The sequence below is a fragment of the Xanthobacter sp. genome (genome assembly GCF_041911315.1).
In the GTDB taxonomy this organism is placed as follows: Bacteria; Pseudomonadota; Alphaproteobacteria; order Rhizobiales; family Xanthobacteraceae; genus Xanthobacter; species Xanthobacter aminoxidans.
In genome coordinates, this window is the sequence record NZ_JAYRPE010000021.1 from 229,839 (window position 1) to 284,201 (window position 54,363).

General features: G+C 68.1%; 56 protein-coding genes (2 of these 56 running past the window's edge). 37 read left to right on the forward strand and 19 right to left on the reverse strand.

Going from position 1 to position 54,363, the window contains the following annotated elements; genetic code table 11:
- Positions 1 to 466: the 3' portion of a glycosyltransferase family 4 protein gene (locus ACE3QW_RS08130; RefSeq protein ID WP_374251125.1), read on the forward strand. 845 nt of this gene lie to the left of the window's left edge; 466 of the gene's 1,311 nt are visible here — the last part of the coding sequence; its start codon lies beyond the left edge, outside the window; its stop codon occupies positions 464 to 466.
- Positions 467 to 664: 198 nt separating this feature from the next.
- Here ACE3QW_RS08130 and ACE3QW_RS08135 read toward each other — a convergent pair whose 3' ends face one another.
- Both ACE3QW_RS08135 and ACE3QW_RS08140 read right to left on the reverse strand, forming a co-directional pair.
- Positions 665 to 1,459 (reverse strand): hypothetical protein, encoded by a 795-nt coding sequence (locus ACE3QW_RS08135; RefSeq protein ID WP_374251127.1) that lies wholly within the window; start codon positions 1,457 to 1,459, stop codon positions 665 to 667.
- Positions 1,460 to 2,068: 609 nt separating this feature from the next.
- Entirely contained in the window at positions 2,069 to 2,677 is a 609-nt protein-coding gene (locus ACE3QW_RS08140) for a TIGR00730 family Rossman fold protein (protein ID WP_374251129.1), read from the reverse strand.
- Positions 2,678 to 2,826: 149 nt separating this feature from the next.
- On the opposite strand from ACE3QW_RS08140, the gene ACE3QW_RS08145 reads away from it, so the two are divergent.
- Complete coding sequence (locus ACE3QW_RS08145) at positions 2,827 to 3,204, forward strand: ArsR/SmtB family transcription factor (RefSeq protein ID WP_374251130.1); 378 nt, start codon at positions 2,827 to 2,829, stop codon at positions 3,202 to 3,204.
- Between the two features lie 6 nt (positions 3,205 to 3,210).
- Positions 3,211 to 5,166, forward strand: coding sequence for an ABC transporter ATP-binding protein/permease (locus tag ACE3QW_RS08150; protein WP_374251132.1), 1,956 nt, complete (start codon positions 3,211 to 3,213; stop codon positions 5,164 to 5,166).
- Positions 5,167 to 5,184: 18 nt separating this feature from the next.
- Here the strand turns inward: ACE3QW_RS08150 and ACE3QW_RS08155 are convergent, their stop codons facing one another.
- From ACE3QW_RS08155 to ACE3QW_RS08165, 3 genes are all read right to left on the reverse strand, one after another.
- On the reverse strand, positions 5,185 to 5,622 hold the full coding sequence (locus tag ACE3QW_RS08155; protein WP_374251133.1) for a VOC family protein: 438 nt from the start codon (positions 5,620 to 5,622) through the stop codon (positions 5,185 to 5,187).
- Between the two features lie 83 nt (positions 5,623 to 5,705).
- Positions 5,706 to 6,959 carry an RNA polymerase sigma factor gene (locus ACE3QW_RS08160; RefSeq protein WP_374251134.1) on the reverse strand — a complete coding sequence of 418 codons (1,254 nt, stop codon included), beginning with the start codon at positions 6,957 to 6,959 and terminating at the stop codon, positions 5,706 to 5,708.
- Positions 6,956 to 7,342, reverse strand: coding sequence for a YciI family protein (locus ACE3QW_RS08165; protein ID WP_029558306.1), 387 nt, complete (start codon positions 7,340 to 7,342; stop codon positions 6,956 to 6,958). Before ACE3QW_RS08165 ends, ACE3QW_RS08160 begins: the two co-directional genes overlap by 4 nt.
- A gap of 142 nt (positions 7,343 to 7,484) precedes the next feature.
- Here ACE3QW_RS08165 and nagZ point away from each other — a divergent pair, with 142 nt between their 5' ends.
- The 14 genes from nagZ to ACE3QW_RS08235 all read left to right on the forward strand — a co-directional run bounded on the left by nagZ (position 7,485) and on the right by ACE3QW_RS08235 (position 20,155).
- Positions 7,485 to 8,498: a beta-N-acetylhexosaminidase gene (gene nagZ / locus ACE3QW_RS08170; RefSeq protein WP_374251135.1), complete on the forward strand. Its 1,014-nt coding sequence runs from the start codon at positions 7,485 to 7,487 to the stop codon at positions 8,496 to 8,498.
- Between the two features lie 3 nt (positions 8,499 to 8,501).
- Positions 8,502 to 9,371 (forward strand): ScpA family protein, encoded by an 870-nt coding sequence (locus ACE3QW_RS08175; RefSeq protein ID WP_374251136.1) that lies wholly within the window; start codon positions 8,502 to 8,504, stop codon positions 9,369 to 9,371.
- Positions 9,368 to 10,111 carry an SMC-Scp complex subunit ScpB gene (gene scpB / locus ACE3QW_RS08180; protein ID WP_374251138.1) on the forward strand — a complete coding sequence of 248 codons (744 nt, stop codon included), beginning with the start codon at positions 9,368 to 9,370 and terminating at the stop codon, positions 10,109 to 10,111. The genes ACE3QW_RS08175 and scpB overlap by 4 nt, the downstream gene beginning before the upstream one ends.
- On the forward strand, positions 10,098 to 11,219 hold the full coding sequence (locus tag ACE3QW_RS08185; protein ID WP_374251256.1) for an ABC transporter ATP-binding protein: 1,122 nt from the start codon (positions 10,098 to 10,100) through the stop codon (positions 11,217 to 11,219). The genes scpB and ACE3QW_RS08185 overlap by 14 nt, the downstream gene beginning before the upstream one ends.
- 67 nt (positions 11,220 to 11,286) lie before the next feature.
- On the forward strand, positions 11,287 to 11,523 hold the full coding sequence (locus ACE3QW_RS08190) for a twin-arginine translocase TatA/TatE family subunit (protein WP_024279268.1): 237 nt from the start codon (positions 11,287 to 11,289) through the stop codon (positions 11,521 to 11,523).
- A gap of 60 nt (positions 11,524 to 11,583) precedes the next feature.
- Positions 11,584 to 12,114 carry a Sec-independent protein translocase protein TatB gene (gene tatB, locus ACE3QW_RS08195; protein ID WP_374251140.1) on the forward strand — a complete coding sequence of 177 codons (531 nt, stop codon included), beginning with the start codon at positions 11,584 to 11,586 and terminating at the stop codon, positions 12,112 to 12,114.
- Positions 12,114 to 12,923 (forward strand): twin-arginine translocase subunit TatC, encoded by an 810-nt coding sequence (gene tatC / locus ACE3QW_RS08200; RefSeq protein ID WP_250166015.1) that lies wholly within the window; start codon positions 12,114 to 12,116, stop codon positions 12,921 to 12,923. The genes tatB and tatC overlap by 1 nt, the downstream gene beginning before the upstream one ends.
- Before the next feature lie 210 nt (positions 12,924 to 13,133).
- Positions 13,134 to 14,612: a serine--tRNA ligase gene (gene serS / locus ACE3QW_RS08205; protein ID WP_374251141.1), complete on the forward strand. Its 1,479-nt coding sequence runs from the start codon at positions 13,134 to 13,136 to the stop codon at positions 14,610 to 14,612.
- Positions 14,613 to 14,844: 232 nt separating this feature from the next.
- Entirely contained in the window at positions 14,845 to 15,612 is a 768-nt protein-coding gene (gene surE / locus ACE3QW_RS08210; protein WP_029558315.1) for a 5'/3'-nucleotidase SurE, read from the forward strand.
- Positions 15,613 to 15,766: 154 nt separating this feature from the next.
- Entirely contained in the window at positions 15,767 to 16,117 is a 351-nt protein-coding gene (yajC, locus tag ACE3QW_RS08215) for a preprotein translocase subunit YajC (protein ID WP_024279263.1), read from the forward strand.
- A gap of 38 nt (positions 16,118 to 16,155) precedes the next feature.
- The gene (gene secD, locus ACE3QW_RS08220; RefSeq protein WP_029558316.1) at positions 16,156 to 17,763 is read left to right on the forward strand and encodes a protein translocase subunit SecD; all 1,608 of its coding nucleotides are present in this window, start codon (positions 16,156 to 16,158) and stop codon (positions 17,761 to 17,763) included.
- A gap of 13 nt (positions 17,764 to 17,776) precedes the next feature.
- Positions 17,777 to 18,871 carry a protein translocase subunit SecF gene (gene secF / locus ACE3QW_RS08225; RefSeq protein ID WP_374251143.1) on the forward strand — a complete coding sequence of 365 codons (1,095 nt, stop codon included), beginning with the start codon at positions 17,777 to 17,779 and terminating at the stop codon, positions 18,869 to 18,871.
- A 9-nt stretch (positions 18,872 to 18,880) separates the two neighbouring features.
- Entirely contained in the window at positions 18,881 to 19,261 is a 381-nt protein-coding gene (locus tag ACE3QW_RS08230) for an Mth938-like domain-containing protein (protein ID WP_374251145.1), read from the forward strand.
- A 3-nt stretch (positions 19,262 to 19,264) separates the two neighbouring features.
- A complete protein-coding gene (locus tag ACE3QW_RS08235; RefSeq protein WP_374251146.1) occupies positions 19,265 to 20,155 on the forward strand; it encodes a phytoene/squalene synthase family protein in 891 nt (296 codons plus the stop codon).
- A gap of 51 nt (positions 20,156 to 20,206) precedes the next feature.
- Here the strand turns inward: ACE3QW_RS08235 and tgt are convergent, their stop codons facing one another.
- From tgt to ACE3QW_RS08255, 4 genes are all read right to left on the reverse strand, one after another.
- Positions 20,207 to 21,361: a tRNA guanosine(34) transglycosylase Tgt gene (gene tgt, locus ACE3QW_RS08240; protein WP_374251147.1), complete on the reverse strand. Its 1,155-nt coding sequence runs from the start codon at positions 21,359 to 21,361 to the stop codon at positions 20,207 to 20,209.
- Positions 21,358 to 22,446, reverse strand: coding sequence for a tRNA preQ1(34) S-adenosylmethionine ribosyltransferase-isomerase QueA (queA, locus tag ACE3QW_RS08245; protein WP_374251149.1), 1,089 nt, complete (start codon positions 22,444 to 22,446; stop codon positions 21,358 to 21,360). Before queA ends, tgt begins: the two co-directional genes overlap by 4 nt.
- Before the next feature lie 14 nt (positions 22,447 to 22,460).
- Positions 22,461 to 23,063, reverse strand: a complete 603-nt coding sequence (locus ACE3QW_RS08250; protein WP_250166009.1) for an exopolysaccharide biosynthesis protein — start codon at positions 23,061 to 23,063, stop codon at positions 22,461 to 22,463.
- Between the two features lie 236 nt (positions 23,064 to 23,299).
- On the reverse strand, positions 23,300 to 23,578 hold the full coding sequence (locus tag ACE3QW_RS08255) for an usg protein (RefSeq protein WP_029558323.1): 279 nt from the start codon (positions 23,576 to 23,578) through the stop codon (positions 23,300 to 23,302).
- A 396-nt stretch (positions 23,579 to 23,974) separates the two neighbouring features.
- On the opposite strand from ACE3QW_RS08255, the gene groES reads away from it, so the two are divergent.
- From groES to thiL, 12 genes are all read left to right on the forward strand, one after another.
- Entirely contained in the window at positions 23,975 to 24,289 is a 315-nt protein-coding gene (gene groES / locus ACE3QW_RS08260) for a co-chaperone GroES (RefSeq protein WP_024279254.1), read from the forward strand.
- 107 nt (positions 24,290 to 24,396) lie between these two features.
- Positions 24,397 to 26,028, forward strand: coding sequence for a chaperonin GroEL (gene groL / locus ACE3QW_RS08265; protein ID WP_029558325.1), 1,632 nt, complete (start codon positions 24,397 to 24,399; stop codon positions 26,026 to 26,028).
- A 630-nt stretch (positions 26,029 to 26,658) separates the two neighbouring features.
- The gene (gene exbB, locus ACE3QW_RS08270) at positions 26,659 to 27,393 is read left to right on the forward strand and encodes a tonB-system energizer ExbB (RefSeq protein ID WP_374251150.1); all 735 of its coding nucleotides are present in this window, start codon (positions 26,659 to 26,661) and stop codon (positions 27,391 to 27,393) included.
- Between the two features lie 6 nt (positions 27,394 to 27,399).
- Entirely contained in the window at positions 27,400 to 27,906 is a 507-nt protein-coding gene (gene exbD / locus ACE3QW_RS08275; protein ID WP_374251152.1) for a TonB system transport protein ExbD, read from the forward strand.
- Positions 27,903 to 28,742 carry a TonB family protein gene (locus ACE3QW_RS08280; protein ID WP_051679220.1) on the forward strand — a complete coding sequence of 280 codons (840 nt, stop codon included), beginning with the start codon at positions 27,903 to 27,905 and terminating at the stop codon, positions 28,740 to 28,742. Before exbD ends, ACE3QW_RS08280 begins: the two co-directional genes overlap by 4 nt.
- 330 nt (positions 28,743 to 29,072) lie before the next feature.
- Positions 29,073 to 30,344, forward strand: a complete 1,272-nt coding sequence (glyA, locus tag ACE3QW_RS08285; protein WP_250166152.1) for a serine hydroxymethyltransferase — start codon at positions 29,073 to 29,075, stop codon at positions 30,342 to 30,344.
- Positions 30,345 to 30,371: 27 nt separating this feature from the next.
- A complete protein-coding gene (nrdR, locus tag ACE3QW_RS08290; protein WP_374251154.1) occupies positions 30,372 to 30,902 on the forward strand; it encodes a transcriptional regulator NrdR in 531 nt (176 codons plus the stop codon).
- Positions 30,899 to 32,047 carry a bifunctional diaminohydroxyphosphoribosylaminopyrimidine deaminase/5-amino-6-(5-phosphoribosylamino)uracil reductase RibD gene (gene ribD, locus ACE3QW_RS08295; RefSeq protein ID WP_374251155.1) on the forward strand — a complete coding sequence of 383 codons (1,149 nt, stop codon included), beginning with the start codon at positions 30,899 to 30,901 and terminating at the stop codon, positions 32,045 to 32,047. The genes nrdR and ribD overlap by 4 nt, the downstream gene beginning before the upstream one ends.
- Before the next feature lies 1 nt (position 32,048).
- On the forward strand, positions 32,049 to 32,663 hold the full coding sequence (locus tag ACE3QW_RS08300) for a riboflavin synthase (protein WP_374251157.1): 615 nt from the start codon (positions 32,049 to 32,051) through the stop codon (positions 32,661 to 32,663).
- Positions 32,664 to 32,715: 52 nt separating this feature from the next.
- Positions 32,716 to 33,207, forward strand: coding sequence for a 6,7-dimethyl-8-ribityllumazine synthase (gene ribH / locus ACE3QW_RS08305; RefSeq protein WP_029558334.1), 492 nt, complete (start codon positions 32,716 to 32,718; stop codon positions 33,205 to 33,207).
- 5 nt (positions 33,208 to 33,212) lie between these two features.
- Positions 33,213 to 33,722, forward strand: coding sequence for a transcription antitermination factor NusB (gene nusB, locus ACE3QW_RS08310; RefSeq protein WP_374251159.1), 510 nt, complete (start codon positions 33,213 to 33,215; stop codon positions 33,720 to 33,722).
- Positions 33,723 to 33,724: 2 nt separating this feature from the next.
- Positions 33,725 to 34,720, forward strand: a complete 996-nt coding sequence (gene thiL / locus ACE3QW_RS08315; RefSeq protein WP_374251160.1) for a thiamine-phosphate kinase — start codon at positions 33,725 to 33,727, stop codon at positions 34,718 to 34,720.
- A 9-nt stretch (positions 34,721 to 34,729) separates the two neighbouring features.
- On the opposite strand, the gene ACE3QW_RS08320 is transcribed toward thiL, so the two are convergent.
- Entirely contained in the window at positions 34,730 to 35,167 is a 438-nt protein-coding gene (locus ACE3QW_RS08320) for an EamA family transporter (RefSeq protein WP_374251162.1), read from the reverse strand.
- Between the two features lie 149 nt (positions 35,168 to 35,316).
- On the opposite strand from ACE3QW_RS08320, the gene dnaE reads away from it, so the two are divergent.
- The 3 genes from dnaE (at position 35,317) to ACE3QW_RS08335 (ending at position 40,765) form a co-directional block, all read left to right on the forward strand.
- Positions 35,317 to 38,781 (forward strand): DNA polymerase III subunit alpha, encoded by a 3,465-nt coding sequence (gene dnaE, locus ACE3QW_RS08325; protein ID WP_029558338.1) that lies wholly within the window; start codon positions 35,317 to 35,319, stop codon positions 38,779 to 38,781.
- 66 nt (positions 38,782 to 38,847) lie between these two features.
- The gene (locus tag ACE3QW_RS08330) at positions 38,848 to 39,672 is read left to right on the forward strand and encodes a sulfotransferase family protein (RefSeq protein ID WP_374251164.1); all 825 of its coding nucleotides are present in this window, start codon (positions 38,848 to 38,850) and stop codon (positions 39,670 to 39,672) included.
- A gap of 97 nt (positions 39,673 to 39,769) precedes the next feature.
- Positions 39,770 to 40,765 (forward strand): AI-2E family transporter, encoded by a 996-nt coding sequence (locus ACE3QW_RS08335; protein WP_374251165.1) that lies wholly within the window; start codon positions 39,770 to 39,772, stop codon positions 40,763 to 40,765.
- A gap of 18 nt (positions 40,766 to 40,783) precedes the next feature.
- On the opposite strand, the gene ACE3QW_RS08340 is transcribed toward ACE3QW_RS08335, so the two are convergent.
- A complete protein-coding gene (locus ACE3QW_RS08340) occupies positions 40,784 to 41,794 on the reverse strand; it encodes a DUF1835 domain-containing protein (RefSeq protein ID WP_374251166.1) in 1,011 nt (336 codons plus the stop codon).
- 93 nt (positions 41,795 to 41,887) lie between these two features.
- Positions 41,888 to 42,340 (reverse strand): preQ(1) synthase, encoded by a 453-nt coding sequence (gene queF / locus ACE3QW_RS08345; protein ID WP_029558343.1) that lies wholly within the window; start codon positions 42,338 to 42,340, stop codon positions 41,888 to 41,890.
- Between the two features lie 284 nt (positions 42,341 to 42,624).
- On the opposite strand from queF, the gene eno reads away from it, so the two are divergent.
- Entirely contained in the window at positions 42,625 to 43,908 is a 1,284-nt protein-coding gene (gene eno / locus ACE3QW_RS08350; RefSeq protein WP_029558344.1) for a phosphopyruvate hydratase, read from the forward strand.
- Between the two features lie 91 nt (positions 43,909 to 43,999).
- Here the strand turns inward: eno and ACE3QW_RS08355 are convergent, their stop codons facing one another.
- The 5 genes from ACE3QW_RS08355 to ACE3QW_RS08375 all read right to left on the reverse strand — a co-directional run bounded on the left by ACE3QW_RS08355 (position 44,000) and on the right by ACE3QW_RS08375 (position 47,920).
- Positions 44,000 to 45,037, reverse strand: a complete 1,038-nt coding sequence (locus ACE3QW_RS08355) for a 3-hydroxyacyl-CoA dehydrogenase NAD-binding domain-containing protein (RefSeq protein WP_029558345.1) — start codon at positions 45,035 to 45,037, stop codon at positions 44,000 to 44,002.
- Positions 45,038 to 45,139: 102 nt separating this feature from the next.
- Positions 45,140 to 45,811, reverse strand: coding sequence for a MarC family protein (locus ACE3QW_RS08360; RefSeq protein WP_374251168.1), 672 nt, complete (start codon positions 45,809 to 45,811; stop codon positions 45,140 to 45,142).
- Between the two features lie 32 nt (positions 45,812 to 45,843).
- Entirely contained in the window at positions 45,844 to 46,593 is a 750-nt protein-coding gene (locus ACE3QW_RS08365; protein WP_029558347.1) for an arginyltransferase, read from the reverse strand.
- Positions 46,594 to 46,672: 79 nt separating this feature from the next.
- Positions 46,673 to 47,212, reverse strand: coding sequence for an RDD family protein (locus ACE3QW_RS08370; protein WP_155982309.1), 540 nt, complete (start codon positions 47,210 to 47,212; stop codon positions 46,673 to 46,675).
- 339 nt (positions 47,213 to 47,551) lie between these two features.
- Positions 47,552 to 47,920 (reverse strand): response regulator, encoded by a 369-nt coding sequence (locus tag ACE3QW_RS08375; RefSeq protein WP_024279231.1) that lies wholly within the window; start codon positions 47,918 to 47,920, stop codon positions 47,552 to 47,554.
- A 113-nt stretch (positions 47,921 to 48,033) separates the two neighbouring features.
- Between ACE3QW_RS08375 and ACE3QW_RS08380 the strand changes: the two genes are divergently transcribed.
- The gene (locus tag ACE3QW_RS08380; RefSeq protein ID WP_029558349.1) at positions 48,034 to 48,360 is read left to right on the forward strand and encodes a DUF3572 domain-containing protein; all 327 of its coding nucleotides are present in this window, start codon (positions 48,034 to 48,036) and stop codon (positions 48,358 to 48,360) included.
- 27 nt (positions 48,361 to 48,387) lie between these two features.
- The gene (locus tag ACE3QW_RS08385; RefSeq protein WP_374251169.1) at positions 48,388 to 49,689 is read left to right on the forward strand and encodes a DNA polymerase IV; all 1,302 of its coding nucleotides are present in this window, start codon (positions 48,388 to 48,390) and stop codon (positions 49,687 to 49,689) included.
- 187 nt (positions 49,690 to 49,876) lie between these two features.
- On the opposite strand, the gene ACE3QW_RS08390 is transcribed toward ACE3QW_RS08385, so the two are convergent.
- Positions 49,877 to 50,656, reverse strand: a complete 780-nt coding sequence (locus ACE3QW_RS08390; RefSeq protein ID WP_374251170.1) for an SH3 domain-containing protein — start codon at positions 50,654 to 50,656, stop codon at positions 49,877 to 49,879.
- Between the two features lie 504 nt (positions 50,657 to 51,160).
- Between ACE3QW_RS08390 and ACE3QW_RS08395 the strand changes: the two genes are divergently transcribed.
- On the forward strand, positions 51,161 to 51,649 hold the full coding sequence (locus ACE3QW_RS08395; protein WP_374251172.1) for a hypothetical protein: 489 nt from the start codon (positions 51,161 to 51,163) through the stop codon (positions 51,647 to 51,649).
- A 4-nt stretch (positions 51,650 to 51,653) separates the two neighbouring features.
- On the opposite strand, the gene ACE3QW_RS08400 is transcribed toward ACE3QW_RS08395, so the two are convergent.
- Positions 51,654 to 53,489: an extracellular solute-binding protein gene (locus ACE3QW_RS08400; protein WP_374251173.1), complete on the reverse strand. Its 1,836-nt coding sequence runs from the start codon at positions 53,487 to 53,489 to the stop codon at positions 51,654 to 51,656.
- Positions 53,490 to 53,809: 320 nt separating this feature from the next.
- On the opposite strand from ACE3QW_RS08400, the gene ACE3QW_RS08405 reads away from it, so the two are divergent.
- Positions 53,810 to 54,363, forward strand: the 5' portion of a protein-coding gene (locus ACE3QW_RS08405; RefSeq protein ID WP_051679223.1) for an invasion associated locus B family protein. 241 nt of this gene lie beyond the right edge of the window; only the first 554 of its 795 coding nucleotides appear in the window; the start codon lies at positions 53,810 to 53,812; its stop codon lies beyond the right edge, outside the window.

Consider the following 54,363-nt stretch of genomic DNA (forward strand, 5'->3'; position numbering starts at 1 on the left):
CAGAGGCGTGCTGGATGTGAAGCGATGGGTTATTGAGAACGGGGTCGATGAGAGCCAGTTTCTAGAATTGCCACCGACACCCAACCCATTGATCCCATCAATTTTACGCGAAATGGACTGCGCAGTACAGGTATCGCGATGCGAGGCCGCCACAAATCTCCCCGCGAAGGAAGCGATGGCTTGTGGGATTCCGGTGATACTCGCCAATAACACGGGCGCCCGTGACTTGGTTGGCAACAAAAATTGTGTCGCTCTGAGCGCTCAGGCTCCCGTCGCGTCGAACTCAGTCGGCACAGAAGGTTGGGGAGAAAGCAGTGTAGAGGAAATTGTCGCTGCCCTAGAGATGTTGTTTACCGATAGTGAATCCCGAAAGCGAATTGGAGCCCGTGGAGCTCAGTGGATCATGGATGAAGAGCGCACTTGGGGCCACCATGCGGCCGCCCTGAAGTCATATCTTCTCTCTTAAATTATTGTGTCTGATGATGAATTCAAGGTGAAGTTTTTTAAATTATCCACCGCCACTGTTACTGTTGACGTTGCTCCCAATTTTTATCCGGCGTCACGTTCGTTCTGGCGGGTGGATTTGGCCTGCTCGGCCGGGTGAGCGGCGGAATACCGCTGGCGGATTCCGGCCGGCCGCCTTCGCTGGGTGGCGAACAGGCTACTATTTGGCGCTGGCGCCAGCGTTGTACTGGTAGTTGCCCTCAAGCTGGTCGAGAACGACGGTATTGGGTGGGTTGGAGTCGGCGGTGGCCGTCAGAACCATCTCGTTGTCCAGCTTGCGTGATCTGAACTGCCATCCGGTCGGCAAGGTCAGTCGCTCGCCCAGGGTGGGCAGGTTTTCGATGGTGTTCTTGGGGTCGATCTTCAGGGACAGACTGAACATGGTGTAGACGGCGCCCTCGGGCGTGATCAGCTCGTACACCGTTTGGCCCGCATTGAAGATCATGGAGCTGGTCCGTTTCGAGACCATCGGCCTGTAGGGCGGCAGGGATCCGGAAACGAACTTTTCCAAGCTCGGGACTTCGAACACGCCGTCCAGGTTCAAGGGAATCCCGGCGATCACTCTCTGCTTGCAGCCTTCCCAGGACATCCCGGTTACAGTGTTCGCCACCAGACGCCGCGGGCCATTGAAGAAGACCCCGTCGCCCCCGTAATCCTTCCTGAGGGTCTCCGCATCCAGAGCGCGGAAGCGCACGTCCATCGCGTCGTTGGGCTCGGGAAGCGCGTTGCCGAGCGAGTTGAAATAGTTGCCGATCCCGCCACCGTCGGGCTGCCGGAACATGAACAGAATTTCGTAGAAGGCCCGGCCGCGCCAGTTCTCAGCCTTGATCGGGCAGGGATCGGTCAAATTGACCATCGGTTTGGATTGCGCCTGTGCCGTGGGGGGACAGGCGATCGCAGCGGCCAGCGCTGCGGCGGCGAAGACGCCAGGCAACACGCCGTGAATTCGCTTCATGATCGGTCCTTTCGGCTGGCCGTTAGGGAGCCCGCGACTTCCACGGTGGATTCGTAGCAGACCTGAACACTCTTGGCAGGTTTATAGACCCCTCGTTCCCGATGGTCGGTCCATTTTTACAACAGTACCGTCGTCGATCCCTTGCTGCGGATCAAGACGCTCAGCGTTCCGTTTCGCGCCAACACTGGTCCAGGCGCCGATTTTCAAGCTGAACATCGATGGTGTTGAGCCGCACAATTCCGGCTTGCTGCTCGAGTCTCACAGCGGCGCCACGATACCTCTGGGCGACAGCCTCTTGCCTGACCTCTTCAAGGACGGCGTGGCGCGGTCGCGCGCGGCGGTCGAAAGCCGTGAACGAGGCCCGGCCGCCGAGGTGGCCCGGTTCGCCGCCCATGCTACCGCTGCCTTGCGTGTGGCACATCCGTGCCCTGCACGTTGTGCGGTGCAACAATTATTCTTCTGAGGCTACGCTCTTTCTGCCGCAGTGCAGCAAGGGCTCAAGAGATGCAGACCGTCGTCGCAATCATGCTGATCGGCTCCGTGGTCATGGTCGCCATCGCCGCGCTGGATCAGCCCAACGGCTGACCGCGCAGCGGGACCGACTGGAGCTTACATGCGGCCGGCGATGGTGCCGTCTGTCGCGTGAAGCGCGCGCTCGGGCACCTTCCCGGCAGCGGCGCGCAGGCGGGGGAGGATGTCCTCGGCGCGGTCGGCCGTGAGCATCTCCACCGGCGTGTCCGAGCGGATGAAGCCGGCGCCGCGCATGTGATCCACCAGCGTCACGAACGGATCCCAGAAGCCCGCCGTGTTGAGGATCAGGATCGGCTTCTTGTGCCGGCCGAGCTGGGCCCAGGTGAGCTGCTCCACCAGTTCCTCCAGTGTGCCGACGCCGCCGGGCAGGGCCACGAAGGCATCCGCCCGCTCGAACATCAGCCGCTTACGCTCGTGCATGTCCTCCACGACGATCATCTCCGCCTCGTGGGCGAAAGCGCGCTCGCGGGTCATGAGGAAGCGGGGGATGATGCCGGTGACGGCGCCGCCGGCCAGCGCCACCGCGCTCGCCACTTCGCCCATCAGCCCGATGCCGCCGCCGCCATAGACGAGGCGCACGCCCTCGGCGGCAAGGATGCGCCCGAAACGCCGGGCTTCTTCGGCAAACACCGGATCGCCGCCGGTGGCGGAGCCGCAATACACACATACGCTGTCGATTCTGGCCATGCGCGCACTTTACCAAACTTGGCGGCCGGTAGGGCAGGCCGCCCGAGGGCGAATAGAGCGCGAATAGTGCGCACCCGCGACGGCGGCGTGACGCGGGCGGGGGCAAAGAGCTTGTTCGATGGTCATTCATCGTCTATCGTCGATAAACGATGAATGTGCCCGCCTTCCCAACCCCGGACCCCGCCGCTGCCGATGAAACCGGCACCGCAAGGGCCGATCTCGCGGCAAGACTCCGCGCGCTCGCCCATCCGGCACGGCTCGCCATGCTGGAGACTTTGGCGGGGCAGGAGCGGTGCGTGTGCGGCGAGATCGTGAAGGCGCTGCCCCTTGCGCAGTCCACCGTCTCGCAACATCTGAAGGTTCTCCTCGATGCCGGGCTGATCCGCGGCCGCACCGAGGGACAGCGATCCAGCTACTGCCTCGACACGGCGGCGCTCGATGCGCTGGCTGAAGAGATCGATGCGCTGTTCAAGGCGCTCCGCCGTCCGTCGGGCTGCTGTGCACCCGGCGCACCGGACCAAAGTTAGGCCATCATGTCCCAATCCAAGAAGCCCGCAGCCCGGCGGGCCGCCGTTTCCTCCGACGCCATGTTCTCCACCCTGCGGGGCCTGTGGCCCTATCTGTGGCCGGCCGACCGGGCGGACCTGCGCGCGCGCGTGGTCGTCACCTTCGTCCTGCTCTTCGCCTCCAAGGGTGCCACCATGGCGGTGCCCTTCCTGTTCAAATGGGCGACTGACGCCCTGACCGCCGAGGTGGCCGCCGGCAAGACCGCGACGCCGGATGTCGGCTTCTGGGCCCTCGTCATCGGTGCCCCGGTGGCGCTGACGCTGGCCTACGGGCTCGGGCGCATCCTCATGGCGGGCGTCACCCAGCTGCGCGACGGCCTGTTCGCCAAGGTGGCGCTCAATGCCGTGCGCCGGCTCGCCATGGAGACCTTCGAGCACATGCACGCCTTGTCCCTGCGCTTCCATCTGGAGCGCAAGACGGGCGGGCTGACGCGCGTTCTGGAGCGGGCGCGCTCGGGCATCGAGACCATCGTGCGCATGCTGGCGCTGCAACTGGCGCCGACCATCGTCGAATTGGTGATGGTGCTCGGCGTGCTGCTGTTCGCATTCGACTGGCGGTATGTGGCGGTCGTCTCGGCGACGGTGGTGCTCTATTCCCTGTTCACCTATGTCGCCAGCGAGTGGCGCCTCGCCATCCGCAAGGAGATGAACGAGAGCGACACCGACGCCAACACCAAGGCCATCGACAGCCTGCTCAACTACGAGACGGTGAAGTACTTCGGCGCCGAACGTTGGGAGACGGCCCGCTACGACCGCTCCATGGCGCGCTACGAGAAGGCGACGGTGAACACCTATACCTCGCTGGCGTGGCTGAACGCCGGGCAGGCGCTCATCTTCTCCATCGGCCTCGCGGCGGTGATGGTGATGTGCGTGCTGGACATCCGCGCCGGGCGGCAGACGGTAGGCTCCTTCGTCATGGTCAACGCCATGATGATCCAGTTCTACATCCCGTTGAATTTCCTCGGCTTCATCTATCGCGAGATCAAGCAGGCCATCGTCGATATCGAGGCCATGTTCGCCGTGCTGCAAGTGGCTCCGGAAGTCACCGACCGCCCCGGCGCGCCGGACCTCGTGGTCTCTGGCGGCACGGTGCGGTTCGAGAACGTGCGCTTTTCCTATGACGAAGGGCGTGAAATCCTGAAGGGGATCACCTTCGAGGTGCCGGCGGGGCGCACGGTGGCCATCGTCGGGCCTTCGGGGGCGGGCAAGTCCACGCTCTCGCGCCTGCTGTTCCGCTTCTACGATGTCTCCGGCGGCCGCATCACCATCGACGGGCAGGATCTCAGGGACATCTCGCAGGAGAGCCTGCGCGCCGCCATCGGCATGGTCCCGCAGGACACGGTGCTGTTCAACGACACCATCGCCTACAACATCCGCTACGGCCGCCCGGCGGCGAGCGAGGCCGAGGTGGAGGAGGCGGCGCGGCTCGCCCGCATCGACGGCTTCATCCGCGCCACGCCCAAGGGCTTCAAGACCGAGGTGGGCGAGCGCGGCCTCAAGCTTTCCGGCGGCGAGAAGCAGCGCGTGGCCATCGCCCGCACGCTGCTGAAGGCGCCGCCCATCCTGGTGCTGGACGAGGCAACCTCGGCGCTGGACAGCCACACCGAGAAGGAAATCCAGGACGCGCTCGATCGCGTGTCCGAGGGGCGCACCACGCTGGTCATCGCCCACCGCCTCTCCACCGTGGTCAGCGCGGACGAGATCCTCGTCCTCGCCGACGGCAAGGTCGCCGAGCGTGGCTGCCATGCGGAGTTGCTGGCCAAGGGCGGGCTCTATGCCGCCCTGTGGAACCGCCAGCGGGAGGCGGAGGACGCCGCCGCGGTCCTCGCCCGTGCGCAGGCCGAGGAGGCGCTGGATATCCTCCCCGCCCGCCATTCCGACGAGGAGGGCATGGACGAGGAGCGGGTGAGCGCAGTGGGCTGAGCCGCGCCTCCCTCGCACTCAGCGCGGCTGGTTGAAGGCCCAGAGCACGCCGAACGGGTCGCGCACCTGCGCATAGCGGGCACCCCAGAACATGTCTTCCGGCGGCATCACCGGCGTCGCGCCGGCTTCCACCGCGCGGGCGAAGGAGGCATCCGTGTCGCCCACATGCAGCGAGAGGTTGAAGCCTCCGAGTTTTTCCACGGGGCCGGAGCAGTATTCCGGATAGGGATCGGCCAGCATCACCGACGAGCCGTTGATGTAGAGATGGACGTGCATGGTGCGCCCGCTCTCGTCCGGCGGCATGGCGAAGGCGAGTTCGGCCCCCAGCGCCTTGCGGTAGAAATCGGCGGCCTTCATGGCGCCCTCTACCGTCAGATAGGCCGTGACGCCGCCCTTCACCGGGGGCATGGCGGCGGGATCGATGGACGGCATGGTGGTCTCGGCAGTGTCGGACATGCGTTCCTCCTCCGGCGCCGGAGCGCGCCTGTTGTGATGACGGGCGGGCGGCGCCGATCCCGACAGCCTGCCCGCATTTTTCCTCAGGCCTGTGACTGGATGAGATCGATCTGCGCGCGGATGTGCTCCGCCTCCGCCGGGGTGCTGGCCAGCGCGATGGCCCTATCGAAGGCGCTGCGCGCCTCCTGATGCCGGCCCAGCTCCAGCAGGAAGGCACCGCGGGCACCGAAGAAATGGAAATAGCCGGAGAGCTGCGGCGCCAGCGGCTCGATCATGGCGAGCGCCGCTTCCGCGCCCTTCACCTTGTTCACCGCCACCGCCCGGTTGAGCGTCACCACCGGGGAGGGCTGGATATATTCCAGCGCCGCATAGAGCGCGTCGATCTGCGCCCAGTCGGTCTCCTCCGGCGTCGTCGCGCGGGCATGAAGGCCGGCGACGGCCGCCTGGATCTGGTAGGCGCCGGGGCGGCGGTGGCGCATGGCCTTGTCGATGAGCGCCAGCCCTTCGGCGATGCGCTCGCGGTCCCATTTCGAGCGGTCCTGCCGATCGAGCAGGATGGCCCGGCCATCCGCATCGAAGCGGGCGGCGGCGCGGGCGTGCTGGAGCAGCATAAGAGCCACCAGCCCCATGATCTCCGGCTCGGTGGGGAAGAGCCGCAGCAGCAGCCGGCCGAGGCGGATGGCGTCGTCGCACAGGCCCGCGCGGCTGGGCTCCCCGCCGGCCGAATAGCCTTCGTTGAAGACGAGATAGACCATGGCGGCCACCGTCCCCAGCCGCTCAGCGCGCTCCACCGGGCCGGGGGCCTCGAACGGCACGTCGGCGCGGGCGATGCGGCCCTTGGCGCGGGTGATGCGCTGCTCCATGGCGGCCTCGCTGACGAGGAAGGCGCGGGCAATCTCCTTCACCGTGAGGCCGGAGACGATGCGCAGGGCGAGCGCGATCTGCTGCGTCGCCGGCAGTTCCGGATGGCAGCAGATGAAGAGCAGGCGCAGCACGTCGTCGCGATAGTGGGAATTGTCCAGCCGCTCGGCCAGGGGCGCCTCGGCGTCGTCGAGGTCGGAGAGCTGGTCGTCCGGGGGCAGGGGATCATGCTTCGCCCGCTTGCGCACGCCGTCGAGGGCGGCGTTGCGGCCCACGAGGATGAGCCAGGCGGCGGGATCGCGCGGCGGGCCGTTCACCGGCCAGGTGCGCAGCGCGCGCAGGCAGGCTTCCTGAAACGCCTCCTCGGCGGTGTCGAGATCACGAAAATAGCGCAGCAGCGCGGCCACCGCCTGCGGCCGGGCGGCGGTCAGGGTGCCGTTGATCCAGTCCGGGTCGGTGAGGGCGGGGGTGGTCATGTGCCGGTCTTCTGGTCCGTGCGCTGGTCGGGGAAGAAGGCGCGAACCGGGCGAATCTCATAGGTGCCGCCGGGATTGACCGTCGCGAGGTCCCTGGCGATGGCGAGCACGTCGTCGAGGTCGGCGGCATCCACGAGGTAGAACCCCAGCAACTGCTCCTTGGTCTCGGCGAAGGGACCGTCGATGACGAGGGGCCCCTCCTGCGTCTTGCGCAGGGTGGTGGCGGCGGTGGTCGGCAGGAGGCGGAGCGATGCGCCCATCTTTCCCGCTTTGGTGAGCCGCTCCTGCACCGCCGCGATCTTGGCCATCACGGCGTCGTCCTGCTCCTGGCTCCAGGAACAGACCACGTCTTCTTCATGGTAACAGAGGATAGCGTACATCATGGCTGGGGCTCCCTGGCGTCACGACGAGGACGCACGAGTATGACCACGGCCGACAAAGCGGGGCAAAATCTGCGCGGGGACAGGCGAGAGCTGAGCTGCACGCGCGCTTGACGGCGCCGATGCCCGCTTATAGGCCGGACACATGACCTCGCGCGCCTTCATCGCCGGCTGTGCCGGCCCGAACCTTTCGGCCACCGAGCGCAGCTTCTTCCGGGATGCGGAGCCCTGGGGCTTCATCCTGTTCGCCCGCAACGTGGCGGACCCCGACCAGGTGCGCGCGCTGGTCGCCGACCTGCGCGAGGCGGTGGGCTGGGTGGCGCCGGTGCTCATCGACCAGGAAGGCGGCCGCGTGCAGCGCCTGCGCCCGCCGCACTGGACCGATGATCCTCCCGCCGAGGCGTTCGGCAACCTGTACCTCTCCGATCCGACAGCGGCGCTGGAGGCGGTGCGGCTCAATTCGCGGGCCATCGCGGCGGACCTCTACGCCCTCGGCATCGACGTGGATTGCCTGCCCTGCGCGGACCTGCGCCATCCCGATGGCCACGGCATCATCGGCAATCGCGCCTATGGCACCGAGCCCATCGCGGTGGCGGCGCTGGCGCGGGCGGCGGCGGTGGGGCTGATGGAGGGCGGCGTGCTGCCCGTCCTGAAGCACATCCCCGGCCATGGTCGCGCGCCGGTGGACAGCCACGAGAAGCTGCCCGTCGTTACCGCCAGGCGGGGCGAACTGGAGGGCATGGATTTCGCCGCCTTCCGTGACTTGTCCGACCTGCCCCTCGGCATGACCGCCCATGTGGTCTATGCCGACATCGACCCGGACCGCCCCGCCACCACCTCCCCGGTGGTGCTCTCCGAGGTGGTGCGCGGCTCCATCGGCTTCGACGGCATGCTGATGAGCGACGATCTCTCCATGGGCGCGCTCGCCGGCACCATGGAAACCCGTGGCCGTGATGCGCTGGCGGCGGGCTGCGACATGCTCCTCCACTGCAACGGCAAGATGGAGGAGATGGAGAAGGTGGCCGCCTCCGCGCCCGTGCTCACCGGCGAGGCCTATGCGCGTGCCGCCAAGGCGCTGGCCCTGCGGGTGACGCCTGATCCGGTGGATGCGAAGGAATTGCGTGCCGTCGTGGCGGCCCAGCTCAAGATGGTGGGCTGACCCGTGACGGGGCCGACCTCAGGCGAGTCCGGTCCGGACGCCTTCGAGATCGGCACCGATCGCGCTCCGGCCACGTCCGACGAGACGTTCGTGGTGGACGTGGACGGCTTCGAGGGGCCGCTCGACCTGCTCCTCGCGCTGGCGCGGACACAGAAGGTCGATCTCTCCAGAATTTCCATCCTCGCCCTTGCCGACCAGTACCTCGCCTTCATCGAGGAGGCCCGGCGCGGCCGGCTGGAGCTGGCTGCCGACTATCTGGTGATGGCGGCGTGGCTCGCTTACCTGAAATCGCGACTGCTGCTGCCGGCTCCACCGCAGGAGGAGGGGCCGAGCGCGGAGGAGATGGCGGCCGCCTTCGCCCGGCGCCTGAGGCATCTGGAGCGCATCCGCCGCGCCGCCGCGCAATTGATGGCGCGCCCGCAGATGGGTCGCGACGCCTTCGCTCGCGCCCTGCCGCCGCCCTCGAAAGAGCCGCTCTACACGGTTTATACGGCCACCATCTACGACCTGCTCTCCGCCTATGCCCGCCAGCGCCAGACCAAGGCGCTGTCCCACGTCACGCTCAAGACGCGCACCGTCTGGTCCCTCGCCGAGGCCCGCGCCCGGCTGGAACGGCTGCTCGGGGCGGAGGTGGTGGGCGAATGGATGCGGCTGGACCAATTCCTGCTAGATTACATGACGACGCCCGAGCAGCGGGCGACTGCGCTCGCGTCGAGCTTCTCGGCCAGCCTGGAGATGGTGCGGGAGGGGATGCTGGATATCCGCCAGGATGCCCCCTTCGCTCCCCTGTGGCTGCGTCCGCGACCCGCGGTGGAGCCGGAGCCGCTGCTGCCGTTCGACGCGCCCGATGCGGCGCCCGGAGAGGAGAGATGACCCGTCCCGTTCCGCGCATCGACCTGTTCGACGTGCGTCCGGAGGACGAGCGCGCCTATGCCTTTGCGCGCGATCTGAGGGCCATCGAGGCGCTGCTGTTCACCTCGCCGCTGCCGGTGGACGCCAAGGCCATGAAGCCGCACCTCTCCGCCGACGCCGACATTGCCGCTCTGATGGAGGCCCTGACCGCCGATTACGTCCGGCGCGGCGTTAACATCGTGCGGGCCGCCGGAGGCTGGATGCTGCGCACGGCGCCGGACCTTGCCCGCGTCGTCGCCGGGCCGGTGCCGGAGGCGCGCAAGCTCTCGCGTGCGGCCATCGAAGTGCTGGCTATCGTCGCCTACCACCAGCCCGTCACCCGCGCCGAAATCGAGGAGATTCGCGGCGTCTCTACCTCCAAGGGCACGCTGGACGTGCTGCTGGAGACCGGATGGGTGCGCCTGCGCGGCCGTCGCAAGGCGCCGGGCCGGCCCGTGACCTACGGCACGACGCCGGCCTTCCTTGTGCAGTTCGGCCTCGATGCGGTGCAGGATCTGCCGGGGCTCGACGAACTGAAGGGCGCCGGCCTCATCGACGGGCGCATCCCCGCCGGCTTCGCCATTCCGCTGCCGTCCGACGATCCGGGCCTGCGCGAGGACGAGGAGGCACTGGAGCCGGACATGCTGGATTTCCACCTCTCGCCCCCGCCGGAGGATGAGGGGCCGGGCGCGGCCGCGCCCGAAGATGATGGCGACGCGTGAGGAGGCGGTTCTGGCTGACGAGATCGAGACCCTGGGCATGACCCGCAGCCGCACCCCTGCCGCCTTCGCCAAGGGCCTCTCCTTCGAGGCCGTTGAACTCGCTTATGGCGACGTCGCCGCTGTGCGCGGGGTGAGCCTCGCCGTGGAGCCGGGGGAGGTGCTGTGTCTGCTCGGCCAGTCCGGCTGCGGCAAGACCTCGCTGCTGCGCCTCGCGGCGGGCATCGAGCAGCCGGACGCGGGCCGAATCCTCATCGACGGCGAGGTGGTGGCGGGGCAGGGGGCTTTCGTGCCGCCGGAGCGGCGCGGGGTGGGGCTGGTGTTCCAGGACTACGCCCTGTTCCCGCACCTTACCAACCTTGAGAACGTGATGTTCGGCCTCAACGGCCTGAAGCGCACCGAGGCGATGCGGGAGGCGCGGCTGGCGCTGGCGCGGGTGGACCTCGCCGACCTCGCCGATGTTTATCCCCACGAATTGTCCGGCGGACAGCAGCAGCGCGTGGCGCTGGCCCGCGCCATGGCGCCGCGGCCGGGCATCCTGCTGCTGGACGAGCCCGTCTCCGGCCGTGATCGCCGCCTGCGCGACCAGGTGCGGGCGGACACGCTCGCGGTGCTGCGCGAGGCCAAGGCGACGGTCATCATCGTCACCCACGATCCCGAGGAGGCGATGCGCCTCGCCGACCGCATCGCCTTGCTGCGCAAGGGCGAACTGGTGCAGCTCGGCGCGCCGGCCGAACTCTACCGTCACCCGGCGGACCTCGGCGTGGCGCGATTCTTCTGCGAGCTGAACGAGATCGAGACCAGAATCGTCGGCGGCATGGCGGACACGCCCATCGGCCGGTTCGCGGCATCGGAGCTGCCCGAGGGACCGGCCATCGTCGCCATCCGCCCGCAGGGCATTGCGCTCGCGCCGGCCGGGCGCGGCGTGCCGGGTCGGGTGCTTGAGCGGCGCTTTCTGGGCGAGCTTGATCTCGTGGAAGTGATCGCGGACGGGCTGGAGCGCCCGCTGGTGCTGCGCCTCCGGGACGCGGGAAACGTGAAGAAGGGCGACGAGACGGGGCTTCTGGTCGATCCCGGTGAAGTCCTTGTTTTCGCCGCGGGCGGAGCCTAGTGTCGCCGTCCGAATGGCTCTGCGGCCTGCCGCTGGGGCACAAAGAATATCCTTGGAGGATGGTTAGATGGGTTCGATGAGCATCTGGCACTGGATCGTGGTGCTGGCCGTGGTGCTCCTCCTGTTCGGTCGCGGCAAGATCTCCGATCTGATGGGCGACGTGGCGAAGGGCATCAAGTCCTTCAAGAAGGGCATGGCCGACGACGACGAGCCGGTGAAGGCTCCCCCGGCCGCTCCCGAGGCGCCGCGTCCGCTGCCGCACCAGACGTCGAGCGCCCCCGAAGCCGAGAAGAAGCCCGTCTGACGGACCTCTGCCTCTAACTCTTGAAGAGGGCGGCGGCACCACCGCCGGACAGACGGGCTCATGTTCGATATCGGCTGGTCCGAGCTGATGCTGATCGGCATTGTCGCGCTGATTGTCATCGGTCCCAAGGAGCTGCCTACGGTGCTGCGCACCGTGGGACGCACCGTCACGAAGCTGCGCCGCATGGCCGGCGAGTTCCAGGGGCAGTTCCAGGAGGCGCTGCGCGAAGCGGACCTTGCCGACATGCGCAAGGAAATCAGCGACGTCACCGAGACCGCCCGCTCCACCCTCGCCACGTCCGACATGTTCGATCCGCTGCGCTCCATCCGCGAGGAGATTCGCTCCACGGTGGAGGGCGCGAACCCGACCCCGCCGGCTCCCGCGACCCCGGCGGCGTTGCCGGACCTGCCCCCACCCGTGGAACTGCCCGACCCCATGGCCGCCATCCGCGCCGAAATCCGCCGCTCCGTGGAGGCCGCCGTGCCCCCCGCGCCGGTTGTGCCGTCTGCCGTAGCCGTTGAGCCGGCTCCCGAGAGTCTTCTCGTCGCTGGTGAGACCATGCCCGCCGTGGGCGAGACCAAGAGCGCGTGATGAGCGATCAGGACGAGATCGACGCCTCCAAGGCCCCGCTCATCGAGCACCTGATCGAGCTGCGTTCGCGCCTCATCAAGTCGCTGGTGGCGTTCCTCGTGGCCTTCATCGCCTGCTTCATGCTGGCGAAGCAGATCTACAACATCCTGTTGTGGCCCTATGAGTTCGCCTCCGGCTTCGGCACCGGGGTGAAGCTGATCTACACGGCACCGCAGGAGTTTTTGTTCACCCAGATCAAGCTCGGCATGTTCGGCGCTGCCTTCATCTCCTTCCCGGTGGTGGCGACGCAGGTCTACATGTTCGTGGCGCCCGGGCTCTACAAGCATGAGAAGGCGGCCTTCCGGCCCTATCTCATCGCCACGCCCATCTGTTTCCTCATCGGCGCGGCCTTCGTCTATTTCGTCGCCATGCCGCTGGCCATGACCTACTTCCTCGGCATGCAGCAGGTGGGCGGCGACGGGAAGGCCGAGATTTCCCTGCTGCCGCGGGTCTCCGAATACCTTTCGCTGATCACGACGCTGATTCTGGCCTTCGGCATCTGCTTCCAGCTTCCGGTCATCCTCACCCTGCTCGGGCAGATCGGCGTGGTGACGCGGGATATGCTGGTGAAGGCGCGGCGCTATGCCATCGTCGGCGTGTTCGTGCTCGCCGCGGTGCTGACGCCGCCGGATGTCATCAGCCAGCTCTCCCTTGCCCTGCCGACGCTGCTTCTCTACGAGGTGTCCGTCTATCTGGTGGGCGTCGTCGAGAAGCGTCGGCTGATAGCGGAAGCGGCGCGCAACGCAGCCGACGCCGCGACAGCGGACTGACGGCGGGGCCTTCCCGGATTATTGGAATTCTTGGGCGCGGACGGGTCTTCTCCCGATCCGTCATGGCCGGGCTTGTCCCGGCCATCCACGTGGAGCGGCCGGGCGCGACTGGTGATCGCCGGCGCTGTCGGCCCGACGTGGATGCCCGGCACGAGGCCGGGCATGACGGCTGGAGAGGTTCGCTCGCACCTGTCAGAGGCGGAGCTTGCCATGCACGACATCAAATGGATTCGGGACGAGCCGGCCGGCCTGATCGACGCCCTCGCGCGGCGCGGCAACCGCTCCGACGAAGCCAAGGCGGCAGCGGAAGCCCTTGTTGCCAAGCTCCTCGACCTCGACACCCGGCGCCGCGAGACGCTGACCAAGCTCGAAACCCTGCTCGCCCGCCGCAACGCCGCCTCCAAGGAGATCGGGCAGGCGAAGGCCAAGAAGGACGAAGCCACTGCTTCGGCCCTCATGGCCGAAGTGGCGAAGCTGAAGGAAGACGTGCCGGCGCTTGAGGCGGAAGCCAAAAGCATCGAGGCGGAGCTCAACGGCGAACTCGCCGCCATCCCCAACGCCCCCCTCGCCGAGGTGCCGCAGGGCGCCGACGAGCACGACAATGTGGAAAAGAGCCGCTTCGGCGCGCCCCGCACCTACAGCTTCACCCCGAAGCAGCATTTCGAGGTGGGCGAAGGCCTCGGCCAGATGGATTTCGAAACCGCCGCCAAGCTCTCCGGCGCGCGCTTCGTGGTGAACAAGGGCCCGTTGGCGCGGCTGGAGCGGGCGCTGGGGCAGTTCTTCCTCGATGTGCACACGGGTGAGCACGGGTACATGGAGGTCAATCCTCCATTGCTTGTGCGTGACGATGCAATGTTTGGGACGGCGCAGCTACCGAAGTTTGAAGAAGATCAGTTTTTTGCCGCAGATGGTTTCCGTATTCAACAGACAAAAAAAGAAGTCCTCAATGCTCTCAATCGAGAAGGGCTTGTGAATTACGGATCACTGGCAGATCTTTTTCGGAAAAAAACGGAGTACGAGCGCCTAATTGATGCGTACGCGAAGGCTGAGTCGGAACTCATAGCTTTAGAATCTGAACGTCGCTGGCTCATCCCCACTGCCGAAGTCCCGCTGACCAACCTCGTGCGCGAATCCATCCTCTCCGAGGAAGAACTCCCCATGCGCCTCACCGCCTGCACGCCCTGCTTCCGGGCCGAGGCGGGCGCGGCGGGGCGGGATACCAGGGGGATGATCCGCCAGCACCAGTTCACCAAGGTGGAGCTGGTCTCCATCACCACGCCGGAGAAGTCCGCCGAGGAGCACGAGCGCATGCTCGCCTGCGCCGAGGCGGTGCTGAAGAAGCTGGACCTCGCCTATCGTGTGGTCACGCTCTGCACCGGCGACATGGGCTTCGCCTCGCAGAAGACCTACGACATCGAGGTCTGGCTGCCGGGGCAGAACGCCTATCGCGAAATCTCCTCCTGCTCCGTCTGCGGCGATTTCCAGGCCCGGCGCATGAATGCCCGCTACCGCCCGGCGGAGGGGAAAGGCCCGCGCTACGTCCACACGCTCAACGGCTCGGGTGTGGCGGTCGGCCGCGCCCTTGTCGCGGTGCTGGAGACGTACCAGCAGGAGAACGGCTCCGTAGCCGTGCCGGACGCGCTGCTGCCCTATATGGGCGGGCTGAAGATGATCGAGAAGCTGAAGTAGTTGGCTTTCCCCTCTCCCCACGAAGTCGGCTATTGCCGACTTCGCCCTTAAGTGAGCCGAACGCGGCAACAGCCGTGTTCGGGCGGGAGAGGGTGGATCGCGGCGCAGCCGCGAGACGGGTGAGGGGTGTCGCCGGCGGTTCACGCACCAGACGTTGCTTACCCCTCACCCCCGGCCCCTCTCCCGCAAGGGGAGAGGGGAGCAGCGGTTGTGCCGCAACGAGGATTTTGCCATGCGCATTCTGGTCACCAATGACGACGGCATCCACGCGCCGGGCCTCGACAGCTGCGCGGCCATCGCGCGCACCTTCACGGACGACGTGTGGGTGGTGGCACCGGAGTTCGACCAGTCGGGCGTCGCCCATTCGCTGTCCCTCTCCGACCCGTTGCGGCTGCGGCAGGTGGAGGAGCGGCGCTATGCGGTGAAGGGCACGCCCACCGATTGCGTCATCATGGCGGTGCGGCATCTTCTCATCGACAACCCCCCCGACCTCGTGCTCTCCGGCGTCAATCGCGGCCAGAACATCGCCGAGGACGTGAGTTATTCCGGTACCGTCGCTGGCGCCATCGAGGGGACGATCCTCGGTATTCCCTCCATCGCGCTGTCGCAGGCCTTCGGGATGCGCACGCGGGAAAATCCGAATTTCGTCACCGCCGAGACCCACGCGCCGCGCATCATCCAGATGCTGCTGGACGAGGGCATTCCCCCCGGCATCGTCATGAACGTGAACTTCCCGGACCGCGCGCCAGAGGAGATCACCGGCATCGCCGCCACCGCCCAGGGCAAGCGCGACCAGCGCCTGATGCGCATCGACGAGCGCCGCGATGGCCGCAACAACCCCTATTACTGGATCGCCTTCGAGCGCCGCATCTACGAGACCTCCCCCGGCACGGACCTGCGCGCGCTGGACGAAGGCCGCATCTCGGTCACGCCGCTGCGCCTCGACCAGACCGACGAGCCCTGGATGACCCGCCTCGCGCTGCTGTTCGACGGGAAGTAGGGGGCGGGGAGGCGGCAGCCCACCCTGCCTTTTCAACAGCTGCGTGAACCAACAGGCCCCGCGTTTGCATTCGACGGGGCGGCAGCTATAGTCCCGCCGCTTCGCCGGACCCCGGCGGAATGCGGATTCCCTTCACAGACGAACGAGGATCGAGATGTTCATCACGCCCGCTTTCGCCCAAGGCGCCACGGGAGCCGGCGGCGGGGCTGACATGCTCATTCAGCTCGCCCCGTTCCTGCTGATCTTCGTGGTCATGTACTTCCTGATCCTGCGGCCGCAGCAGAAGCGGGCCAAGGTGCATCAGGAGATGGTCAACTCCCTGCGCCGTGGCGACGTGGTCGTCACCGGGGGGGGCCTGGTCGGCAAGGTGACCAAGGTGATCGAGGGCGGCGAAGAGGTCGAGCTGCAGATCGCGGACAACGTCCGTATCCGGCAGATGCGCTCGCAGATCGTCACCGTCCGCGCCAAGGGCGAACCGGCCAAGGACGAGGCCTCGGCCGGTTGATCCGGCCGCCTCACGCTTTCTGAAAGACCGCGCGCGACATGCTGCACTTCTCCCGTCTCAAGACCGCGGCGATCCTCATCACCATCGCCATCGGGTTCCTGTTCGCGCTGCCCAACGTGCTTTCCCCGGGCATGCTCGACCGCCTGCCGTCGTGGCTGGCGTCGAGCCGGGTCACGCTGGGCCTCGACCTGCAGGGCGGCTCGCACATCCTCCTCGAGGTGGACGGGCCGGCGCTCCGCAAGGAGCGCACCGAGCAGTTGCGCGACGAAGTGCGCCGCGTGCTGCGGGACCAGAAGATCGGCTATTCGAACCTCGCGCTGCGCGACACCAGCGTGACGCTCCGCCTGCGTGACCCCAACGACACGCAGAAGGCCGTCACCGAGCTGAAGAAGCTCGCCGCGCCTGTCACCAACGCGCTGTTCGGCAATTCCTCGGGCGAGATGGACATGACCGTCTCGTCCGGCGCCGATGGCGTCGTAACGCTGCAACTGACCGACGCCGGCCTCTCCGCCAAGATGCGCTCGGCGGTGGAGCAGTCCATCGAGATCATCCGCCGCCGTATCGACCAGCTCGGCACGGTGGAGCCCAACATCCAGCGCCAGGGCCTCGACCGCATCCTGGTGCAGGTGCCCGGCCTGCAGGACCCCCAGCGCCTGAAGAACCTGCTCGGCCAGACCGCCAAGCTCTCCTTCCGCATGGTGGACCAGTCCATGTCGCCGCAGCAGGCGCTGGAAGGCCGCGCACCGCCGGAATCGGAAGTGCTGAAGGGCCAGGACGGCCAGCCCTATCTGGTGGAAAAGCAGGTGCGCGTCTCCGGTGAGGATCTGGTGGATGCCCAGCCGGGCTTCGACCAGAACTCGCGCGAGCCCATCGTCTCCTTCCGCTTCAACAACAATGGCGCCAAGCGCTTCGCCACCGTCTCGCAGGAAGCGGTCGGCCGGCCGTTCGCCATCGTGCTCGACAATCAGGTGATCTCCGCCCCGGTGATCCGCGAGCCCATCCTCGGCGGCGCGGGCCAGATTTCCGGCGCGTTCACCGTGCAGCAGGCCAACGACCTCGCCATCCTGCTGCGCGCCGGCGCCCTGCCGGCCCCGCTCAAGGTGGTGGAGGAGCGCACGGTCGGCCCGAGCCTCGGCGCCGACTCGATCCACGCGGGCAAGACCGCGGCCTATGTGGCCGGCGGCCTCGTCACCGTGTTCATGCTCGCCGTGTACGGTCTGTTTGGCCTGTTCGCGCTCATCGCTCTGGCCGTGCACATCATCCTGATGTTCTCGCTCCAGTCGGTGCTCGGCGCCACGCTGACCCTTCCGGGCATCGCCGGCGTCGTGCTCACCATCGGCATGGCGGTGGACTCCAACGTCGTCATCTTCGAGCGCATGCGCGACGAGGCGCGGGAAGGCCGGTCGGCCATCTCGGCCATCGACAAGGGCTTCGTGAACGCGCTGGGCACCATTCTCGACGCCAACATCACCTCGCTCGCCACGGCGGTCATCCTGTTCCTCATGGGCGGGTCGGGTCCGGTGCGCGGCTTTGCCGTCACCTACATCCTCGGCCTTCTGACCACCATGTTCACCGCCTACACCCTGACGCGGCTCATGATCGCCTATTGGGTGAAGTGGCGGCGGCCGGCGAAGCTGCCCATCTGAAGGTGCGCCGCACATGCCATTGATCGATTACATCCCGGCGCAGACCAACATCCACTTCATGCGCCTGCGGCACTGGACGTTCCCGTTCTCCGCGGCGCTGTCCATCGTCGCGTGCCTGTTGTTCGCCATCCACGGCTTCAACCTCGGCATCGACTTCAAGGGCGGCACGCTCATCGAGGCGCAAACCAGCCAGCAGCAGGCCGACATCGGCGCGCTGCGCGAGCACCTGACCGACCTCGACGTGGGCGACGTGCAGATCCAGGAGTTCGGCTCGCCGCGGGACGTGCTGATCCGCATCGGCGCCTTCGGCACCACGGACGAGGCCCAGCAGGCCATACTCGCCAAGGTGAACGGCGTGCTCGGCACCGATTACACGGTCCGGCGCGTCGAGACGGTCGGCCCGAGCGTGTCCGGCGAGCTGGTGCGTCAGTCCATCCTCGCGCTGGTACTCGGTGCCGTGGCGGTGCTCGCCTATCTCTGGTTCCGCTTCGAGTGGCAGTTCGCCGTCGGCGCCATCGTGACGACGCTGCACGACATCTTCGTCACGCTGATGATCTATTCGGCGTTCGGCGTGGATTTCGACCTCACGTCCATTGCCGCCATCCTCACCATCATGGGCTATTCGCTCAACGACACGGTGGTGGTGTACGACCGTATCCGCGAGATGCTGCGCCGCTACAAGAAGCTGCCGCTGCCCGAGCTGCTCGACATCGCGGTGAACGCGACCTTCTCGCGAACCATCATCGTCTCCACCACCACCTTCTTCGCCACCCTCGCGCTCTATTTCTTCGGCGGCGAGGTGCTGCGCGGCTTCTCGCTGGCGATGACGGTGGGCGTGGTGATCGGCACCTATTCCACCATCTTCGTCGCCGCCCCCATCCTCATCCATCTCGGCCTGCGCGCCTCCACGGTCAGCCTGCCGACCAAGGACGCGGCCGATCCGGAAGTGAAGGAGCTGGACGAGCTGGTGAAGCTGGAGGCGAAGGACGCCGCTGCCGGAGTCCCGCCCGACGCCGCGCCTGCGACCGGTGTGTCGTCCAAGAGCGGCAAGGGCAAGAACGGAAAGCCCAACGGCAAGGCCGGTCCCGCGCGTCCGGCCAAGGCCTGAGGCGCGGACGTGGCCGCCCCGGACGGCGCGCCCTTCCTGCCGCGGCAGGTCGCCATCGACGGTTATGGCGACACCTTCTTCCACTTCGCCGGCATGTCCCATGCCGGCTCCATCCTCGCGCTGCCGTCCGGGATCCGCGGCTGGGCGCCGGTGCGCGTGGCCGAGATCGATGCCGCTTCGCTCGCGCCCGTGGTGGCGGAGGCCGGGGCCGTCGAGCTGCTTCTCATCGGCACAGGCAAGGACCCGGCGCACCTCAAGGAGCCGCTCAAGCAGATCCTGCGCGAGGCCGGCATCCGCTTCGAGCTGATGCCCACGCCCTCCGCCGCCGCCACCTACAACGTGCTCCTCGCCGAGGGCCGGCGGGTGGGTGCGGCGCTGATCGCGGTCTGAGCCATGGAAAACCCGGCGCTCGACGACAAGGCGCTCGACGAAGCCTATGCCTATTGCGCCGCGCAGGTGCAGGCGCAGGATCGCGACCGCTTCCTCGCCGCCTTGTTCGCCCCCCAGGACAAGCGCAAGCACCTCCTCGCCCTCTACGCCTACAATCTCGATGTCGCCCGCGTGCGCGAGGTGGTGCGCGAGGCGCTGCCCGGCGAGGTACGACTCGCCTGGTGGCGGGAGGTGATCGAAGGGGAGGGCAGGGGCGATGTCGCCGGGCATCCCATTGCCGCCGCGCTCATCGACACCATCGCGCGCTTCCGCCTGCCGCGCCAAAGCCTGATCGCCATGGCCGATGCGCGGGTCTTCGACCTGTATGACGATCCCATGCCCACTGTCGGCGATCTGGAAGGGTATGCCGGCGAGACCGCCTCGGCTCTGCTCCAGCTCTCGGCCTTGATTCTGCTGCCGGACGTGGGTCGATCCGGCGACCTTGCGGGGCACGGCGGCGTCGCCATCGCCATGACCGGGCTGATGCGCGCTTTCCCCATCCATGCCGCGCGCGGGCAATGCTATATCCCGCTGGATGTCCTCGCCCGCCATGGCGTGGGGCGCGAGGAAGCGGTGTCGGGCACCGTCACGCCCGGCCTGCTGGCGGCGCTCGCCGACCTGCGCGCGGTGGCCGCGCGGCATCTCGATGCGGCGCGCGATGCGGCCGGGCAGACCTATGCCGCGACGTCCATCGCCACGCCTTTCCTGCCGCTGGCGCTCGTGGCCGGTGATCTCAAGGCGCTGGCCAAGGTGCGCGACCCGTTCCGCCAGCCGGCCGGCCTCTCCCCCTTCCGCCGTCAGTTCGCCATGTGGTGGGCCGCCCAGCAGGCCGTGCGCGGACGCATCTGGTTCTGAGGCTTGCGCTGTCATGCCCCGGTTCATCCGGGGCATCCACGCCGCCGCCCTTCAGCCTTCCCACAAGGGCAGGTCGCCCCGCGCCCAGCCTTCCTTCGTCTCCGCCACATAGTCCCCATACCGGCCCGCCGCGATGGCGGCGCGGGCGCCGGCCATGAGCTGCTGGTAGTAGTGGATGTTGGCCCACGAGATCAGCATGGCCCCCAGCATCTCCTCGCAGCGCACGAGGTGGTGGAGATAGGCGCGGGAATAGTCGCGCAAGGCCGGGCAGTCGCTCTCCTCGTCCAGCGGACGCGGGTCTTCCGCGTGGCGGGCGTTCTTCAGATTGATGCGGCCGAAGCGGGTGAAGGCCAGCGCATGGCGGCCCGAGCGGGTGGGCATCACGCAGTCGAACATGTCGATGCCGCGCGCGACGCTCTCCAGCAGATCGTCCGGCGTGCCGACGCCCATGAGATAGCGGGGCTTGGTCGTCGGCAGGTGCGGCGCCACCGTCTCGATCATGGCGAGCATGACCTCCTGCGGCTCGCCCACCGCAAGGCCGCCGATGGAATAGCCGGGGAAGTCCATGTCCGCGAGCGCGCGGGCCGACTCGACCCGCAGCGCCGGCACGGCGCCGCCCTGCACGATACCGAAGAGCGCGCGGCCCTTCGGCTGCGTTTCGAACGCGCGCTTGGAACGCTCCGCCCAGCGGAGCGATAGGCGCATGGCGCGCTCGGCCTCCTCGTCGGTGCAGGGCAGGCGCACGCACTCGTCGAGCTGCATCTGGATGTCGGCCCCGAGCAGGCCCTGGATCTCCACCGAGCGTTCCGGGCTCATCTCGTGATAGGCGCCGTCCACATGGGAGCGGAAGGTGACGCCCTGTTCGCTCATCTTGCGGAGCGACGACAGGCTCATCACCTGGAAGCCGCCGGAATCGGTGAGGATCGGCCCGTCCCAGCGCATGAACTTGTGCAGGCCGCCGAGCTTCGCCACCCGCTCGGCGCCGGGGCGCAGCATGAGGTGATAGGTGTTGCCGAGCACGATATCCGCGCCCGCCGCCTTCACCTGGTCGAAATAGAGCCCCTTCACCGTCGCGGCCGTGCCCACCGGCATGAAGGCCGGCGTGCGGATGCGTCCGCGCGGGGTGGAGACGAAGCCGGTGCGGGCGGCGCCGTCGGTGGCGGAGAGGGTGAAGGAAAAGGTGTCGGCAGGCGTTTCGGACGTCATGCGCCGCCTTGTGGCAGAAGCAGGCACGCATCGCCATAGGAATAGAAGCGGTAGTTTTCCGCGATCGCATGGGCATAGGCGCGCTTCTGCGCGTCATGGCCGATGAAGGCCGCCACCAGCATAACCAGCGTCGAGCGCGGCAGGTGGAAGTTGGTGAGCATTCCGTCCACCGCGCGGAAACGGTAGCCGGGGGTGATGAAGATGTCCGTCTCGCCGACAAAGGGGTGGATGGCGCCGTCCTCTGCCGCTGCGCTCTCGATCAGCCGGGTGGAGGTGGAGCCGATGGTGAAGATGCGCCCGCCTTTGGCCTTCACCGCATTGAGGGCGTCGGCCGTCTCGCGCGTCACTTCTCCCCACTCGGCGTGCATGGTGTGGCCGGAGGTGTCATCGGCCTTCACCGGTAGGAAGGTGCCGGCGCCCACATGCAGCGTCACCTTGTGCAGCGCCGCGCCGGCGGTGGCCATGCGGGTGATAAGGTCCGGCGTGAAATGCAGGCTCGCGGTCGGCGCCGCCACCGAGCCGGCGACACGGGCGAACAGGGTCTGGTAGTCGTCCTTGTCCCGCGCATCCTCGTGGCGGCGGGCGGCGATATAGGGCGGGATGGGCATGTGCCCCACGGCCGCTACCGCCTCGTCTAGCACGTCACCGGCGAAATCGAAGGCGAGGACGATGGAGCCGTCGTCCTCCTTGGCCGCAACGGTCGCATCGAGCGTGCCCAGCAGGCAGGCGCCGCCCTCGCCGCCGAAGCGGATGCGGTCGCCGGCCCGCAGGCGCTTGCCCGGCTTGGCGAAGGCGCGCCAGCGGTCCGGCGCGAGACGCTTGATGAGGTTCGCCTCCACCGCCACGTCCGAGCCGCCCTCGCGCGAGCGCACGCCCTCCAGCGCGGCGGGGATGACGCGGGTATCGTTCACCACCACCGCATCGCCGGGCCGCAGGAAGTCCGGCAGGTCACGCACGATGCGGTCCTCCAGCTCCGGCGTGGCGCCGGGGCGGACGACGAGCATCCGCGCCGTGTCGCGCGGCTCGGCGGGGCGCAGGGCGATGCGCTCCTCGGGGAGGTGGAAATCGAAGGCGTCTACACGCATGGAGGGGGAAGGTCTCAGAAGATGGCGATGGCGCCCTGGTAGATGGCCCAACTCATCAGTGCTGTCACCATCAGCCCGAGGATCGTCGCGCCGAAGCCCGCGAGGATGACGAGGCCGTCCCGCTCCACGAGGCCGAGGCCGAAGATGCAGACGGCAAATCCCGGCGGCAGATTGCCGAGGAAGGGGATGGGCAGCAACAGGATGAAGCCCAGCACCACCACCGTCGCGCCCACGATCCGCCGGGCCGTGGGGCCGGCGAACTCTTCGAAGCGGGGACGGGAGACGCGCTCGAACCGCTCGATCCACGGCCGGGAGCGGGTGACGATCGATTCCAGCATGGCGCGGGAGAAGGTGCGGCGCGCAATCCACGCCGGCAGCCACAATTCCTGCCGGCCCAGCATCATCTGCAGGCCGATGAGGCCCAGGATGATGCCGCACACCACGGGGATGCCCGGCGGCATGGGGATGCAGTTGGGTATGCCGAAGATGAGGAAAAGAATGCCGAAGGCGCGATTGCGCAGCGCGTTCACCAGATCGCCGATGGCGACCTGATCCCCCTCCTGCGCGGCGAGCACGGCGGCCAGGAGTTCGGATGTTCGTGGCGTGCGGTGATCCAAGGCGCCCTCATGGAATGGACGCTTCAGCTACAACCGGAAAACGGCAGCGGGAGGGCACTGGGGCGCAAAAATTCCGCTGGGTCAGGCCTGCGCTGTTCCCATCACGCCGCACATGGAATTGAGCGGACATGCACGCCCCACCCCCGCGGGGACGTGCATGTCCTCACCGCCCGATCGAAACCATAAAGACCGTTGACTGATACGGAAAGTCCCTGACGCAGGGAGATTGCTCCACATCAGTTCAAAAGGAACATTCCGTCCACGGACCGCAACTCTGCGGGCTTAATGAGGCCGGAATGGGCGACGCGCACGGAATGGAGCGGCCCCTCGATCTCGCGTCGCCAGAATTCCAGGAACTTGTTCAGCTCCGGAAAGCGCGGGCACAGATCGTAGTCCTGCCAGAGGAAGGTCTGGAGCAGGCCGGGATGGTCGGGCATGCGATAGAGGATCTCGGCCGTGGCGAGGCCGTAGCCTTCCATCTGCAGGACGAAGTCACGCGACACCTTGGCAGCCATGGGTCACACCTCCAATCCGCGGCCCCGCCGCCAACAGGGCTGGGGAAGACGGGACCGGACACTTCATTGTCGGCTACGCACTTTGCTGGGGCCAAGGCTAAAGATTGGTTTCCGTCTGCAAAAACAATGCTCTAGCAGCCTTCGGGCCGGACTGCTGACAGCGCCGGGCCGCGCCCGTGCTCGCGCCGCGCGTAGCTGGTGAGCCGTCCGGCTTCCGCTCAAACTGAAGGGGGACGGGCTGCTGGCACTCAGTTCCCTTGAGTGCTAAATTTTTTGAGCCGACCCCTTGCGGCTCCAATTTGCCGCCCTTAGATCGCGGTCGGGCCGGGTGGAGGGGTTCCCGGCGCCTTCAAAACAGGCAACCCCGATGGACAACATCGAACCGGAGGTTTCCCTATGGGTTTCCGTCCCCTGCACGACCGCGTGGTCGTCAAGCGCATCGAGGCCGAGCAGAAGTCGGCCGGCGGCATCATCATCCCCGACACCGCCAAGGAGAAGCCGCAGCAGGGCGAAGTCGTCGCGGTCGGTCCCGGCGCCCGTAACGAGAAGGGCGAACTGGTGGCGCTCGACGTCAAGGCTGGCGACATCGTGCTGTTCGGCAAGTGGTCCGGCACCGAAGTGAAGATCGACGGCCAGGATCTCCTCATCATGAAGGAGAGCGACATCCTCGGCGTCATCGAGAACGCGGCCGGCGCCAAGAAAGCGGCCTGAACTCAGGCAGCCTGATTTTCAGTCGCAGGGCCGAGGCAGCCCGAGGCGCCCGATCCCGCGGCATTCGCCATCCCGGTTAATCGTCCCAATCTGAAGGAGCACGCCACATGGCTGCCAAGGACGTGAAATTCTCCGTAGACGCGCGCGACAAGGTTCTGCGCGGCGTCGATATCCTCGCCAACGCCGTGAAGGTGACCCTTGGCCCCAAGGGCCGCAACGTGGTCATCGAGAAGAGCTTCGGCGCCCCCCGCATCACCAAGGACGGTGTGTCGGTGGCCAAGGAGATCGAGCTCGAGGACAAGTTCGAGAACCTCGGCGCCCAGCTCGTGCGTGAGGTCGCCTCCAAGACCAACGACCTCGCCGGCGACGGCACCACCACCGCCACCGTGCTAGCCCAGGCCATCGTGAAGGAAGGCGCCAAGGCGGTTGCCGCCGGCATGAACCCGATGGATCTGAAGCGCGGCATCGACGTCGCGGTGGACGCCATCGTCAAGGACCTCGCCGCCAACTCGCGCAAGGTGACCTCCAACGACGAGATCGCCCAGGTCGGCACCATCTCCGCCAACGGCGACGCCGAGGTCGGCAAGTTCCTCGCCGAGGCGATGAAGAAGGTCGGCAACGAGGGTGTCATCACCGTCGAGGAAGCCAAGACCGCCGAGACCGAGCTGGATGTCGTGGAAGGCATGCAGTTCGACCGCGGCTATCTCTCTCCGTACTTCATCACCAATGCGGAGAAGATGCGCGTTGAGTTCGAGGAGCCCTACATCCTCATCAACGAGAAGAAGCTCGCCGGCCTGCAGGAGCTGCTGCCCGTGCTCGAGGCGGTGGTGCAGTCGGCCCGTCCGCTGCTGATCATCGCCGAGGACGTGGAAGGCGAGGCCCTCGCCACCCTCGTGGTGAACAAGCTGCGCGGCGGCCTGAAGGTGGCTGCGGTCAAGGCTCCGGGCTTCGGCGATCGCCGCAAGGCCATGCTGCAGGACATCGCGATCCTGACCGGCGGTACCGTGATCTCCGAGGAAGTCGGCATCAAGCTCGACAGCGTGAACCTCTCCATGCTCGGCCGCGCCAAGAAGGTGGTGATCGAGAAGGAGAACACCACGATCGTCGACGGCGCCGGCGAGAAGGCCGACATCGAGGCGCGCATCGCCCAGATCCGCGCCCAGATCGAGACCACCACCTCCGACTATGACCGCGAAAAGGCCCAGGAGCGCCTCGCCAAGCTCGCCGGCGGCGTCGCCGTGGTGCGCGTGGGCGGCTCGACCGAGGTCGAGGTCAAGGAGAAGAAGGACCGCGTTGACGACGCCCTGCACGCCACCCGCGCTGCGGTGGAAGAAGGCATCGTCCCCGGTGGCGGCGTGGCCCTGCTGCGCTCCATCAAGGTGCTCGACGGCCTCAAGGTCGACAACGCCGACCAGAAGACCGGCATCGAGATCGTCCGCCGCGCCATCCAGGCTCCGGCGCGCCAGATCGTCCAGAACGCCGGCGACGACGGCTCCGTCGTGGTGGGCAAGATCCTCGAGTCCAACGACTACACCTTCGGCTACAACGCCCAGACCGGCGAATATGTGGACATGGTGAAGGCGGGCATCATCGACCCCACCAAGGTCGTGCGCACCGCCCTGCAGGATGCGGCTTCCGTGTCCGGCCTGCTGATCACCACCGAGGCCCTCATTGCCGAGCTGCCGAAGAAGAACGCTCCCGCGGCCCCGGCCATGCCGGGCGGCGGCATGGACTTCTGAGGTAGAGCGGACCTCTGACGTCGCCCGTGATTTTGGGCGGTTATTTCAACGGAACGGCCGGGCATTTTGCCCGGCCGTTCTCGTTTTGGGGCTGGTGAAGTGCATTCCCCAGCGTCATGAATTTCCCCTGCGCCAGATTGAAATAACTCTATATCACAGGGCTTTGCCGACAATGTTGGGGGGCACGGGTTAGCTTCTGCAGCGAATGGGAGTATAAGGTCGCGAGCCAGCTATTCCCGGCGGAGGGATCGCCAGCCTGTCCGTTTTGATTATTGGTGATGCGCGATGCCTGTTCGCTTGATCTCGCGCACGTCTGCCGGGCGTGCTGTTTTCCGTGCTTCTTCGCTGGCGCCCAGGGGCGCGGCTGTGCTTTCGCTGGGCCTGTTGCTGGCCGTGACCTCAGGGCCTGCCGCCGTTCTGGCGCAGCCGGCTCCTCCCGCCGAGACGCACCAGCACGCGGCACCTGCTGCCGCGGTGGCGCCCACCCCGGCTGCGATTCCGTCCACGACCGCTCCCTCCACGGCCGCGCCTTCCGAGGCGGCCCCTTCCGCCGCCGCTCCTTCCGCCGCCGCTCCTGCCGAGTTTGCGCCCGCTCCGTGGGCACCCAAGCCGGTTGAGTCTGCCCCCTCCGTGCCGGCGCCCGAGAGCGTCGCCGACGCACGTCTGCCCCATGACCTGTCCCCCTGGGGCATGTTCATGGCCGCCGACATGGTGGTGAAGGCGGTGATGCTGGGCCTCGCCTTCGCCTCCGTCCTCACCTGGAGCGTGTGGTTCGCGAAATCCCTCGAGCTGCTGTTCGCCCGCCGTGCCGTCTCCCGCACGCTGAAGGCGCTGCGCGGGGCCGTCACCCTGTCCGATGCCGCGGCCGAAATGCCCAAGGCAAGCAGCCCCGCCACCGCCACCGTGCGTGCCGCGCTCGCCGAGTGGCACGCCTCCGCCGGCCTGCCGGTGGACGGCATCAAGGAGCGCGTCGCCGTCGCCCTTTCGCGCATCGAGGCCAAGGCCGGCCGGCGCATGACGGCGGGCACCGGCGTCCTCGCCACCATCGGCGCCACGGCACCCTTCGTGGGCCTGTTCGGCACTGTGTGGGGCATCATGAATGCCTTCATCGGCATCTCGAAGGCCCAGACCACCAACCTCGCGGTGGTCGCCCCCGGCATCGCCGAAGCGCTGCTCGCCACCGCCATCGGCCTCGTGGCGGCCATTCCGGCGGTGGTGATCTACAACGTGTTCGCCCGTGCCATCGCCGCCTACAAGGCGAACCTTGCTGACACGTCCGCCGAGGTGATGCGCCATCTCTCCCGCGACCTCGACCGCGCCGCGGCCGAGGTGGAGGCCCCGCGCCTGCGCACCGCCGCGGAGTGAGCCCCCATGGCCGCCAAGCTTGATCATGGCGGGGACGACCTCGCCGAAAACCACGAGATCAATGTCACGCCGTTCATCGACGTGATGCTGGTACTGCTCATCATCTTCATGGTGGCGGCGCCCCTCGCCACGGTGGACGTGAAGGTGGACCTGCCCGCCTCCAACGCCCAGCCCCAGCCCCGCCCGGACAAGCCGCTGTTCCTCTCCGTCAAGAAGGACCTCACGCTGGCGCTGGGCGATGATCCCGTCACCCGTACCGGCCTCGGCGCCATGCTGGACGGGCGCACCAATGCCGACCGACAGCAGCGCGTGTTCGTGCGCGCCGACAAGACGGTGCCCTATGGCGATGTGATGGAGGTGATGAACCTCCTGCGTACCGCCGGCTATCTCAAGGTCGCTCTCGTCGGCCTCGAAGGCGGCGAACCCGCGCCGGCGACGCAGCCCCCGTCCGCTGCCACCCCGGCCTCTGCCGTCCCGCCCGCATCTGCCGGAGCCCCCGGAGCGGCCCGGTGAGCGCGGTTCACCATCACCACCACTGGCACGACTTCGACCGCTACCACCTGCGCAACATGATCCTTCGGCTCGCCGCGGGCGTGCTGCTGGTGGTCGCGCTCCATGCCGCCGCCGTCTATGTGGCGCTGAACTGGAACAAGGATGCGCCGGGCGAGCAGTCGCCGCCCGCCGCCATCATGATCGAGCTGGCGCCCATGGCGGTCAGCCAGCCGTCCCAGGAAGAAGTGGCGCCGGGCCCGCAGATGATCCAGGCGCCGGAACCGGTGCCTGATGCCAAGGAGGAGCCGGAGGAGGCCGAGCCGCCGCCGCCCGAGCCGCAGGTGACCGAGACGGTCGAGAAGATGCCGGAGACCCCGCCCGCACCGGCGGAGGCCGAGGTGGTGCTGCCCAAGCCCGAACCCAAGAAGGTGGAGGAGGAGAAGCCCCGGCCCAAGGAGGTGGAGAAGCCGAAGAAGGAGGCAAAGCCCACCCGTCGCCGGACCGCTCCCACCACCACCGCCGCGCCGCGCTCGGAGGCGCCCACCGCTCAGACCACCGCCGCCCCCTCGCCGGGTGCCGCGGCCGCCCGCTCGGCTGCGCTGGCGGACTGGAAATCGCGCGCCTTCGCCCATCTCAACCGCTTCAAACGCCCGCAGGGCTCGAACGTGGGGCGGCCGGGGATCAGCATCTCGATTTCCGGCTCGGGCGCGGTGACCGGCGTGTCGCTGGCGAGCTCCTCCGGCAATTCGGTGCTGGACCAGGAGGCGGTGGCCATGGCCCGGCGCGCCTCGCCCTTTCCGGCCCCGCCCGACGGCAAGGGCATGAGCTTCGGTGTGGCGATCAACTTCCGCAACTGAAGGAGACAACGGGCGCTCCGTCATGGCCGGGACAAGACCGGCCATGACGAAGGGGAGGGGACGAGGAGGGCCGCCCGCCAGCCCGCCCGCGTCCCATCGTGCCCGTTCGCCCTGCTTTCGCCAGCCGCCGGCCCCCGCCAGGCCGGCCTTTCCCGCGGCCCCGAGCCCACACGCCGCACCAGCCGGCTTTGGACTTCACCTTCGCCCTGTGATAAGCGCAGGGTCCGCTCCGGCCGGGCGCCTGCCGCCCTTGTCCGGAGCCTCCACGCCATCACCGGAGACCTTCCCATGGCCTCGCAGGACGCGAACCGCTCCTCCGTCACGGAGGAAATGAACCGCTTCTTCACCGCCTCTCTCGCCGAGACCGATCCCGAGATCGCCGGCGCGGTGCAAGCGGAGCTGGGTCGCCAGCGGGACGAGATCGAGCTGATCGCCTCCGAGAACATCGTCTCGCGCGCCGTGCTCGAAGCGCAGGGCTCCGTGCTCACCAACAAGTATGCCGAGGGCTATCCGGGCAAGCGCTACTACGGCGGCTGCCAGTTCGTGGACGTGGCCGAGAATCTCGCCATCGAGCGCGCCAAGAAGCTGTTCGGCTGCGCGTTCGCCAACGTGCAGCCCAATTCCGGCAGCCAGGCGAACCAGGGCGTGTTCTTCGCGCTGCTCCAGCCGGGCGACACCTTCCTCGGCCTCAACCTCGCGGCCGGCGGACACCTGACCCACGGCTCGCCGGTGAACATGTCCGGCAAGTGGTTCAAGCCGGTGCCCTACACCGTGCGCGAGGACGACCAGCGCATCGATTATGAGGCGGTGGCCCAGCTCGCCGACCAGCACAAGCCGAAGCTCATCGTGGCCGGCGGCTCCGCCTATCCGCGCGTCATCGACTTCGCGAAGATGCGCGCCATCGCCGATTCCGTCGGCGCGCTGCTGATGGTGGACATGGCGCACTTTGCGGGCCTCGTGGCCGGCGGCGCCCATCCGAGCCCGTTCCCGCACGCCCATGTGGTGACCACCACCACCCACAAGACCCTGCGCGGCCCGCGCGGCGGCATGATCCTCACCAATGACGAGGACATCGCCAAGAAGATCAATTCGGCCATCTTCCCCGGCATCCAGGGCGGCCCGCTGATGCATGTCATCGCCGCCAAGGCGGTGGCGTTCGGCGAGGCGCTGCGGCCCGAGTTCAAGCTCTATGCGAAGAACGTGGTGGAGAACGCCAAGGCGCTCGCCGAGACCCTGAAGGGCCACGGCTTCGCCATCGTCTCCGGCGGCACCGATACCCACCTCATGCTGGTGGACCTGCGTCCCAAGCGCCTCACCGGCAAGGTCTCCGAGGCCGCGCTGGGTCGCGCCCACATCACCTGCAACAAGAACGGCATCCCGTTCGACCCCGAAAAGCCGTTCGTGACCTCCGGCGTGCGCCTCGGCACCCCGGCTGGCACCTCCCGCGGCTTCGGGGTGGCGGAGTTCCAGCAGGTGGGCAACCTCATCGCCGAGGTGCTCGACGTGCTCTCCCAGAAGGGTTCGGACGAAGACAGCCTCGTCGAGGCAGCCGTGCGCGAGAAGGTCTCGACGCTGCTCGCCCGCTTCCCCATCTATCCCTGAGGATTGACGACCGGGAAGGCGTGAAGGATGCGGTGCCCCTATTGCGGCGGCCTTGAGACGCAGGTGCGCGATTCCCGGCCGACGGAAGACAACACCGCCATCCGGCGCCGCCGCATCTGTCCCGATTGCGGCGGCCGCTTCACCACGTTCGAGCGGGTGCAGCTGCGCGAGCTGATGGTGCTGAAGCGCTCCGGACGGCGCGTGCCGTTCGAGCGGGAGAAGCTGGAGAAGTCCGTCAGCGTCGCCCTGCGCAAGCGGCCGGTGGACAACGAGCGCGTGGAGCGGATGCTCAACGGCATCGTGCGCCAGCTGGAAAGCGTCGGCGAGGGCGACATCACCTCAGAGACCATCGGCGAGATGGTCATGGAGGGGCTGAAGCAGATCGACGACGTGGCCTACGTCCGCTTCGCCTCGGTCTATCGCAACTTCCGCGAGGCCAAGGATTTCGAGAACGCCCTCGCCGAACTCTCCCAGGAGGGTGAGCCCCGCGCCGACGATGCCGAGCCGGCGGTCGAGAAGGCGCGCGCCCGGCCCACGACCCCGCGGAGCGGGGAATGAGCGGCCGTCCGGTGCCATCCGCGCACGTCCTTTCGCCGCGCGAGGACGAGCTGTTCATGGCCGAGGCGCTGAAGGTCGGCCAGACCGGCCTCGGCCGCACCTGGCCCAATCCCTCGGTTGGTGCCGTGGTGGTGCAGCATGTGGACGGCGTGCCGCGCGTCGTCTCCAGCGCCGCCACCGCCGCCACCGGCCGCCCCCATGCCGAGCCGCAGGCGCTCGCCGCCGCCGGTGAGCTGGCGCGCGGCTCGACGCTCTATGTCACCCTGGAGCCCTGCTCCCACCACGGCCGCACGCCGCCTTGCGCCGATGCCGTCATCAATGCCGGCGTCGCCCGCGTGGTCGCCGCCATCGAGGACCCCGACCACCGGGTGAAGGGCAGGGGCGTCGCCCGCCTGCGCGCCGCCGGCATCTGGGTCACGGTGGGCGTCGGGGCGGAGCAGGCCCTGTCCGATCACGCCGGCCATATCCGCCGCGTCACCGAGGGCCGGCCGCATGTGCTGGTGAAGATGGCGGTCTCCGCCGACGGCAAGGCCGCCCATGCCGGGCCGAAGCCGGCCGTCGTGACCGGCGCCGAAGCACGGGCGCGGGCGCATCTCATGCGCGCCCATACGGACGCCATCCTTGTCGGCCTCGGCACCGTGCTCGCCGACGATCCCATGCTGACCTGCCGGCTGGAGGGCTTCGAGGCCCGCTCGCCTGTGCGCCTTGTGCTGGATGCCGAGCTGGACATTCCGCTCACGGCCGCGCTGGTGCGCACCGCCTGCGATGTGCCCTTGTGGGTGATCGCCGCCGAGGATGCGCCCGCCCACCGTGCCGCCGCCCTCAACGAGCGCGGCGTCGAAGTGCTGCGCGCGCCGCGTGGGGCGGATGGGCACATCAATATTCCGGCCGTGGTCAAGCTGCTGGGCCTGCTCGGCCTCACCCGCATCATGGTGGAGGGCGGGCCGACCACCGCCGCCCGCTTTCTGGACGCGGGGGTGGTGGATGAGGTGGCGGTGTTCCGCAGCCCCGTCATTCTGGGGCCCGACGCTTACCCCGCTTTGGCCGGCCGTCCGCTCATCCGGCTGACCCAGCCGGTGGGATTTGCCGAGGTGGAGCGCACGGAACTCGGCGCTGACCACCTCGTCCGCTTGTGGAGACGCTGAGATGTTCACCGGCATCGTGACCGACATGGGCGACCTCGTGAAGGTCGAGCGGAAGGGCGAGGTGAAGACGCTCACCGTCGCCACCGACTTCGATGCAGCCGGCATCGACATCGGAGCCTCCATCGCCCATGCGGGCGTGTGCCTCACCGTGACGTCCGTGACGCCGGGCGGCCCCCGCGCCACCCTCTTCACCGTGGATGCCGCGCCCGAGACGCTGGCCATCACCACGGTCGTGGGCTGGGACGAGGGCCGGCGCATCAATCTGGAGCGCTCTCTCAAGATGGGTGACGAGCTTGGCGGCCACATGGTGTCCGGCCATGTGGACTGCACGGCGACAGTGGTGTCGCGGGAGGATCTTGGCACCACCACGCGCTTCGTGTTCGAGGTGCCGGAGAGACTGGCGCGCTTCGTCGCGGCCAAGGGCTCGGTGGCGCTCGACGGCACCTCGCTGACGGTCAACGAGGTGAACGGCAACACCTTCTCCTGCCTGCTCATTCCCCACACCCTCTCCGTCACCACCTGGGGTGGGGTGAAGGCCGGGGACACGGTGAATTTCGAGGCCGACCTGATGGCCCGTTATGCCGCCCGGCTTGCGGAGTTCCCCCGGGCCAGCTAGGCCTTCGGCCCAATTCCGGCGCGGTGCGCCGTCCAGATTTCGGAGAATGCCCATGGTCACGACGCGCAGGGAAACCGCCGTCGAAGCCGATGCCGCGCTCGAAGGCGCCCGCGTCGTCATCGTCGAAGGCCGCTATTACGAGGCGCTGGCCGACGAACTCCTCGCCGGCGCCCGCGCCGCGCTGGAGGCTGCCGGCGTCACGGTGGCGGTCATCACCGTGCCCGGGGCGCTGGAGATTCCCATCGCCGCCGAGATCGCCCTTGCCGCATACGAAGAGGGCGGCGAGCCGGTGGACGCGGTGGTGGGCCTCGGCGTGGTCATCCGCGGCGAGACCTTCCATTTCGACATCGTGGCCGGCGAATCCGCGCGCGGACTGATGGAACTGGGCATGGCCCACGCCCTGCCGGTGGGCAACGGCATCCTTACCGTGGACACCGAGGCGCAGGCCTGGGAGCGCGCCCGCGTCTCCGAGGGCAACAAGGGCGGCGGCGCCGCCGAGGCCGCGCTCAGCCTGCTGCGGCTGAAACGCCGGCTGGAAGCGTGACCGTCATGAGCGACCAAGCCAAAAGCCAGTCGAGCAGCCAGGCCGAAAAGACCGCGCCGCAGAAGCCCATGAAGAAGAGCGCGGCCCGCCTCGGCGCGGTGCAGGCGCTCTACCAGATGGACCTCGCCGCCACGCCCCTCAACGACGTGCTCGCCGAGTTCGAGAGCCATTGGCTCGGGCAGGAAGTGGAAGGCATCGAATTCCCCGAAGCCGACCGCCGGCTGTTCCGCTCGGTGGTGGAAGGCGTGCTGAACGCCCAGCGCCAGATCGATCCGCTGGTGGACGGCACCCTCTCCAAGGGCTGGCCGCTGAAGCGGGTCGAGGCCGTGCTGCGCGCCGTGCTGCGCGCCGGTGCCTTCGAGCTGATGGGCAAGGACCCGCCCGCCCGCGTGGTCATCACCGAATATGTGAATGTCGCCGGCGCCTTCCTCGACCGCGACGAGACCGGCATGGTGAATGCCGTGCTCGATGCGCTGGCGCACGAGTTGCGGCCCGACGAATTCCGGGGCGCCTGAGAATGGAGGGCGGCGGCTCGGGCGAGGATCGGTTCATCGCCCGCTACTTCCGCCCCATCGCCGGGTCGCAGGGCGCGCTCGGCCTTCTGGACGATGCCGCGCTGCTGTCGCCGCCCGAAGGCTGCGACCTTGTGCTGACCAAGGATGCGGTGGTCGCGGGGGTGCATTTCTTCCCCGACGATCCGCCCGCCGCCATCGCCCGCAAGGCGTTGCGGGTGAACCTCTCCGACCTCGCCGCCAAGGGCGCCGCGCCGGTCGGCGCCCTGATGGCCATCGCCCTGCCCAAGGGCACGCCCGATGCATGGATGGAAGCCTTCGCCGCCGGCCTCGGGGCCGATGCGGAGGCCTTCTCCTGCCCCATCCTCGGCGGGGACACGGTCTCCACCCCCGGCCCGGTGACCATCACCATCACGGCGCTGGGGGCCGTGCCCAAGGGTGAGTTCGTGCCGCGCACCGGGGCGCAGGCGGGCATGGCCATCTTCGTGTCCGGCACCATCGGCGATGCCGCCTTGGGCCTCCGGCTGCGGCAGGACGGCGATGCGCCGGCTTTCGCCGGATTGTCCGGCGAGCAGCGCGCGCATCTCCTCGACCGCTATCTGAATCCCCAGCCGCGCCTTGCCCTTGCCCGCGTCCTGCGCCGGCATGCGGCTTCCGCCATGGATGTGTCGGACGGGCTCGCCGGCGACCTCGCCAAGATGCTCTCTGCCTCCGGCTGCGGCGGCAAGGTGGAGGCGCGGCGCGTGCCCCTCTCGGCGGCTGCTGCTGCTGCGGTGAAGGCCGATCCGGGCCTGTTCGCGGTGGCCCTGTCGGGCGGCGACGATTACGAGATCCTTGCCTGCGTGCCCCATGCGGCCGTTCCCGCTTTTACCCTTGAGGCGGCGCAGGCGGGTGTGCCCGTGGCGCTGATCGGCGAGACGCGGGAAGGTGCCGGCCTTGATGTGACCGACGCCGGCGGCCACCCGCTCGATCTCGGCAGCGGCAGCTACAGCCACTTCTGAAGGCTGCCCTCAGCCGAGCGCCACCAGCACTGCTCCGGCCGCGATGAGCGCGACGCCCAGCGCTGCCACCGCCGACAGCTTTTCGCCCAGGAAGATCACCCCGAACACGGCCACCAGCACGACGCTGAGCTTGTCCACCGGCGCCACGCGGGCGGCATCGCCCATCTTCAGCGCGCGGAAGTAGCACAGCCACGAGGCGCCGGTGGCGAGCCCGGACAGCAGCAGGAACGTCCAGGTGCGTCCCGACACGCTCGCGACTGGCTGCCATGCGCCGCGCGCGAGGGCGATGGCCGCCACCAGTGCGAGGATGACGACCGTTCGAATGAGCGTCGCGAAGTCCGAATCCACCCCCGCCACGCCCACCTTGGCGAAGATGGCCGTGAGCGCGGCGAAGGCGGCCGAGAGGACGGCCCAGAACACCCAGTTGGCGAGAAGCGACCGCGTCATGCCGGCTCCGATGGGATTTCCCGCGAGAATAGCGCCCCGGTGGTCGGAGGATAGCGGGCACGGATGCCGCACGCTCTTTCGCGGGCGGCAATCGGGGCTACCTTAAGGGAGAACGAATCCCCCGCTCAGTGAACGGCGCCCCGAGCCTCATGTCCGATCCCGGCTTCATCCACCTGCACGTCCATTCCTCCTATTCGCTGCTGGAGGGCGCGCTCTCCGTCGGCAAGCTGGCGGATCTGGCGAAGGCGGACTATCAGCCGGCCATCGCGCTGACCGACACCGGCAATCTCTTCGGCGCGCTTGAGTTTTCCGAGAAGATGTCGGGTTCGGGCATCCAGCCCATTCCCGGCGTGTCGCTGGCGCTCGATCTGCCGGATGCGGCCGGGCCGCGCGGCGGCCTGCGGCCGAAGAAGCCCCGCGTGGTGCTGCTGGCCAAGGATGACGCGGGCTGGCGCAACCTGATGCGCCTCGTCTCCCGTTCCTTCCTCGAAACCGCGAGCGAGGACGAGCCGCGCATCCTGCCCGAATGGCTGGCCGAGGCGAACACCGGCCTCATCTGCCTCACGGGCGGCCCATCCGGCCCGCTGGACCGCGCCATCGTCGGCGGCCATCCGGAGATGGCGGCCGACCGGCTGGATTTGCTCGCCTCCCTGTTCGGCGACCGGCTCTATGTGGAGGTGCAGCGCCACGGCGCCGATCCCGAGCGGCTGGCCGAGCCGGCGCTGCTTGAGCTTGCCTATGCCAAGGGCATTCCGCTGGTGGCGGCCAACGAACCCTTCTTCGCGGCAAAATCCGACTTCGAGGCCCATGACGGCCTCCTGGCCATCGCCGAGGGGCGTCTGCTCTCGGAAGGCGACCGGCGGCGGCTGACGGCGGAACACCGCTTCAAGACCCGCGCCGAGATGCTGGAATTGTTCGCGGACCTGCCCGAGGCAACCGCCAACACGGTGGAGATCGCCAAGCGCTGCGCCTATCGCGTGCGCACGGTGAAGCCCATCCTGCCGCGCTTCACCACGGCGGACGAGAAGGCCGAGGGCTCCGACCCGCTGGAGGCGGAGGCCGCAGAATTGAAGCGGCAGGCGGAGGAGGGGCTCGCGGCTCGCCTCGCCAAGCACGGGCCGGCGCCGGGACTGGATGAGGCCGCCTATCACGAGCGCCTCGCCTACGAGGTCTCGGTTATCACCAAGATGAAGTTCCCCGGCTACTTCCTCATCGTGTCGGACTTCATCAAGTGGGCCAAGGCGCACGACATTCCCGTGGGGCCGGGGCGCGGCTCGGGCGCCGGCTCGCTGGTGGCCTACTCGCTCCAGATCACGGACCTTGATCCGCTCCGGTTCGGCCTGCTCTTCGAGCGCTTCCTGAACCCAGACCGCGTGTCCATGCCCGACTTCGACGTGGACTTCTGCCAGGAGCGCCGCGACGAGGTGATCCGCTATGTGCAGGAGCGCTACGGCCGGGCGCAGGTTGCGCAGATCATCACCTTCGGTACGCTCCAGGCGCGCGGCGTCCTGCGCGACGTGGGGCGCGTGCTGGAGATGCCCTATGGGCAGGTGGACAAGCTGTGCAAGCTCGTCCCCCAGAACCCGGCCAATCCCGTCACCCTGAAGCAGGCCATCGAGGACGAGCCGCGCCTTCAGGCGGCGCGCGATCAGGAAGAGGTGGTCAAGCGCGCTTTCGACATCGCGGTAAAGCTGGAGGGGCTGAACCGCCACGCCTCCACCCACGCCGCGGGCATCGTGATCGGCGATCGCCAGCTCCACGAGCTGGTGCCGCTCTATCGCGATCCCAGGTCCGACATGCCGGTCACCCAGTACAACATGAAATGGGTGGAGCAGGCCGGCCTCGTGAAGTTCGACTTCCTCGGCCTCAAGACGCTCACCACCATCGAGAAGGCGGTGAAGCTGGTCCACCAGCGGGGCATCGAGCTCGATATCTCCAAGATCCCGCTCGACGATCCCAAGACCTACCACATGCTCGGCAAGGGCGAGACGGTGGGCGTGTTCCAGGTGGAAAGCGCGGGCATGCGCCGCGCGCTGGTGGACATGAAGGCCGACCGCATCGAGGACATCGTGGCCCTCGTCGCCCTCTACCGGCCAGGCCCAATGGCCAACATCCCGGTCTATTGCGACTGCAAGCACGGCCGGGCGACGCCGGACTACCTCCACCCCATGCTGGAGCCGTACCTGAAGGAGACGTTCGGCGTCATCATCTATCAGGAACAGGTGATGCAGATCGCCCAGGCCATGGCGGGCTATTCGCTGGGCGAAGCCGACCTGCTGCGCCGCGCCATGGGCAAGAAGATCCGCGCCGAGATGGAGAAGCAGCGCGAGCGCTTCGTCTCCGGCGCCGCCGGGCGGGGCATCGAGAAGGCGCAGGCCGACACCATCTTCGACCTCTTGGCGAAGTTCGCCGACTACGGCTTCAACAAGTCCCACGCGGCGGCCTATGCGCTGGTCGCCTACCAGACCGCATGGCTCAAGGCGAACTACCCCACCGAGTTCCTCGCCGCCTCCATGACGCTCGATAAAGGCAACACGGACAAGCTCGCGGAATTCCGGCAGGAGGCGCAGCGGCTCGGCATCGAGGTGGTGCCGCCGAACATTAACCTGTCCGCCCGCGAGTTCGGCGTGAAGGACGGCAAGATCATCTACGCCATGGCCGCCATCAAGGGCGTGGGCGAGGCGGCGGTGGACGCGCTGGTGGCGGCGCGGGGCGACCGGCCGTTCCGCTCCTTCGGCGACTTCGCGGCGCGCCTGCCGGTGAAGCTCGTCAACAAGCGCACGCTGGAAAGCCTGATGGCTGCCGGCTGCTTCGATGTGCTGGAGAAGAACCGCGCCCGCGCCTTCGCCGCCATCGAGCCCATCGTGGCCGAGGCGCAACGGGTGGAGGCCAACGCCCAGTCCGGCCAGAACGACATGTTCGGCTCCGGCCCCGCCGCGGCAGCCTCCCTCCCCATTCCCGAGGCGTCGCCCTGGCTGCCCTCGGAGCGGCTGCAACGGGAATATGATTCCATCGGCTTCTTCCTCACCGGCCATCCGCTGGACGACTATGCCGAGGCGCTGAAGAAGATGCGGGTGCAGTCCTTTGCCGACTTCTCTCGCGCCGTGCGCTCCGGCGCGGCGGCAGGGCGGCTGGCGGCGACGGTGGTCTCCAAGCAGGAACGGCGCACCAAGTCCGGCACGCGCATGGGCATCGTCGGCCTCTCCGATCCCTCGGGGCACTACGAGGCGGTGATCTTTTCCGAGGGACTCGCGCACTACCGCGACCTGCTGGAGCCCGGCACCCCGCTGCTCATGATGGTCGCCGCCGAGATGAACGGCGAGGATGTGCGCGTGCGCATCAATTCCTGCGAGAAGCTCGACCCCGTCACGGCGAAGCACCAGAAGGGCCTTCGCATCTTCCTGCGCTCGCCCGAGCCCATCGAGGGCATCGCGCGCCGCCTGTCGGACGGAAAGACGGGGGGCAGCGGGGCCGGCGAGGTGAGCCTGATCCTGCTGGTCGACGACGCCCATGCCGAGGTGGAGGTAAGTTTGCCCGGCAAATATTCCGTGTCGCCGCAGATTGCCGGGGCCATCAAGGCCATTCCCGGTGTCGTGGCGGTTGAAGCCGCGTGACGGTGCGTCTATCAGACCTTCCGTAAGCGGCGGGAGCGGGCGGCCCTGTCGTTCAAGGAGCCTTCCGTGACGACATACAAGCGCGCCGTTCTGGTGCTGGGCATGCACCGCAGCGGCACATCGGCGCTCACCCGCATCATCAACCTGATGGGCTTTTCGGCCCCGAAGACCCTCATGGCCGCCACAGAAGCCAATGAGGCTGGCTTCTGGGAGAGCGAGGTCTTCATGGACCTCGACGAACGCATCCTGAAGGCCTGCGGCCACAAATGGTCCTCCCGCAAGGTGATGGGCGGGGACGTGATGGCGGCGGCCCGCAGCTCGGGCCTTCTCGATGAGGTGCGCCGCGCGCTCGCCGACGAATATGGCGATGCGCCCGACATCGTTCTCAAGGACCCCCGCATTTCCCGTCTCATGGCCATCTATGACCCGGTGCTGAAGAAGGCGGGCTACCGCATCGTGCCGTTTCTCGCCCTGCGCAACCCGGTGGAGGTCGCCGCCTCCCTTACCAAGCGGGACGGCTTCGACCTCGGCAAGGGGCTCGGCATCTGGCTGCGCTACACGCTCGATTCCGAGATCGCGACGCGCGGCATGCCGCGCACCGTGATCTCGTTCGACGGTCTGATGGCCGACTGGCGCGGCACCATGGACCGCGCCGGGCGCCAGCTGGGCGAACAGTGGCCTGAGCTTCCTTCGGAAAGCCTCGCCGAGATCGACGGCACGCTGAAGCCGAGCCTGCGCCACCACGCGCTGCCGCCGCCCTCCCGCACCACCTGGCGGGGCCTGCTCGCCGCGCAGACATTCGACGCCATGCAGCGGCTGATGGTCGATCCGCAGGATCGCGCGGCCTGTCGCCGCCTCGATCTGGTCCGGGCGGTGTTCCGGCCCCTCTGACTTTCCGGTGCGCGGACGGATGCGTTTCGCGCTATGAAGCCGCAAACGCATCGAACATCCGCGAGCATCTGGGGGCACCATGGTTTCGGACCGGGACGTGGCACGGCGTGTCGCCATCGCGTGCATCGTCATCGCGCTCGCATGGCTGTCGTGGAAGATCTACGACGTCATCCTCCAGGTGTTCGCCGCCTGCCTCGTCTCACTGGCGCTCCATGCGCTTGCCGAGCCCTTCGCCAAGTGGACGCGCTTTCCCGAACGGTATGCGGTGATCCCCGTGGGGATCCTCGTCTTCGGCGGGCTCGGGCTCGCGCTCTATCTGTTCGGCTCCACCATCCAGGTGCAGGTGACGCAACTGGTGAATGAGCTGCCCTCGGCGTGGGCCGAATTCGAGCAGCGTTTCCATCTGGAAGGTCTCGGCGACGATCTCCTCAAGCGGGCGGAGGCGGCGGCGCCCTCCAGCGACACGCTTCTCTCGGTCGTGCAGGGCTTCACCTCCAACCTGTTCCAGGTGGTTCTGGGCGTGTTTCTGGTGGTGGTGGGCGGCATCTATTTCGCCGTCTCGCCGGAGCTTTACCGCCGCATGTTCCTGTCGCTGTGGCGCCCCTCCGAGCGTGCGACGGCGGCGCGGCAGCTCGCGATGGTGTCGGAGGACTTGCGGCACTTCCTCAAGGCGCAGCTCATCGCCATGGTGGTGGTGGGCGTGCTCACCTTCATCGGCCTCACCATCGTGGGCGTGCCTTCTTCGCTGGCCTTGGCCCTGTTCGCCGGCCTCGCCGAATTCGTGCCGATGATCGGCCCGGTGATGGCGGCCGCCCCGGCGGTACTGATCGCGCTGACCATGGGCGCGGACACCGGGCTTTGGACGCTTCTGGTCTTCGTCGGCGTGCAGCAGGCGGAGAGCAACATCATCACGCCGCTGCTGCAGCAGCGCATGGTGTCCCTGCCGCCGGCGGTGACGCTGTTCGCGGTGGTGGCGTTCGGCAGCATCTTCGGCGCGCTGGGCGTGGTGCTGGCGACCCCGCTGACCGTGGTCGCCTTCGCCGCCTTCAAGGCGCACAGCGAGCAGGTCGCCGAGGAGGACGCGGCGGCCTGAGGTCGCCGCCGTCCCCACTTAGTTCGGCAGTACCAGCCGCCCCGCCGCCCGATCGTAGCGCCACATGGCGCCGGCGCAGATGCGCGTGCCGCCGAGATGGCGCTCGACCCCATTGTTGGCCGCGTGGTCGAAGGCCCCCTTGAGCGCAGCCGACCCAGCAGCCGTGAGGGAGACCTCGGCCGCGGCGTAGGCCCGATAGCTGCGCTCCGCCGCGCCGTCCTCGCCGGGCGTGAAGCTCAGGCTCGGCGCCTCGCTGGAGCGGAAGGGCAGGCCGGTGACGAGCGGCTCATGGGCGAAGGCGAGGCCATCGAGGCGCAGGAAGAAGGGCAGGTCGGCCAGGAACTGCGCCTGATCCATGGAATGGACCGCCGCATAGAGGTGCGCCACCTTCATCGGCCCGCTGGCCAGATGCCGCAGCATCCGCTCCTCGGTCAGCGACAGGCCGCTGCCCGGCGCCGGCAGCTCGCAGACGAGGCGGGAGAGGGCGGGCGACAGGTAGGGCAGCGCCTCGTGCGGGCGTTCGAGGAAGGTGGAAAGCGGGCGCGGCGTCGGCGCGGTGAACGCCTCCCACGCCTGTCGCGCGGTCTCCATCTGGACATGGGTCACGGGAGTGCGCTGCGCTTCAAGGGCGCGCAGGTCCTCAAGCTCCATCACGGCGAGGTAGTGGGAGGCCTGGACGAGGCTCACCCCCATGCGCTCGGGCTCATGGGCGAGGTAGTCGAGGATCTGGATCAGCTGGAGCTGGTCGTAGAGATCGTGTTCGAACCACAGCTCCACTTCGCCATAGGCCGAATGCACCTCCATCTGCGCGTCGCGATGGGCGAAATCGGCCCGGACCTCGTCGAACGGCAGACCGAGGGCGGAAGAGAGGAAGTCGGCCCTGACGTCGGAGACGTCGTCGAGCAGGGTGGCGGCGGGCACGGGCCCGTCATGCAGCATGTCCCGCCACGGGATGATATGGCCCTTGATCCCGGCCTCGCGCAGGCGCTCGGCCGCGCTGTCGCCGTTGGTCACGATGAGCTTCGGCATGCTGATGCCCTCGGGTTGTCGGCGCAGCGGTCTCGCCGCAGCCGTCTCGTTCATCCCCCCGTCGGCCGGCTCTCGCGACCGTCAGCCCCAGCTTCACCCGCGACCGCGATAGGGCGCAACCCCCGTGTCGGGAAGCCAGGCGCCCTCCGGCAGCTTACCCGTTTGCCAGAACACGTCGATGGGAATGCCGCCGCGTGGATACCAATAGCCGGCAATGCGCAGGAAGCGCGGCTCCAGCAGCGTCACCAGCCTTTTGCCCACCGCAACCGTGCAATCCTCATGGAACGCGCCATGGTTGCGGAAGCTGCCCAGATAGAGCTTGAGCGACTTGGATTCCACGAGGTGCAAATTGGGCACGTAGTCGATGACGAGGTGCGCGAAATCCGGCTGTCCCGTCACCGGGCAGAGCGATGTGAACTCGGGGCAGGTGAAGCGCGCCACGTAATCGGCATCGGGGTGGGGATTGGGCACGCGGTCGAGCACCGCCTCCTCGGGGGACGGGGGCAGGGCGCTCTGGGCGCCGAGCTGCAACGGGCGGTCGGTCATCACGCTTCCTTGGGAATGGATCGGCGGCATAGCTTTCGGGCCGGCAATGTTCAACCGCCGTCGGGCGGTTTTGCGACCGATCACCTCTTTGCGATCAAGCCCCTTCGCATCAGCGAAGGTTCGCGCTAGAAGCACGGCGCCTGGAGGGCGCCTCGCCTTCCACTCCCGGGGGCGGGCGAGGTTGAAGGGTGAGGGGGTCCGTCACGGCGCCGCGGGCAGCCGTCAGGCCGCCGCCGCTCGCCGCCGCGGGACGCCCACGCGGGACACCAAGGGAAGGGACCTTCATGACCGCCATCGTGGATATCATCGGCCGCGAGATTCTCGACAGCCGCGGCAATCCCACCGTCGAGGTGGACGTGGTGCTGGAAGACGGCTCCCTCGGCCGCGCCGCGGTCCCCTCCGGCGCCTCGACCGGCGCCCACGAGGCGGTGGAGCTGCGCGACGGCGACAAGAGCCGTTATCTCGGCAAGGGCGTGTCCAAGGCCGTGGACGCTGTGAACGGCGAGATCTTCGACGCGGTCGGCGGCTATGAGGCCGAGGATCAGGCCCACATCGACGCGGTGCTGCTCGGTCTCGACGGCACCCCCAACAAGGCACGCCTCGGCGCCAACGCCATCCTCGGCGTGTCGCTGGCGGTGGCCAAGGCCGCCGCGCAGGCGAGCGGCCTGTCGCTCTACCGCTACGTGGGCGGCGTGAACGCCCGCGTGCTGCCGGTGCCGATGATGAACATCGTCAATGGCGGCGCCCATGCGGACAACCCCATCGACTTCCAGGAATTTATGATCCTGCCCGCCGGCGCCTCCTCCTTCGCCGAGGGCCTGCGCTGGGGCGCGGAGATCTTCCACACGCTGAAGAGCGGCCTGAAGAGCGCCGGCCACAACACCAATGTGGGCGACGAGGGCGGCTTCGCCCCCAACCTCGCCTCCGCCGAGGCGGCACTGGACTTCGTAATGGGCGCCATCGAGAAGGCCGGCTTCAAGCCGGGCGACGACGTGTTCATCGGCCTCGACTGCGCCTCCACCGAGTTCTTCAAGGACGGCGCCTACCACTATGAGGGCGAGGGCAAGGTGCGCGATATCGAGGCCCAGGTGAAGTACCTGGCCCAGCTCGTGGCCGGCTATCCCATCGTCACCATCGAGGACGGCATGGCCGAGGATGACTGGGCCGGCTGGAAGCTCCTCACCGACACCATCGGTTCCAAGTGCCAGCTGGTGGGCGACGACCTGTTCGTCACCAATGTCGAGCGCCTGTCGCGCGGCATCAAGGACGGCGTCGGCAACGCGATCCTTGTGAAGGTGAACCAGATCGGCTCCCTCACCGAGACGCTGGACGCGGTGGAAATGGCCCACAAGGCCGGCTATCGCGCCGTCATGTCCCACCGCTCCGGCGAGACTGAGGATTCCACCATCGCCGACCTCGCGGTGGCGACGAACTGCGGGCAGATCAAGACCGGCTCGCTGGCCCGTTCGGACCGCACCGCCAAGTACAACCAGCTGCTGCGCATCGAACAGGAACTGGGCGACTCGGCCCGCTACGCCGGCAAGGCCGCGATCAAGTCGCTGGCCTGATCCCTCCGTGCCGCGCGCGTGCGCGGCCGGGACGGAAATACGAAAGGCCGCCGCGGGCTTGGGCTCGCGGCGGCCTTTTTTATTGTCCCCCTCAGTCGTCGCCGCGCACGGCGATGGGATCGCTGTCGGGGAAGCTCTCCTCCAGCGCCTCGTCCAGCCGCGCGCTGATCTCGGCCTGTTCGTCGCGCACATCGGCGGCGCGCTTGAGGGCGACGAGCTGGGTGAGCAGCGCATCGCGCCGCTGCGCCAGATCCGTCATGGAGCGGCCGGCGGCCTCGGCTTCCACGCCGGCCACAAGCGCGGCCTGAAGCTCCGGTGTCATGGCCGGGGCGCCGAGGTCGTCCCACCACGTTTCCACCGCCGGCAGCAGGTGGTGCATGAACTGTCCGAGCCCGCCCGCGCCGCCGCCGAGATGGAAGGTCATGTGCTGGCCCATGAGCGCCCAGCGCAGGCCGGGGCCCTCGGACACGGCGGCGTCCACATCCTCCACCGAGGCGACGCCCTCCGCCACCAGATGGATCGCCTCGCGCCACAGGGCCGCCTGCAGGCGGTTCGCCACATGGCCGGGCACTTCCTTGCGGATCTCGATGGGGTGCTTGCCGAGCCAGCGGTAGAAGGCCATGGCCCGGGCGATGGCGTCGCGGCTCGCATGGGCACCGCCCACCACCTCCACCAGCGGGATGAGATGGGGCGGGTTGAAGGGATGGCCGATGAGGCAGCGCTCGCGGTGGCGGCAGCCCTCAGAGATGCGGCTGGCCAGCAGGCCGGAGGACGATGAGGCGATCACCACCTCCGGTGGCAATACTGCATCAAGGGCGGGAAACAGCTTCTGCTTCACCTCGTAGCGCTCGGGCGCATTCTCCTGCACGAAATCGGCGCCCTCCACCGCGGCCACCGGGTCCGGCTCGAAGCGCCACGCGGTGGGGTCGATCCAGTCCTCGCCGCCGAGCTGGGACAGCACCGGCCAGGCCCCGGAAATCAGCGCCTGCGTCGCCTCCCGCGCGCCCGGGGCGGGATCGCTCACCACCACTTCCAGCCCGCGCGAGAGGAAGAGCGCGGCCCAGCTGGCCCCGATGGTGCCGGCCCCGATCACGGCGACGCGGCGGATGGGGGGATTGAGATGGGACATGGTGCGGCTCCGGAGCGGCAGGGGAGATGCACCGTTCTAGCAGCATGCGGATGTGCGCTGCACCGCTCTAGAGGTATGCCAGGATTGTCCCGACGTTTGCCCTTAGCGCGGCAACTGCGTGACCAGCGCCTCCACGCCCATCCAGATGATCTGGACGCCGATGGCGAACAGAATGAAGGCGAACAGGCGCACCAGCACGTTGGTGCCGGTCTTGCCCAGCACCCGCTCCAGCGTGGGCGCCTCGCGAAACGAGAAATACACCGTCAGCGACACCGCCAGGAGCCCGGCCAGCGCGCCGAGCACGCTGGAAAGCTGAAAGAGAGGATCGGTCTTCCAGGTGGGCGTATGGCCGGCCGCGAGTGCCACCGTCGCGGCGATGGAGCCGGGGCCGACCGTCAGGGGGAGCGTGAGGGGATAGAAGGCCTCGTCCTGCGCCCGCGCCTCGTCCAGTTCCACGCCCTGCGCCTTGCCGGGGGCGTTCTCATCCTCATGCAGGATATTCCAGCCCACCACCGCCACCACCAGCCCGCCGGCGATCCGCAGCACCGGCAGCGAAATGCCGAAGAACAGGAGGATCTGCGAGCCGATGGCCAGCGACCCAAACAGCAGCAGGAAGCCGTAGATCGCCACGCTGCGTGCGATGCGCTCGCGCACCTGCGGCGAGCAGCGGCGCACGAAGGTGAGGAAGATGGGCGCCGTCCCGAGCGGGTTTACGATAGGAAAGAGCGCCGCGAACACGGTGATGAAGATGTTGACCGCGTTGGTCAGATGCATCCGGCCCCCCTGCGCGGTGCCTTGCCCCGGCTCTAGTCTTCGATGCGCTCCCAGCCATGGGGCGAGAGGCGCTCCTGCGGCAGGAAGCGGCGCTTGTAGTCCATCTTCCGCGACCCCTGCACCCAATAGCCCAGATAGACGTAAGGCAGGCCCATCTGCCGCGCCCGCGTCACATGATCGAGGATCAGGTAGGTGCCCAGCGAGCGGTCCTGCGCCAGCGGGTTGTAGAAGGAATAGACCATGGAGAGGCCATCGGAGAGGATGTCGGTGAGGGCCACCGCCATCAGGTCTCCGGTGCCGCGCTCGAGGATGCGGCTGTCCGGCCCGCGCTTGCGGTATTCCACCAGCCGGGTGTGGACGTGGGTGTCCTCCACCATCATGGCGTAGTCGAGCACGCTCATGTCCGCCATGCCGCCCGTGCCGTGGCGGGAGGTCACGTAGGTGCGGAACAGGCTGTATTGCTCCGAGGTGGGCGTGGGCGGTTTCACCTGCCCGACGATGTCGGCGTTGTGCGCCTGCACCCGCCGGAAGCTGCGGCTCTCCTGGAAATCCGCCACGCAGATGCGCACCGAGACGCAGGCCTTGCAGCCCTCGCAGGCGGGGCGATAGGCGATGGACTGGCTGCGGCGGAATCCACCCTGCGTCAGCACGTCGTTGAGCGCGGCCGCGCGGTCGCCGACGAGGTGGGTGAACACCTTCCGCTCCTCCCTGCCCGGGAGGTAGGGGCAGGGGGAGGGCGCCGTCAGATAGAATTGTGGTGTGTCGCGGGGGTGCTCACTCACGGGGATCTGGCCTCTGAACCAGGATCATCGCGCCTGCGTGCAGGCCCGTCAAAGGCGCAGTCGCCGGGAGGGTGAAATTTCAGCGGATGCGGCGCAGCGCCTCGGCCCGATCGGCGCTGTTGATGACCACCGTGCCGCAGAGAAAATCGTGCAGCAGCCGGCGCCGGTCATTGAACAGGCCCACCAGCAGCACGAACGGGGTCAGCACCGAAACCGACACCCAGAAGCACACCGCGCGCACCCCGCCGAGCAGCGCGTAGCAGGGCGCGCCGTACCAAGTGCGCAGCTCGATCTCCATGAGTCGCATGCCGAGGGTGGCGGAGGCGGGCGAGCCGAGGGTGAAGGCGTAATAGGCGACGGCCCACACGATGAAGACCGGTCCGGTCAGCCAGAACAGCAGCCAGCCGAGGCCCAGCGTCACGATGCCGAACACGAACACGAACACGCCGAACAGCACCACCGGCCCGATGACCATCAGCGCGTCCACGAGGAACGCGATGATGCGGCGGGAGAGGACGCCCTCGAACAGTTCCGGCTGCGTCACCGGATCGAACGCGTGCGGCCGATAGGCGATATCGGTGTCGGCAGGCTCGCGGGACGTGTCGCCGGTGGTGCTCATGGCAATGCAACTCCTTCAGCACGCAAACGTGGTGACGACGCGCGGGCGACGCAAGGGGACGCAATGACCGGGAGAGCAGGGACCGGGAGAGCAGGAGGGGGAGAGGATAGGCTGGCCGGCGGGGAGCGGGCGGGGAGGCCTCCCGCGACGCTCACCCACCGGCCAAACCCCACGGACCCAGGAGATGCGGCGGACCTGAGCACTCCGTAGGGTTGTCTGGCAGCGAAAGGGCCTCTGGACCGGCATGGCCGGCCGCGCACCTTCCGCCTCGCATCTGGAAGCCACGAAGACTAGCACAACGGGGCGAAAGGAAAAGCCGGTGATTCGGCTGTCCCCACCTCAGCCGCCGGTGTACTGGCGCACCGTCTCGAGGAAGCGCGCCACCGAAATGGGCTTGGAGAGATAGGCCTCGCAGCCGCCGGCGCGGATGCGCTCCTCGTCGCCCTTCATGGCGAAGGCGGTGACGGCCACCACGGGGATGGCGCGCAGTTCGGGATCAGCCTTCAGCTTGCGGGTGACATCGAGGCCGGAAATCTCCGGCAGCTGGATGTCCATGATGATGAGGTCCGGCCGGTTGGCGCGGGCCAGCTCCACCGCCTCCACGCCGGAGCGTGTCTCCACCGTGCGATAGCCGTGCGCCTCCAGGAGATCGTGGAAGAGCTTCATGTTGAGCTCGTTGTCCTCCACGATCATCACCGTCTTGGTCATCGCGTCCCCCGAAACCCGGCCCGACTTCGCCGCATCCTGCCACCCTTCGCAGCACGCGGCGAACGTGCTGGAATGCCGCCGACAGCTAGACCCCAATCCTTGCGGAAGCGCAAATGCCCATTCAGGACAAACCAAGGGGCCTCAAGGCCCAGCGTGATGCGGCGCAGGAGGTGGCGGTTTCCGCCCTCTCCTTCATCGCCGCCGATGGCGAGCGCCTCGTGCGATTCCTCGCCGAGACCGGCCTCACCCCCGCTAACCTGCGCGAGGCGGCGGGCCGGCGCGATTTCGGCGCCGGCGTGCTCGCCTTCGTGCTCAACGACGAGCCCCTTCTCCTTGCCTTCGCCGCCGAAAAGGGTCTCGATCCGCGCCATGTGGCCGCTGCCCACGAGATCCTCTCGCCGCCCATCGACCCGGACGCCATCGTCCGCCGTCCCATGTAGCCGGCGGCGCGGGCCGTCCCCAAAGCCATGACCGCGCCCGGCCTCTGCCGAGACTGCCTTTCGGACGTTTCCGCCGCTGCCGGGTCGCGCGGCCTGCGGTGCGTCGCCTGCGGCAGCCCGCGGGTGGTGCGGCATGGCGAACTGCACAGCCTCAGCGTCGCCCATGTGGATTGCGACGCCTTCTACGCGGCGGTGGAAAAACGGGACAATCCGGACCTTGCCCACGTCCCGCTCATCATCGGCGGCGGCAAGCGCGGGGTGGTCTCCACCGCCTGCTACATCGCCCGCATTCATGGCGTGCGCTCGGCCATGCCCATGTTCAAGGCGCTGGCCCTGTGCCCGGATGCGGTGGTGCTGAAGCCGAACATGGAGAAATACGTGAAGGTCGGCCGGGAGGTCCGCGCTCGCATGAAGGCGCTGACCCCGCTGGTGGAGCCGCTCTCCATCGACGAGGCCTTCCTCGATCTCTCGGGCACGCAGGCCCTGCATCAGGCCAGCCCCGCGCTGACGCTCGCGCGCTTCGCCCGCGACGTGGAGCGGGAGGTGGGCATCACCGTCTCGGTGGGGCTCGCGGCCAACAAGTTCCTCGCCAAGATCGCCTCCGATCTCGACAAGCCGCGCGGCTTCTCGGTGATCGGCCAGAGCGAGGCGGCCGCGTTTCTGGCGCCGCGCCCCGTCACCTTCATCTGGGGGGTGGGGGCGGCCTTCGGTGGCAAGCTGGCGCGGGATGGCTTTGCCACCATCGGCGATCTCCAGCGCGCCGAACCAGCCGACCTCGCCCGCCGTTACGGCGCGGAGGGCCTGCGGCTCTCGCGCCTCGCCTTCGGCCTCGACACCCGCAAGGTGGAGCCGGAGCGCGAAGCGAAGAGCGTGTCCGCAGAGACCACCTTTGACCGTGACATCGGCGCCCTGCGTCCGCTGGAGCAGACGCTCTATGCGCTCTCCGAGGAAGTGAGCGACCGCCTGAAGCGCGCCGGCATCGCAGGGCGATCCGTGACTCTGAAGCTGAAGAGCGCCGATTTCCGCCTGCGCACCCGCTCGCGCACGCTGGAGGCGCCGACCTGCCTTGCCGCCAGCATCAACGCGGCCGCCCATGAGCTGCTGGTGAAGGAGATGGACGGAACGCTGTTCCGTCTGATCGGCGTCGGCGTCTCGGATCTCGGCCCCATCGCCGATGCCGACCCGGCCGATCTCGTGGACACCACCAGCCAGCGCCTCAAGGCGACCGAGACCGCCATGGATGCGCTGCGGGCGAAGTTCGGCCGCGGCGCGGTCTCGCGCGGCATCCTCCTCGATGCCACGACCGATCGCCGCGACAGAAAGCGGTGACGGCTCTCACGCCGCTGACACCGCGAAGGCGGAACGCGGAAGGCACCCGGGCGCTTTCCTCTTCAGGAGGACGCGCCATGAACCACGTGATCGGCATCGTCCGAGAGGCAGAGAGCGGGTTTCGTCTGAGTTTCCCGGATTTTTCCGGGCTTCAGGCGGATGGTGACCGTGGACCGGCAGCAGCGGTTCAGCGGTCCACCGACGACTTGTAGACCCAGCCGTGCTTGTCGCCGGTCGAGACCTCGCACCAGCTCTTGCACGAATAGAGCTTCACCTTCGTGCCCCCCTCCAGCGTGCCGATGGCCGAGGCCGAGCGGCGCGGGCCGGACCGCAGCGTGACCGCCGATCGGATGCGGGCGGATGTGGCGGAGTCGTCGTCGGAGGCTGCGGTGTCGGCGGACGCCATCTTCACAGGCCGGGGTGCAGGCAACGGCGCGGCGGCGTCGGGGGGGGTGCGTTCGGCCACCGTCTCCACGGCGCTCGCCGGGAGAGTTTCCTCATCCGCGTCGTTGACGGGCTCAAGGAAGGCAGGTCGGGAAAAGTCGGCGGCCGTCGGCCCGGCTTCGGCCGGAACAGGGGCGGCAGTCTCCCCGCCAGCGCCGAGAATGGAGGCCACCTTGATGGCCGACTGGCCGTGCCCTGCGTCTGCGATGCGCTTGGGTTGAGCTGGCGTCGCGGGTTTCGGTGCTGTCTTTGCGGCTGCGCTGGCAGGGGCGGCGAGGGGGGGAGCTGGTGTCGGCTGGGTGGGAACGGCTGCGGCCTGTGAGGTGTCGGAACGCGGAGAAACAAGATTGTAAGCCAGCAAACCACCCATGCCGAAGATCAGCACCGCAGCGGAAACGCCGAGCACCCGCCAGAGCATAAGCCCGTCGCGGCGTTTGGAACTGCGGCGGGGGCGGCTGCCGGCACCGATGCGGGCCGGAATGGTGGGGCGCTGGTTCTGCGCGGTTTCTGTGCGATAGCGCATCGGGTATTCGGGGCGAGTGGCCTCGAAATCATCCCGGCTGCGTGCCGCAAGTCCAGGGCGAGCCATCGAATTCACCTCCCAACGGAGCCTCCCGTGCCAGCACTGGCGGGTGGCGGCGTTGAAGACACTCACGGCCGAACCATCCCATGACCCGATGGTCCCTGCCGAACTCCTTGTATTGGCCGTGCTTTTCGCACTCGCGGCCATCGCCGACGCATTCGTCGCCGAGCGGCGTGCATCCTCACGCCATTCTGTAGTTGCGACCAAGTACAGCGTACGAAGTATTGCCGCAAGGTACTACCGCAAACAGAGCGGCAGACCTTCATCGCCAATTGCGGCCGTTATTTGCCCTTGCGGCATAACTTGCTGCGTTGCGGCGGCGCTGTCCAGCCCAAGCCTGTCATTTTTGCGCAAACGGATACTGGCTGCGCCCGTGCCGCAAAGGCGGGCGTGCGGAAAGCCTGACGCTGCGTCATCATGCTCCAGCACCGCGAGGGGGCAGACATGTTCGACCCGACCACACTCACCGGCCTGCACACCTGGATCAGCCTGATCGCCATCATTCTCGGGATTCCGGTCACGCTCGCCCTGATGCGGGGCGAACGGGCCGGGGCGGGGATCACCGCCGCCTTTCTCGCTCTCGCCTTTCTCACGAGTGCGACCGGCTTTCTCTTTCCGTTCTCGGGGGTGAAGCCGTCGCACGTGGTGGGCGCCATCGCGCTTCTGGTGGTGCTGGTGGCCGCCTATGCGCTCTACGGTGCCGGCCGTGCCGGCGTGTGGCGCCCGGTCTATGCGGCCGCTGCCGTGGCCAGCCTCTATTTCCTGGTGTTCGTGGCCGTCGCGCAGGCGTTCGCCAAGGTGCCGGCGCTGGCGGCTTTGGCGCCCACCCAGTCGGAGCCGCCGTTCGCCATCGCGCAGGGCGTGGTGCTGCTGGCCTTCGTGATCGTGGGAACGCTGGCCGCGCGCGCCCGGCCAGCCTCTGCGCCGGCTTGAGGGCTCATTTGCCCGGCACGCGCCACCACGTTTCCGGCAGGGTGCCATAGAGGGAAGCCCGCTCGGGCCGGGCGATGCGCGTCCAGTGCGCGAGCCATTGCCCGGGCGTGTGGAACAGCGGCACCGCATAGGCGCCGGAGATCAGCACCCGGTCCAGCGCCCGCGCGGCGGCGACATATGCCTCCTCGTCCCGCGCGGCGATGAGGGCGACGATGGTGGCGTCGATGGCCGGTGCCTTCGCGCCCATATAGTTGCGGCTGCCCGGCGTGTCGGCGGCGGCGGCGCCGAAATAGAAGGCCTGCTCGTTGCCCGGCGACAGGGATTGCGACCACGCGTAGGGCATCATGTCGAAATCATAGGCCTGCCGGCGGGTGTCGAACTGCACCGCATCCACGTTGCGCACATTGAGCGTGATGCCCGCCCGCTTCAGCTGCGCCTGCCAGGCGAGGGCGAGGCGCTCCTGGTCGCGTGTGACCACCATGAGTTCCAGCGCAAACGGCCGTCCGTTCCCCGCGTCTACTAGCGCGCCCTTGCGCAGTACGAAGCCGGCCTGTTCCAGAAGGTCGAGGGCCACCTTGAGCCGGGTGCGGTCGCGGCCCGATCCGTCGGAGACCGGCGGCCGATAGGTGCCGGCGAGCACATCGGGCACCACGGAACCGGGGAACGGGGCGAGCAGCGCGCGTTCGCGGGCATCCGCCGGCCGCCCGAGGCTGGACAGCGCCGAGCCTTCGAAGAAGCTGCCCGTGCGGCGGTAGAGGCCGTGATAGAAGCTGCGGTCCAGCCATTCGAAATCGAACAGCTCGATGAGCGCCCGACGCACCCGGATGTCTGCCAGCAGCGGGCGGCGCGTGTTGAAGACGAAGGCGGAATAGGGCTTGGGAATGCCGGTGGGGATGGTCTCCTTCACCACCTCGCCGCTGCGGACGGCCGGGAAATCGTAGGCCGTTTCCCATCGGCCGGGATCGCTTTCGAACCGGGCGTCGATCAGACCTTTTCGAAACGCCTCGAACTCGCTGTTGGCATCGCGGAAATAGACGGTGTCGAGCCGGTCGAAATTGTAGAGGCCGCGATTGAAGGCGACGTTCCGGCCCCAATAGTCCGGATTGCGCTCCAGCGTCAGCGCCGCGCCGGCATTGACGTTGGAGACCCTATAGGGGCCGGAGCCGAGGAGCGGGGTCAGGGTGGTCTCCTCGAACCGCGACCGGTCGGTCGCCTGCTCGCTGAAGACCGGCATCAGACCCATGATGAGCGGCAGCTCGGGGTCCGGCTCGGCGAAGGTGAAGCGCACGGTATGGGCGTCCGGCGCCTCCGCCTTGGTGATCTTGCCGTAATAGAGCCGGTGGTTTGGCCGACCCATGTCCCGCATGAGGGCGAACGAGAACAGCACGTCCGCGCTGGTCAGCGCACTGCCGTCGGAGAAGCGGGCGGCCGGGTCCAGGCCGAATTCGACGAAGGACCTCTTTTCATCCGTGGAAACGGTGCGGGCGATCAGGGGATAGAGGGTGAAGGGCTCGTCGAGCGAACGCGCCATCAGGCTCTCCGTCACCGTGCCGCGCAGGACGGCGGGCGACGTGCCCTTCACGATGAACGGGTTCAGGCTGTCGAAGGTGCCGAGCAGGGAGAGCGTGAGCCGCCCGCCCTTGGGCGCGTTGGGATTGGCATAGGCGAGGGAAGTGAAGCCCGGGGGCAGGGCCGGCTTTCCCCGCATCGAGATGGCGGACGCCTTGTCAAGCGCCTGGGCAACCGCCGGTTTGGTGGCGCCGAAAACCAGCAGCAGGAGCGCGACGACCGCGGGAGCCGTCCTCCCCAGGCGCGCGACGTTTCCGCAGCCGGTCATCATGGCGCCTCCGATGCTGCATCGCTTCATATGAAGCCAAGCCTAGCAAAGGCGGCTCCATGATTCGCGTGCCATCATATGGGGCTCGCGGGCGGCCGCGTATCAGCATTTCCCTTGGGTTGCAGAATGCGCCGTCAGTTGGCCGCATTCCTCCGCAATCTAGCGCCCGCCGCCAGATGTGAAGATGACGGCCGGTTTGTCACCTTCTCGCCTCAATTGGGCAGGAGAGAGCCGGTGTCCGAGAGGGGGCGCGGGGTGCTCCGGCGCGCGTGTGCGCCTGCGCATGCGGGAGCCCGGCGGCAGAGACCACAGGAAAGGCCACGATGACGAAGACCCATTCCACCGCGCGGCTCACGGCGTCCGTCGCCGCCACGCTGATCACCGTGGCGCTCGCCGGTCCGGCCTTTGCCCAGACCCAGCCCTCCACGGCCAAGCCGGCTGCGCCCGCCGCCAAGCCCGCAGCGCCTGCCGCCAAGCCGGCCGCTCCCGCCGCCGCTGCCCCGGCTCCGGCCGGTGCCCCCCAGCAGGGCCAGGCGCCGCAGGGCGAGCCCGACGTGAAGTTCTCCGCCTCGCCGTGGCAGAAAATCTGCCAGGAAGTGCCTGAGCGGAAGAAGCAGGTCTGCGTGCTGACCCAGGTGCTCGGTGTCGAGAGCCAGGCGATCGCCAAGGTCGACATCATCGAGATGCAGGACGAGCCGAAGAAGCACATCAACATCTCCGTGCCGCTCGGCATGCGCCTCCAGCCCGGCCTGCGCATCACCCTCGACAAGGACCCGGTCAACATCCCGTTCGTGCTGTGCCAGCCCATCCAGGGCGGTGGCGCGACCTGCATCGGCGACCTCGAGGTCGACGGCACCTTCGTCGCCAAGCTGCGCAA

What these genes read in the sequence shown, in the direction of transcription:
- ACE3QW_RS08190 (WP_024279268.1), top strand. Translation starts at nt 11,287, where the DNA reads ATGGGTTCGATGAGCATCTGGCACTGGATCGTGGTGCTGGCCGTGGTG.
- ACE3QW_RS08145 (WP_374251130.1), top strand. Translation starts at nt 2,827, where the DNA reads ATGAATGTGCCCGCCTTCCCAACCCCGGACCCCGCCGCTGCCGATGAA.
- tgt (WP_374251147.1), bottom strand. Translation starts at nt 21,361, where the DNA reads ATGACGTCCGAAACGCCTGCCGACACCTTTTCCTTCACCCTCTCCGCC.
- scpB (WP_374251138.1), top strand. Translation starts at nt 9,368, where the DNA reads ATGACCCGTCCCGTTCCGCGCATCGACCTGTTCGACGTGCGTCCGGAG.
- ACE3QW_RS08320 (WP_374251162.1), bottom strand. Translation starts at nt 35,167, where the DNA reads ATGACGCGGTCGCTTCTCGCCAACTGGGTGTTCTGGGCCGTCCTCTCG.
- glyA (WP_250166152.1), top strand. Translation starts at nt 29,073, where the DNA reads ATGAACCGCTTCTTCACCGCCTCTCTCGCCGAGACCGATCCCGAGATC.
- ACE3QW_RS08165 (WP_029558306.1), bottom strand. Translation starts at nt 7,342, where the DNA reads ATGATGTACGCTATCCTCTGTTACCATGAAGAAGACGTGGTCTGTTCC.
- nagZ (WP_374251135.1), top strand. Translation starts at nt 7,485, where the DNA reads ATGACCTCGCGCGCCTTCATCGCCGGCTGTGCCGGCCCGAACCTTTCG.
- ribH (WP_029558334.1), top strand. Translation starts at nt 32,716, where the DNA reads ATGGTCACGACGCGCAGGGAAACCGCCGTCGAAGCCGATGCCGCGCTC.
- nrdR (WP_374251154.1), top strand. Translation starts at nt 30,372, where the DNA reads ATGCGGTGCCCCTATTGCGGCGGCCTTGAGACGCAGGTGCGCGATTCC.
- nusB (WP_374251159.1), top strand. Translation starts at nt 33,213, where the DNA reads ATGAGCGACCAAGCCAAAAGCCAGTCGAGCAGCCAGGCCGAAAAGACC.
- ACE3QW_RS08150 (WP_374251132.1), top strand. Translation starts at nt 3,211, where the DNA reads ATGTCCCAATCCAAGAAGCCCGCAGCCCGGCGGGCCGCCGTTTCCTCC.
- secF (WP_374251143.1), top strand. Translation starts at nt 17,777, where the DNA reads ATGCCATTGATCGATTACATCCCGGCGCAGACCAACATCCACTTCATG.
- serS (WP_374251141.1), top strand. Translation starts at nt 13,134, where the DNA reads ATGCACGACATCAAATGGATTCGGGACGAGCCGGCCGGCCTGATCGAC.
- eno (WP_029558344.1), top strand. Translation starts at nt 42,625, where the DNA reads ATGACCGCCATCGTGGATATCATCGGCCGCGAGATTCTCGACAGCCGC.
- ACE3QW_RS08155 (WP_374251133.1), bottom strand. Translation starts at nt 5,622, where the DNA reads ATGTCCGACACTGCCGAGACCACCATGCCGTCCATCGATCCCGCCGCC.
- ACE3QW_RS08395 (WP_374251172.1), top strand. Translation starts at nt 51,161, where the DNA reads ATGTTCGACCCGACCACACTCACCGGCCTGCACACCTGGATCAGCCTG.
- ACE3QW_RS08385 (WP_374251169.1), top strand. Translation starts at nt 48,388, where the DNA reads ATGACCGCGCCCGGCCTCTGCCGAGACTGCCTTTCGGACGTTTCCGCC.
- ACE3QW_RS08375 (WP_024279231.1), bottom strand. Translation starts at nt 47,920, where the DNA reads ATGACCAAGACGGTGATGATCGTGGAGGACAACGAGCTCAACATGAAG.
- ACE3QW_RS08160 (WP_374251134.1), bottom strand. Translation starts at nt 6,959, where the DNA reads ATGACCACCCCCGCCCTCACCGACCCGGACTGGATCAACGGCACCCTG.
- ACE3QW_RS08255 (WP_029558323.1), bottom strand. Translation starts at nt 23,578, where the DNA reads ATGGCTGCCAAGGTGTCGCGTGACTTCGTCCTGCAGATGGAAGGCTAC.
- ACE3QW_RS08360 (WP_374251168.1), bottom strand. Translation starts at nt 45,811, where the DNA reads ATGCATCTGACCAACGCGGTCAACATCTTCATCACCGTGTTCGCGGCG.
- exbD (WP_374251152.1), top strand. Translation starts at nt 27,400, where the DNA reads ATGGCCGCCAAGCTTGATCATGGCGGGGACGACCTCGCCGAAAACCAC.
- thiL (WP_374251160.1), top strand. Translation starts at nt 33,725, where the DNA reads ATGGAGGGCGGCGGCTCGGGCGAGGATCGGTTCATCGCCCGCTACTTC.
- ACE3QW_RS08340 (WP_374251166.1), bottom strand. Translation starts at nt 41,794, where the DNA reads ATGCCGAAGCTCATCGTGACCAACGGCGACAGCGCGGCCGAGCGCCTG.
- ACE3QW_RS08380 (WP_029558349.1), top strand. Translation starts at nt 48,034, where the DNA reads ATGCCCATTCAGGACAAACCAAGGGGCCTCAAGGCCCAGCGTGATGCG.
- ribD (WP_374251155.1), top strand. Translation starts at nt 30,899, where the DNA reads ATGAGCGGCCGTCCGGTGCCATCCGCGCACGTCCTTTCGCCGCGCGAG.
- ACE3QW_RS08400 (WP_374251173.1), bottom strand. Translation starts at nt 53,489, where the DNA reads ATGATGACCGGCTGCGGAAACGTCGCGCGCCTGGGGAGGACGGCTCCC.
- yajC (WP_024279263.1), top strand. Translation starts at nt 15,767, where the DNA reads ATGTTCATCACGCCCGCTTTCGCCCAAGGCGCCACGGGAGCCGGCGGC.
- queA (WP_374251149.1), bottom strand. Translation starts at nt 22,446, where the DNA reads ATGCGTGTAGACGCCTTCGATTTCCACCTCCCCGAGGAGCGCATCGCC.
- ACE3QW_RS08140 (WP_374251129.1), bottom strand. Translation starts at nt 2,677, where the DNA reads ATGGCCAGAATCGACAGCGTATGTGTGTATTGCGGCTCCGCCACCGGC.
- tatC (WP_250166015.1), top strand. Translation starts at nt 12,114, where the DNA reads ATGAGCGATCAGGACGAGATCGACGCCTCCAAGGCCCCGCTCATCGAG.
- ACE3QW_RS08235 (WP_374251146.1), top strand. Translation starts at nt 19,265, where the DNA reads ATGGAAAACCCGGCGCTCGACGACAAGGCGCTCGACGAAGCCTATGCC.
- queF (WP_029558343.1), bottom strand. Translation starts at nt 42,340, where the DNA reads ATGACCGACCGCCCGTTGCAGCTCGGCGCCCAGAGCGCCCTGCCCCCG.
- groL (WP_029558325.1), top strand. Translation starts at nt 24,397, where the DNA reads ATGGCTGCCAAGGACGTGAAATTCTCCGTAGACGCGCGCGACAAGGTT.
- dnaE (WP_029558338.1), top strand. Translation starts at nt 35,317, where the DNA reads ATGTCCGATCCCGGCTTCATCCACCTGCACGTCCATTCCTCCTATTCG.
- ACE3QW_RS08390 (WP_374251170.1), bottom strand. Translation starts at nt 50,656, where the DNA reads ATGCGCTATCGCACAGAAACCGCGCAGAACCAGCGCCCCACCATTCCG.
- ACE3QW_RS08135 (WP_374251127.1), bottom strand. Translation starts at nt 1,459, where the DNA reads ATGAAGCGAATTCACGGCGTGTTGCCTGGCGTCTTCGCCGCCGCAGCG.
- secD (WP_029558316.1), top strand. Translation starts at nt 16,156, where the DNA reads ATGCTGCACTTCTCCCGTCTCAAGACCGCGGCGATCCTCATCACCATC.
- surE (WP_029558315.1), top strand. Translation starts at nt 14,845, where the DNA reads ATGCGCATTCTGGTCACCAATGACGACGGCATCCACGCGCCGGGCCTC.
- tatB (WP_374251140.1), top strand. Translation starts at nt 11,584, where the DNA reads ATGTTCGATATCGGCTGGTCCGAGCTGATGCTGATCGGCATTGTCGCG.
- ACE3QW_RS08355 (WP_029558345.1), bottom strand. Translation starts at nt 45,037, where the DNA reads ATGTCCCATCTCAATCCCCCCATCCGCCGCGTCGCCGTGATCGGGGCC.
- ACE3QW_RS08300 (WP_374251157.1), top strand. Translation starts at nt 32,049, where the DNA reads ATGTTCACCGGCATCGTGACCGACATGGGCGACCTCGTGAAGGTCGAG.
- ACE3QW_RS08370 (WP_155982309.1), bottom strand. Translation starts at nt 47,212, where the DNA reads ATGAGCACCACCGGCGACACGTCCCGCGAGCCTGCCGACACCGATATC.
- ACE3QW_RS08185 (WP_374251256.1), top strand. Translation starts at nt 10,098, where the DNA reads ATGGCGACGCGTGAGGAGGCGGTTCTGGCTGACGAGATCGAGACCCTG.
- groES (WP_024279254.1), top strand. Translation starts at nt 23,975, where the DNA reads ATGGGTTTCCGTCCCCTGCACGACCGCGTGGTCGTCAAGCGCATCGAG.